This window comes from Chryseobacterium foetidum, from assembly GCF_025457425.1.
Classification (GTDB): domain Bacteria; phylum Bacteroidota; class Bacteroidia; order Flavobacteriales; family Weeksellaceae; genus Chryseobacterium; species Chryseobacterium foetidum.
In genome coordinates this window covers 173015-220360 of record NZ_JAMXIA010000002.1, presented here as the reverse complement: position 1 = coordinate 220360, position 47346 = coordinate 173015, and the positions used below count along the sequence as shown (strand labels likewise).

The following is a 47346-nucleotide window of genomic DNA, read 5'->3' as shown; positions in this document are numbered from 1 at the left end:
TGCGATCCGGACGGGACTGTGAGCATTTCAACCGACCACCTATTAATAAGGTTTTCAGTTACTTGAATGATTTTTAATCCCTATTTCGCCCCTTAAAATTTATGTAATTTTATAACGTTTTGTAGATAACACAAATTTATAAAATTTTTAGTTATTATGACGAGAAAATTTTAGGAAAAACTTACAATATATCAAACTAAAAAGAAATAAACGAACCGATTTTTAGATTTGAAAAATGTTCTTATGATGTTAATATCTATTTTTTAACGGTGCTTTTTTTCGACAACGACAGTAATGGGAATGTAACGAAAGAAATTATCCAGAATAAGTACACGAATGTCGAAGATTGTTCATTTTTGTACAAAGACTTTAAAGATCTAAATGGATGGTTTTGTAGTGATCGCCAGATGATTTAAATGACAGGTCAGATTGTTAATTCTATCTTTTCTTATAAGAAAAATGATTATAATTATAACTCGTTAACTGATGAGTTTTTTAAATGCAAAACTGTGGTTTGTAAAATATTGCTTTAGAGATCATGTTCAACAAAAATCAGCCGGATCTTACGGCTGCTGCTGTAAAGTAATAGATAAAATATTGAGTTTTCACCTCATACAAACTTGATTCACATTTATTCTACTTCTGTAATTTAGAAACTTGCATGAAGTAGTCTTTCAACTTCTTTTTTGCTATCACTGATATTTCTTCTTTTAATATGATCTAGTGATTTAACTATACCAATAACCTGAATCTCTTTGAACCAGTAAAGAGATATCTTAATTTTCTTTGGTTTGGATATTCCATTGTCAATATGAATGACTAGGTAGTAGGCATAAAGAAATCCGCCGATATTATAATCAACGATATATGAAGCAGGTATTTCCACATAGGGTCGTACATAGCCTTTTTTTAAAAATGAATATTTACTGAAGGAAATACATTCGCCTGCAGATTCATAGATCTGCGAATTGACATTTAAAGCATAAACCGATACTATAATAAAGATGCTTAAAAACATTGCTTTTAAATAAAGAATGGAGGCTAAGCATGCTGCAGTCACTAGTATTAAGCATATTGCAAGAGCTGTACACCTTAGATGCTTCACATTTTTTTTATTTGTAATTTTCATTGCTGCTATCTGGTATTATTTAAAAAGGTCAACAGTTTAGTGTTTTAAACTGATGACCTTTGATATAATAACTTTGTGTTAGATTTAAATCCGCAGCAAAAATAATAGTTACACAATTACGATCCTTAATAAGTATCAATCATTTTCAGGAAAATAGAGAATATTACTTCTGGATTATAAAATCAGGTGAAAGTAAATGGCGGTAAAAGAAAAGAATTAAACATAATTAGTACTGGTTGAATAAATTATTTACATTTTACGAAAGTACTGTAACTGTTTTATTAGCAATGTTTTTAGGTAGTTGAAAAGTTACTTTTAATGAACCGTTTTCAGGAATTTGGCAAAGCATTTCTTATTGCCCTTTTGTGAAAACCTTACTTTTGCATAATTATTATAATCGCTGATGGATTTTAAATCTGATATAGATAAAAAATAAATGTGGTCAAAATATAAGTAATATTATACAGAAACCACATCAAAAGCATCTAGCTGAAAGGCTATTTTTTTCATCATTTGTGTTTTTGCCTTCTCGATTTGAGAGGGCATTTTTAAATAAGATTATTATTTTTTATAATTAAGATTAAGATTACGATTTTTAGATTTCCTATACTGATTATGAAATTCAAAAAATCTAAAAACTGTCTTTTGTGGTATTTAAAAGCAATAATATCTTTTTGAATAAAAATTGTGTTTTGTAATCTCAAATCGGATATTTGCAGCGTATGTTCAGACAAAACAAATATAAGTATACATTAGGAAAAATCTTATGAAAGTACAATTGTTATACATCCTTATATCCTTGTTGATCAGCAGTATTGTTTGTTCTCAAAATCCGGATGCATACAATCGAATCTTTACAAAGACTTATTTAGAAACCTCTCAGAAAGATTTTAAGAAAGCATTAGAAGCTGCCGATTCACTTTATCAGATTTCAGAAACTCCAAAATTTAAGGCCAAAAGCCTGATGTTGTCCGCAACTCTGTTACAGCAATCTGGAGACGTGGAAAAGTCTATTAGGTATGCTTTAAAAGCTGAAGACATTGTCCTTAGCTCAGGGGAGTATCTGTGGCAAGCTAAGATCTATGGATTTCTTTCATCTCAATATAGGAATCTTGGCTTGTTCGTCCAATCAAAAAAATATGTTGAAAAATCAGAAAAAGTCATTCAAAATATTGATAATCAAACAGCTGTTTACAACATGACTGGATTGGTAATGCAGGAAAAGGCGTACTATGCAATTGAGTTTAAAAATTATACTGAGGCAATTGATCTGATAAGAACGTCGCAAAAGTACTTTGATCTGGCTAATAACGAAGAAATCTTTTTTACTGCGACCAATCGTCAATTAGAAGGTCTGTGCTATTTTAAATTAACCAACTATAGAAAAGCTATTGAGCAGTACCAGCAAGCAAAAGAAATTCTTGACAGGATCCCCGATAACTTTTTAAAAGGTTTAGTGTATAATGGAATTGCCCAAGTCTATATTGCAACTCAAGACTTTGAAAAAGCAAAGCAATATCTTGAAATAGCAGAAGGGATTTCTAAAAAATCCAACTATCTACAGTTAAAAAAAGAAATTTATACGACCTCCCAGCAATATTATCTTGCAACAAAAAATATCAAGCAGTTTGAGGAGACTACGCAGAAAAAAGATTCCACGCTTGAACAAATTGAAAGAAAAGCCAGTTCGTTTCTCAATAGAGAATTTTCTGAACTTGAGAAAAAAAATAATGTTGCAGAAAAAAAAGCAGCAGAGAAAACCTATTATTTGGTGGCTGCAGTAATTTTATTTACAATTGTTTTGATCGTCCTGATTGTACGGAAGAAGAAACATAAAGCAAAGCTCAAACTAGCGAATGAGCATCTTCATAATTTGCAACGTAAGCATTCAGAATTAGAAATTCAAAGTAAAAAAATTAAAGAATCAAATCTTACTGAACCACAAAAAACTATTCCAGTCGATTCGGAGCAATCTCCGATGATGACTATTGCCACTGAACAAAAACTCCTTGCAAAACTTGAGAAGTTTGAGAAGTCGACCATGTATACTCGAAATGCTATTTCACTTCCATTTTTAGCATCCTATTGTGAAACAAATACTAAGTATCTCTCTTATGTCATCAATCACTTTAAGCAAAAGGATTTTAATAATTACATTAATGAACTCCGCATTAATTTCATTATTGAAAAATTACAGACTGAACCAAAATATCAAAAATATAAAATTGCCACTTTAGCTGTGGAGGCTGGTTTTTCGTCACAAAGTAAATTTGCAAGTGCATTCAAAAAAGTTGTAGATATTTCACCGTCACAATATCTTTATAACTTAAGAGAAAGTCAATCATAACTTGCTTATTTGTCATTTAAAACAACACAGAGGTTTATAATCCTATCTTTAAAGATTAATGTTTTAAATTGCTGTTCATCAATGTTTTACTGATATACTTTTGAACTCCTTTTCAGGAATATGAACTTCCTTTATCTTGTTATTTTACCCCAACAGGTGTAATATTGCCAGCTTTAAGAGCAAGCACTATTGCAGAAATGGAAAAAGTTACAAGTCATACTTCTTATCTTCTTTACTCACTTTACACCATGTTGTATGTAATTCTAATAGCATGGTTCTACGTGATACATAGAAAGTACATTATAAGGAATTTTTTACAAATATTAGAAAGCAGCTGGATTGCTGAATCTGTAAATAATACGTATTTATCTCTATCTGCCGCCATGGTTTCTGGTATAAAGTCGCCTAGAATGCGGCCCCCTCCGTCATATCCTTAGAACATTTCTTATGGCAAATAATATCCCTTCTTTAAAATAAAATAAACCGCAATGCGGAACAACTAATTGATTACAGATGAAAAAATTTAACAAGTTACTTTTAGTCCTGCTCTTTTCGATAGGATTTATCTCTTCAACTAAGGCTCAAGATCTGGATTCTGATAATGACGGAATTATTGATTGTGTCGAAAAACGAATGCAGGGCGCAACAATGACTACATTATTTAAATTAAACGGAACTGCGGTTAGCGGTGGGAACTCCGGCATTCCTTCGAATACTGTCAGACTGACGGAAAATAGTACAACACAGAGCGGAAGCATGTGGTCGTTGAACAAAATTAATTTTGCGCAGTCATTTACTATCAGATATCAGGCGTATTTAGGATCTGCTGATGGGGCTGATGGTATAGCAACAGTATTTCATAATGATCCAGCAGGCAATGCAGCCGTTGGAGCTTCGGGCTTTGGTATCGGAGCTGCCGGTATTGTAAATGGAATTGCACTTGAATTAGATACTTACTTAAATAATACGTCGTCCGGTGATATCGCAGCTGACCACGGTATGATCTGGGATACTGATGGGGCTGCTCTAAGTGGTGGTGATTCATTTGTCCCGGGAATTGCTTCGCTGACAAATGCGGTTGCAATCGGCGAACTGGAAGATGATGCCTGGCATAATGTCGTTGTAACATGGAACGCGACTACACGTACTTTGTCTTACACTGTCGATGGGATTAATGCAGGAAGTTACACTCATAGCGGAACTCTTGATAACTTTTGCTTAACGTATTTTAATATACCTGTATCTCAAGTTAACAAATTGGTCACCTATGGTTATACGGCATCAACAGGAGGATCTACAAATCTTCAGAGTGTTAGAATCAACGACTTCTGTGCGGATTATCCTCAATTTGTCGATACAGATGGAGATGGAATTGAAGATTATTTAGATCTTGATTCTGATGGAGATGGTTGCCCTGATGCAATTGAAGGAGATAAAAATATTACGCAGAGTATGTTAAATAACAACTGGAGTATTTCTGGTTCAGTAGATTCAAATGGTATTCCTACAGCTGCGACTGGAGGACAGGGAGCTGGAAGTGCTTACAATTCTGCTGTTAACAGCTGCTTAAATACTGGGCTTTGTACAACAGGATGTAATGGAAATGCTTATGTTAATAGTAATGATCCCAATACTCTGGAATATGACAATATGGTGAGTGTATTTCATTCTTCTATGGTTAAGGAATCGGATGGTAAAGTAAAAGTTTGGGGACAAGGAACGTCTTCTACTGTAGTAAGCGGAGCTAATCAACATATTTTAGTCCCGACTGAAATTAACAGTACTACCTATCCGGGACTTACAGGAACCATCTTGAAAATTGCTTCAGGAAGTAATCAGAATGCTCAGCAATTTGCAGTTTTAACAACTACCGGATTGTTTGTCTGGGGTGGTGCAACAGGAACAATGATCAGTACTGAGATTAAAGGTACAATTAGTTTTGGGTCCGTAGCAATAGGAACTTTAGGGACAGCTGGTACGAAGGCGGATGGATTACCTTTAGGTGTTTCTCCTACAGATGTGAAAATGATGTTTGGTACAAAGCATACATTGGCCATTGTAACTTGTTCAGGGGCTGCGTGGATGTTAAGTAACAGTGGCGAGAAAAACGGAGATGGTACAACTGCAACCGATGCCGTCTGGCACAGGGTTAAAATCAATGCTACTACCAATTTAAATAATGTCGTTGCTATGAGAGGAACTGTTAATGCCATGATAGCGTTGACTGCTGATGGAGAATTATATACTTGGGGGACAAGATCTCGTATCGGTGGTGCATCAGATGTTCCTACAAACAGGAGCTATGCTACGTTGATGTCAAAACCGGCGGGTATAACACCTAAGATGATTGGGATGACAGTGGGAACTGAAGCAAACGTTACTTACCAAACTTATTATTTGCTTGCAACAGACGGTAACTTATACAGTATGGGCGAAAATAGTTCAAAACAGTTAGGAATCTTCTCAACAGCGGACAGCAATGTTTGGGTTAGAGTGCAAAAATCGGGCACAGCTGGAGATTTTCTTTCAAATGTAGTATGGATCAGCCCACAGGAGCATGATGGTTTTGGAACCTACGCTGCAATCAATGTTCTTACAGTTGACGGGAAATTATGGGCATGGGGAAATAACGACGGTACAATGTTCGGAGCAACTACAACAACCGCTGATCCAACATTAATGCCTGGAAGTATATCGGGTGCATATAATGCAGCAAAATTAAATAGTACAGATACATTAATTGCTGTTGAAACCGGGGGGCATACCACCTTAATCATCAAGCAGTGTAGTACAAAATTTGGTTATGTAGGCCACCGTATTAATGGAAGTATGGCGAATAACAGTTCAACTTCGGGAACTGAAGCGACCTATAATTTTGGAGATACTTCTCCCTTATCGTTATGTGGAGCCTTGGCAGGACCTGCCGTGACAGATTTAAAAATTTGTTCAGGAACTTTGGCTAATCTGCAAAATGCACAACCATCTTCACTGCCACCAGGGGTGACAACAATTGACTGGTGGACGACGGTTACACGAGATCCAGGAACTCAGGTAACTAATATTGCAGCGGTTCCACCTGGGACGTATTACGCTTTCTATAGCCCTTTAATTGTAAGTTGTCCTACCCCGATGACGGTCTCATATTTTCTTCCAACTGATGCTGGATATAGTAGTTGTGCATGTTACAACCCTGCTTTCACACCGGGAACAGGACCTGAAACAAAAATTGGGATAACACTATTAAAAAGAGCGTCCTCAACTGACAATTGGCCAATGGGAAGAAAATCAGGACATGTAGCATTAGAGTCCAATACGAAGGGGTTTGTTATAACACGAGTATCAACTGCTGGTTTAACAGCCATATCTAGTCCACAGGAGGGGATGATGGTATATGATATTACTGCTAAATGTCTAAAAATTTATAGTGATGGCATTTGGAGTTGCTTTAGTACTCCTGCATGTCCATAACACTCACAGAATTCATTATAATAAAAAGTTAATCTTTCACAAGATTGGTCTCTTATCAATTAAATAAAATTAAAATGAAAAACATATTATCAGTTGCAGCAATCGTAATTTCAGGACACATCAGTTCTCAAGTGATTATGGGCGACGCTATAGGAACAGCACCTGCAGGACAGAAAGTATCTGTTTTGCTTGAATTTGCTACTGGACAAAATAAGGGGATTATCTTACCTTATGTTCGTACAATGCCTACTGGAACTGGATTGGCAGAAGGGACAATCGTCTTGGATGCTACTAACCAAGCTGCGGCTAGAGTAAAATATTACAATGGTGTTACAACCGGAGGAGCTACAGGATGGGTAGATTTGAGTTTCGGTCACGATGCCAATATAAGCAGTTCCATGACATTACAGCCAAATGCTCTAGCAGTTACAGAAGATCCAGCAGCTAAAGTGATCATTGGAGCAGATGTTTCTACTGCCGATGGTGTATTAGTCCTTGAATCATTGACAAAAGCAATGATACTTCCTATAGTTAGTGATACAAATAACATACCTGACCCAGCACCAGGTTTGATGGTTTTTATTAATAAGGCTGGAGCAAAAAGACTGGCTGTCTACAATGGTGGTGGTTGGACATATTGGAAACCATAAACACGATCTGTATTATCGGATAATAGTAGTATAAATGATTGAGATTTCAGCACGAATAATTAGGTTATTCGTGCTTTTTTAAATTCCTGATAGCTTTATAAATCGATAAGATTGAAATTATGCAAAATTAAACTGAAAATGATACTACATCTAAAATTAACTCTTCCTTAGTAAACAACTCAATAACCCTGTGAACCAGCAATTGGAAGAGTTTAACATTTTACTTTTTAAAAATGAAGAATTTATAGTGTATCATTACATAAAGTGAATGTTTTTTAAACGATGACATTATATTTCAGGTCTAAGATAAAATGATCTTTGAGATGTATACTTCTTGATACATTTGTGAAATTTTCTTGACAAGTATTCTTATCAATGATCCGAATTTTAAGTTCACATTCATTTGACTAAACAATAAAAAATCCCTTGGCCTAATTCGACAGACAATGTCGTGTTTTATTTTTTTTAGAATATTTTGCTTTAAAGGTATTTTATAAATCTGATGGAAATTTTCATAGCTGCGTATCAGCAATTTCTTTTCGTTCAAATGCTCATCAACTATTTAATTGCTCAGTTGGCGTTTTTTCCCATTATTCCTCAATCGGTTTGTGGGCATAAAAAGATTGAGATTCAGTTGTTTGTAAGGAAATAAAAATTACAAAGTGACTCCAGCTTATTTTCGTGCCAGTGGAACGACAATGTTAAAATCAGAAAATTGTTCAGAAAACTAAATCATCTAATGTTTCACTTCTCAAAGTTTTGACCGTACTAACTTTCTAACCGTATCGCCAGAGTCGCAACAATTACCTTATGATGGGCTGCACTTTCGTTATTAAGTATTTCTTCATCAATGCACAGACCTAGTTGCCAAACAATAACTTCAATGCACTGTTAGGAACAAATGCAACTTACTTATTACTTTATTCGATTAAAACTGAAAGCTCGTTAAACAAACGGTGGTATTTTGAGATTTTAAAGGATATGAATTTTGAAATCTTATTTTTTAAAATTGTTTTCTCAAAATCTCGTATCATTAAACAAAGTTTCATAAATTTACAAAGTATGAGTTTAATGTAACAAAATATGAAAATAGGATATGCCCGGGTCTCAACCAAAGATCAAAATCTAGATTTGCAAATTGAAGCTTTATAAAAAGCCGGCTGTGAGAAAATTTATCAGGAGAAAATTTCGGGTGCAGCGAAAAATCGCCCTGAGCTGGATAAGATGATCGAACAATTTCGGGAAGGTGATGAACATTATGTTTGGCGGCTTGATCGATTAGGTCGAAGCTTAAAAAACATTATTGACCTTGTCTTAAGTTTGAGTAATAGAGAAATTATAATAAAAGGTCTTGTAGATGCTGTGGATACATCAACTATTAATGGTCGACTATTTCTAAATCTCATGGCCTACTTGGCTGAATATGAAAGAGAGTTGATAAGAGAAAGAACTAATGCAGGTTTACAATCTGCAAGAGCAAGAGGCAGAATCGGAGGCAGACCCAAAGGTTATACGAAAGAAACTATTTCTAAATTGATAATTATGCGTCTTTTTTATAAAGATACTACAAAATCTCCTGAAGAAATTTATAAACCTCTTGGGTTAACAAGAGCAACATTTTATCGATATGCCAAAATTCTTGATAATAATACAGATGAAGAAATAAAAAAAATGGCTGTTAATAAATAATCTCTTTTATGATTTTTAGTTTTTAAATTAATTAAATTATTTTTTCAAGTTTAGAATTGAAACTATTAAATAATGTTTCCAGAACTAAATAAGCCGATTCTTAATAAGAATCGGCTTATTTAGTTTGTATTTATAGTAATCAATACACCAGCGCAATTCCTGCACCCCAACCCATATCACTATCGTAATGGGTACGAATACTCACATTTTTATTGATAATATATTTGATTTCGGTCATATATTCCATATCGGTGTTGACCATAAAACCTCCTCTTAATCTTTTTGTTATAGGAATATCTTCGCGCATTAAGGAAAGGCGAACAATACCATCGTGATAGACTTCTGCTTGAAAATTAACCAACATCGGCATTGTATACATAAAACCTAAGCTTACAGCTCTACGTGTATCTTTTTCATTTTTTTGTCCAAATAAATTGGTTTCGTGTTCATCCATACCCATTTTACGATATCTCCAGTCAAAACCAATGAATGGCATAAACCATTGCATTTTACCAATGTATCGCCCTAAGTGAGTTTCTACTTCATAGCCGTGCATATCGTTATAGCCTAAACGCCATTCTGTACCTAAACTCCATCTTGAGTTCTGAAGCATTGCGTCACCATCATTCCCATTCGTAGCAAAATCATTCTGCGCCATAAAGTGTGGCATATTACTCTCGCGCTGCAACATATTATATGCTTGTTTTTTGTCAGGTAAATTAGGATTTTGATAGTCGTCAACCGCAAAAACTCTGTTCATTCCCGACATCATATGATAAAGGATATGACAGTGGAAAAACCAATCTCCTTCTTCATTCGCTAAAAACTCAATCGTATCAGTTTCCATTGGCATTATATCCAACACATTTTTCAGCGGAGATTTTTCGCCTTTACCGTTAATCACTCTGAAATCGAATCCGTGTAAGTGCATAGGATGTCGCATCATAGAGTTATTATAAATGGTAATACGTAGAATTTCACCCTTTTTGACAGGTATTTTATCAACTTCGGAAAGAATCTTATTATCCATACTCCACACATAGCGGTTCATATTTCCGGTAAGTGTAAATTTTAATTCCTTTACCGGAGCATCTATTGAAAGCGTAGTATCATAAGGTGATTGCAACATTGCATAATTCAGGGTCTTAATATCTCCTAAAGCATTTGCGTTGTAACGATTGGGGTCGCTATCCATATTCATATTGTGTTGGCTATGGTCTTGCTTCTGTTTTGCTTCTCCAGTAATTTCTGGGTACATCACTACATTCATATCCATTTGGTTCAAGCTCATTCTCATTCCCATGTCATCCAGATCACCATTCATCTTCATCATATCGTTCATCATTTTCATCCCTTCAAAATATTTAAGACGAGGGAGCGGAGAAATAAGTTGCTTAATACCGTTTCCTACGAAATAGCTTGCAGACTGTGTTCTGTCTTCAGTGGTAGCTAGAAACTCATAAGCCACACCATCGTCCGGAATCGTAACAACGACATCATAAGTTTCAGAAACTGCAATAATTAACCGATCAACTTCTACAGGCTCTACATCGTTGCCATCATTAGCTACTACGGTAATTTTACCACCTGCATATCGCAACCAAAAATACGATGAAGCACCACCGTTTGACACACGTAAACGCACTTTGTCACCCGCTTTTAGAGTTTTGCCATCAACGGTTTTTAAATCGGTAGCATTATTTCCGTTGATTAAAATTTTGTCATAATAGACATCGCTAACGTCCATTGCCAACATACGTTTCCATTCGTTGGTTACTTTTGTTTTGAAATGACCTTCCTTAATTGCTTCGGCATAAGACTGAGTTGCATTTTTTTTGATAGCTGCCCAATCATTGGCATTATGCAACATTCGATTAATGTTATCCGGATTTAAGTTTGTCCATTCACTTAGAATGATGGGCACGGTTGGTAAATCATCTATTCCTTTTCTAAATGTTTTATCCTGATCACGCTTTTTCATTATAAAACTGCCATACATGCCAATCTGCTCCTGCATACCTGAATGTGAATGATACCAATGCGTTCCGTGTTGAATAATAGGAAAACGATACGTGTAAGTTGTACCTGCCTTAATAGGTTTTTGAGTAAGCCAAGGCACACCATCTTCCTTATTGGGCAAGAACACACCGTGCCAATGCAACGATGTACTTTCTTTCAATTGATTGTGTACTACAATTTCGGCTGTATCGCCTTCTGTGAATGTAAGCGTAGGCATTGGTATTTGCCCATTTACGGCAATCGCTCTTTTTTCTTTGCCTGCATAGTTCACAAGCGTATCTTTTACAAACAGCTCGTAACGAACCACCTTTTGGGCAAAAAGGGATTGCGAACATAACAGTATGAAAACTGTCTGTAACAACCATATAGTAAGATTCTTTGGTATATCCATTTTAATATTTTTTATTAATGAAACTTATTCCTGCTGCTCTAACCAATTGGTTAATACTTTGATCTGCACATCATTCAGTTTTGCATTATTGTGCATTAATGTATATGATGACAAGGGCATTTGTTTAGTTTTTATTTGTTCTTTAATTGAGTTTAATAGTCTTTCCTGCTTCCGATTTGAGTAGGTACCCCACTCGTTGAAATTCAAATCTTCTTTTGCTTTTTTGATGTGATTTTCTGCCAATATTCTTGCAGGTTGTACATAGTCATACCATACATAATTTGTATTGTTGCTATGACAATCGTAACAAGAGGTCTGAAACATAGCTTTTATTTCAACAGGCATTTTATTGAGTTGAGTAAAATCAGCTGGATAAACCTGCCCTTTATCTACATTAGGGGCAGGCTGATAAAATTGAATTGCAATAAAAATAAACAGCATTGTTGCCAGAATTATCTTTAATACTTTCTTCATTTTATAATTCTTTTTTTACAGAACCGCAGGTAAGCATCTGGTTACCGTAGTACGGGTTTTTTATTGCCTTAGCTTCGCTAATCCAAATAGCACCTTTGCCATCATTGTACATTGGGCAGAAGTCCTGATACAGCTTTTGTGTAGTTCCAAACAAGGTAATAAGGTCGGAAATATCTTTACTCAAGGATGCGAAATGTTCTCTTTGGTGGTCTACCTTTCCTGCGTTATCACCAATATGCTCTGCGTTTTCTTTTGCATTTTCTGCAATCTCCATATATTCCTTATGCTTATTTGCAGGTATAGCTTTCATATCTACCTTATTCAAGGTGTTAAACAGCTGTTTGCCTGCACTGGATGCTGCTTTATCATTATCTGCAACAAGCGCATTTTTCAATACCAAATAATCCTTTACTATCGATGCGATAGTGAAGTTTTGTGTTTGCTCCTTTACAGTGGATTTTCCCACTTCTTGAGACAGCGTATCTCTTGAAGCAACAGTTGCTACTGTATCATTTTGTGTTGCTGATGATAAATCTTGAGTTTCAGCTATCGCAGTGCTATCATTAGCTTGCTGGTTGCTGTTTTTATTGGAAGACTGATTGCAGGAAACTGTTACTAATGCTACTGTTGCCAATGTTATGATGGAGAAAAATATATTTTTCATTGTAATGATATTTAAAGTTATTAAAGAATGATTTTTTACTTATTTGTTTCAAATTCTTTCAGCTTTCGCTTCATAAATTCTATTTCTTCTGCTTGGGTTTTGAGTATGTTTTTTTGCAACTGTATCAGTTCGGGGTCGGTAAGGTTTGCTTTTTCAGACATTAATACTGCCGCTGCGTGGTGTGGTATCATACCTTTTACAAATTCCTTATCACCAACAAATAACTGCTCCCGAATACCAAACCACGAAAAGATACCTATTGCAGCAGAAATTATTATAATGCCCCAATTGATTTTCTTATTTTCATACATACCCTTCATTATCCATAATTCTATGATCAACATTGCAGAAACCATCAGCAAGGTCATATACAAATTATTAATGTTGAGGATAAGATTGTTTAAACCATCAATCATAGCATACATTATAAAATACATTGCTGCGAACATTATAACCGCCATAATTGCAAAGCGTTTGTACATTCCTAAAGAATGTTTACTGCTATGTCCTTCATTTTTGGGATTATGTTGCATTTCGTGTTTGCTTTCCATATTTTCCATAGTAAAGGGGTTTTATTTGTTGTCAATTGTCTCCTGCACGCTACCGCAGGTAAGCATTTTAGAACCATAATATGGATTTTTAATCGCTTCTTCTTTGCTTAACCAATTTGCACCTTTACCATTGTTGTACATTGGGCAATGCTGATAATAAACAGGTGTTTCTTGTTTTGACCCTTTGGTTAATTCATAGATATTTTTAGAAAGTAAGGCAAAAGTTTCTCTTTGTTTTGAAACCTCTTTAGCTGTAGCAATTTTTTCTGCATTTGCTGTTAAATCCTTCATTACTTTCATCCAAACGGTATGTTCTTCGGTAGAGAGTTTTGTCATCTCTACAGCTTTTATTGCCTTTACCAATTCAGCAGCTTTTGCAGATGAGATAGCTGCATCAGTTTTTACCAAAGCATCTTTTACTGAGAAATAGTTATCAAAAACATTTTTCAGTTGTGGAGTATTTTGGGCAGTTGCCGTATTTGTGGTAGCCATTTCTTTGGCATTGTGGTTACCGTGATCAGCTTTCATATCCATACCTGCATCTTTGGTTGTAGCAGCTGGTTTTAGTTCTCTGTCATACTGGCAACAGCCAGCTAATTTTGCATATACATCATCTGGGGCTAAAAATCTTTCACTGTCATAACCAGCTAAAGCAATGCGTTTCAATATTTCGTCCTGATTTGTTTTTTTACTATCGTAGTTGAGTGTAGCCATCTTGGTATCTTTATTCCACTCTACTGCGGCTACATTTTTTACATTTCCTGCTTTTTCGATAGTGGTTTTACACATACCACAATTACCATAAATTTTTACGGTTTCTGATTTTGCATTTTTTATTTGAGCAAATGCATTTATTGATGATAGTAATACAGTAATTACTACCAATATTTTTGATATTGATTTCATTTTAAAATTTTTTTAATTATTAAGGAATACAAAAGTTTTACGAAAACTAATATTAGTTTTCGACAAGACATAAGTATGGCTAACAAGCCATCGTTTAACCTATTTTAGGCGGTTGCCAAACGGAAGAAAAGCCTGAAGAATAGTAGGCTTGATTGAAACCGAACTTTTGTTGTTTAATTTCAGCAAATCGGATTTCTGTTTTTAAATCTATCGGCATCGGTAAGCCAAATGATGTTGATGAAGCACTGCATCTACAAGAACTGTGTTTACAATTATCTCCACAGTTGTGACGATCCTTGCATTTTTTACAAGACTTTTTATTACAACTGTCTTTATGTCCGGATTTTTCAGATTTGTCTTTTGAGTAGGATTTTTGCTCCGTCTCAGCTGTTTTTTTTGCGCAAGCATAACTTATACTAGGCATAAGAAAAAATCCCATACATAGTAAAACGATAAAGCTGATATGTTTGCTCAAATTTTTCAACACTACAAAATTATGAAATTATTTCTTTAAATTGATATATTTTACACTTTCGCAAACCGCAATCATAAAACATCAGATAAAATGTCTAGAGGAATTACTTGTATTGTCTTTTCATACTCATTAATAAGACAATCAGAATTGTTATCAGGAGATTAGAAATAGTGGGCAAGTCATTTCATAAGGTAAGTAAATTTTATTCACAGCATACATTTCCTGCTTGGATTGGAGGGCATTTCACAGTTCCATAGCTACAATATACACAACAGTCTCCTTTTAATGGCTTTAATAATGCTTTACAATTTTCACATTCATAAAAGTATTGGCAAGCATCTGTTGGCATTGTTTCCTCTTTTTTGGATCCACAATTTGGGCAAGTTATAGTTGATTGTAATTTAATTTCCATTATGATATAATTTTACTTTTTAGTGATTTATAACCAGTTGAATTGATAGCTTTTTCGATTTCTGTAATACTTGTTTGTTTGTTATCAAACTTTACAATGGCGTTACCTTTCTCATAAGAAACCACAACTTCCACAATTCCTTTTAGTTTACTAACTTCCGTTTTAACGTGATGTTCGCAACCTGAACAGGTCATCCCCTTAATTGTAAACTCAACTTTTTGAATTTTAGAAGTTTGGCTAATAATTGCCTTACTTTCGGTTTTTGGGAAAAAGATGTTGGCATAAAGCGGAAATGATAAAAGTAAAGCCGCTATAACGGTAACAATTCCTAAAAATGATTTTGTTTGCATAAAATTTTGTTTTTCAGTTATTTCACATTTACAGTCAATTTGCTTTTGTGGTTTCAACTTTTGAAACCAAGCAAAACCAAGCACTAAAATTGTCAAGCCAATAAAATATGGTCGGAAAGGTTCGAGCCAAGAAAAAGTTGAAGCAATCCCACTTGTTCCTGCTATTAGAGACAAAACAGGCGTAATGCAACATAATGAAGCTGCAAATGCCGTCAGAAGTCCAGTGCCAATTATTTTGTTGTCCGTTTTCATATAGTTTCTAAAATTTTATTATTATCAAGTATTTCAAAGAATGGGGTCAGCATTTTTTCATACTCTTTTGTTAATGAATAAAAAATAGTTTGTGCTTTTCTTTCCGTTTCAATTAGTTTACGGTCTTTAAGTTTTCGTAAATGCTGAGAAATTGCAGAAATTGTCATACCGAGAATATCGCTTAAATCACAAACGCAAAGTTGTTGTTCTTCATAAATAAGAAACAGGATTTTCAGTCTTACATTGTTTCCCACCAATTCCAGTCCGTTAGACAAATAGTCAAACGAACCGTGGAGTTCCGAAACTCGTTCTTTACAGCGATTGATTTGTTTAATGTCAGCCTGTTGTCTAATGCAAGAATTATTATCCATAGCGCAAATATAGTTAATTTGCTTATTTAAGCAATCGCTAAAATAAAAAAACAATTTAACTTCCATTGACTTTTTCTTTACAGTTTTTATAAGGTTCTTTTATACACTACCCTTTCTATAATTATTTTTCACGCTGTATCCTCATAAAAGGTTATCAAATTTCCAAACAAATCTAATATTGTAAATTCTCTTGTACCATAATGTGTGGTTTCTATTTCCGTTTTTTCATTGTGTCATACTTCTTTTTCTTTTAGTTATTTATACAGTTCGTCAATGCCTTTTACTTCAATCCTGTAACTGTATGCACCTGCCAAAAAATTTCTGCTCTGCTATTAATCAGTTTAGAAATAAAAAAACACTTTTCCATTTCCAACTTTAATTACAGGAAGCCCACAAATGCAGCTTTATACAACCCCTAAATAATATTGCAAAAGTTCGTCCTGATGTCTGCATTCAAAACGAAATCGAGCATTAAAAAACTTAACTGCCTTATCAATTTTCCGTACAGGAAATGAGGGAATGGGTTTAATTAGTTGCATCATTTTGTATTCTTGTTTTAATTATTATACCCTATATTTTTTTGTACATCGGTTGAAATACTATTGCCGTTTCATAACTTCTATCACTTATTTCTAACTGTAATATTTCTTCTTTAACCAAAGACTTACCTTAACTAATAAAATTAAAACAGGCACTTCCACAAGAGGGCCAATGACCCCAACAAATGCTTGTGAAGAATGGATTCCAAAAACAGCTATGGCTACAGCAATAGCTAATTCAAAATTGTTTCCTGTTGCTGTAAAAGCGATAGATGCATTTTTGTCGTAAGGCACTTTCAATGCTTTACTTATGAAAAAGCTGATGAAGAATGTAAGAACAAAATATATAACTAATGGGATGGCAACTTTAACCACGTCCATTGGTAATTCTAAAATTTTGTCTCCTTTCAAACTAAACATTAATACGATTGTAAACAACAAAGCATATAATGTGACAGGCGAAATAGCCGGAATAAATTTTCTATTGAACCAATCTTTTCCTTTCAATTTAATTAGAAAATAACGGCTCAAAAATCCTGCAATAAATGGGATTCCCAAGTAAATGAAAACACTTTCTGCAACATCTTTCATTGGTACAGAAACATTGAAATTTCCTAGACCAAGCTTTTGAGGCAATACATTAATGAAAAGCCAGACATAAAAACTATAAAACACCAATTGGAAAATACTGTTTAATGCGATTAGCAAAGCGGCATACTCCCGATTACCTTTTGCCAAATCGTTCCAGACAATTACCATTGCAATACATCTTGCTAGACCGATCAAAATTAGACCGATCATATAGTCTGGCTCATCTCGCAGAAAAATGATAGCTAATACAAACATTAAGATAGGGCTGATAATCCAATTTAGTAGTAATGATACCGACATTACTTTTTTGTCTTTAAAAGCCATTGGTAATAGAGTGTAATCAACTTTTGCCAAAGGTGGATACATCATTAAGATTAAGCCTAATGCTAAAGGAATATTAGTTGTTCCAATAGATAAAGAGTTTGTGACAGTAGAAATATTAGGAAAGAAATATCCCAAACCAACACCCAGAAGCATTGCTAAAAAAATCCATAGGGTAAGAAAGCGGTCGAGGAATTTTAATTTTGGTTGCATCGTCTAATTATTTAGTTGAGCGTATCGTTCCGCTGTTAGTAGATTTTCAGTTTCTCTAAGGTCTTCAATTTCAATTTTCACCATCCATCCATTATCAAATGGATTAGAATTTACCGTACTTGGCTCTTTTAAAAGTTGCTCATTGGTTTCAATTATTTTTCCCGATAATGGCATAAACAAATCGCTTACGGTTTTAATGGCTTCTACAGAACCAAATACGTCGTCTTGTTTGAAATGATGATTAACATTCGGCAAGTCAACATATACGATTTCTCCTAATTCGTTTTGTGCGTAAGCAGTGATACCGACAGTTGCAATATTGTTCTCAACGAGAACCCAAGTATGTTCTTTAGAAAAATATAAATCTTTTGGAAGTTCCATTTTATTTTGATTTTAAAGATTAATAGCCACGTCTTAGATTTTGTGCGTACTCGTTTGGAAGAGGGCTGTCTTCCACTGCCTTTGCAGCCTTTTCAAAGTCATAGTCGAAGCGGATAAATTCTACACTGATACTTTCTTTGTTCAAAACAGAACTGTTCTCATTAACCGTCAGCATCACATAACCGCCTCTTATATCGTTGTCTTTTGGCTTCCCAACAGAACCTATATTTACTGCGTGACGGAAATGGTCTTGTCCATCAATACCCGAATTTAAAACTCTATGATATGGCTTGTGTGTATGTCCGAAACACATAATATCGGCATCAGCTTGTTCCATAATACGAAGCATACTTTTTTCTTCACGGTCTTCAAAAAGATATTCGTTTATTTTTCTCGGACTTCCGTGTACTAAAAGCAGGTTTAGTTTGTCTTCGTTCAGTTGAAATTCTACTTTTATATGTGCTGGAAGTGTGCGCAAGTATGCACGCTCATCATCTTTCATCAATGAATTGGTAAAAGAAATAGAAATGTTTCCGTTGTCCTTCTCAGCGTCCGTTTTGTAGGCGCAACCGCATTCGTTGCTCATTCTTCCAATGCCAAAATCGTAGTTGCCTGCAATAGTTGGTATTTTTCTTTTACGGATTTCATTGACCACTTCGTTTGGCCAGATATTATAACCGACTAGATCTCCCAAACAATAAATGCTGTCGGGATTTCTTTTCTCAACATCTGCAAAGAATGCTTCTAATGCAGGGAGATTAGCGTGAATGTCGCTGAACAATGCAATTTTCATTTTTATTGATTTTTAATATTGATACTATTTTTAGCAACATCTCCCACCTGGTGTGCAAGAATTGCCATTATTTACATTAAGTTCCGATAAGTTTTTCTTTTCTTTTTCTGTTGGAATCCCACAAGCGTCCTGTGCTAAACAAGCTGTAGTTTTACTTTTTAGAATAAATGTTTTTCCATTGAATTCTAAATCATATTTACCAATAGTATCACTTTGATATTCAACTTCAATATCAAAATCCTCTATTCCCAATTTATCCTCAGAGAGTTTTATAATGTTGAGTAACTTGTTAGGTTTCAGACGGTGTTCAAAATCGTCTGCATTCCAAAGCTGAAAATTCACAACTTTCTCTGAACGGATGACACCACCACAATCAATGAAGTTTTTATTAATCATTCCTACTTCTGTAACGTGAAAATGTTCCGGAACAAAAGCTCCATTTTCTAATTGAAATTCAACATTTTGTAATGTTGGTAAAATTTGTTTGACTTCTGATAATTTCATAATTGAATCTTTATAGGTTAAATGCAATATTGCGATATTTTAAGGTAAAAAAATGCTAACAGCATTTTGATTTGGTAACAGTTTGTACTATTGTGGAAAAATAAGTGTTTAGAATTTCGATAGTTTTTTCGTCTATACAATAGCAGATAGCGTTTCCGGCAATATTACCTTTTATAATTCCTGCGTTTTTCAATTCTTTCAAATGTTGAGAAACGGTTGGTTGGGCTAAAGGTAATTCGTTCACGATATCTCCACAGATGCACTCATTGACTTTCATTAAATACTCAATAATTGCTATTCGTGCGGGATGTCCTAATGCTTTTGCGATTGTTGCAATTTGATTTTGCTTATCTGTAAAATGTTCAGTTTTGGTTGCTCCCACTATATTTATTTTATATCGCAATATTACGATTAATATTTAAATTAGAAAATTTTTTTTTTAAATTGAACATTTTGAATTATTTATTGCTAGAATTATATAAGTTTGTCTCAAAAAACGATTTTTTGTGTGTTAGCAGAACATGAGAGAAATGTTTTAATTGAACGAACGAACGCCGGATTGAAGTCAGCAAGAGCAAGAGGTAAAAATGGTGGAAGACCAAAAGGGATGACTGAAAAGTATACTAAAATTGCTCCTGTAGTCAGAGCTTCATATGATGCTAAAAAGTTACCTATAGAGGGAATTATGAAAGCTTTCAACATTGGAAGTAAAACAACATTCTATAAAATTATACATTCTCAAAAAAGAAAGAATATGGAACAAAAAAGATATTTTGAAGAAGATTTTAACGATTTTGTTAAAGAAATAATAGATAATAAAAGATTTAGCGATTCTAAAGAGGAAGGGATAGCATCATTAGTTATTGACAAAGGTTTTGATTCATTGACAGATAAACAAAAATTTGTTTTTGAAAAAGCAATTAGTTATTTTGTTTATGATAAATGTAGTAGGTGTCCTAATGATATTCCGTGGAGTGAAATGTCAGCAGCAGAGGATAATGGTGGAATGTGTAGTTGGTGTCAACAGTTAACCGGACATGAAAAAGATTAAAAACTAACTATAAAAAGAGTAATATTAAAGCTAAAATATCAAAAAGCGAAATAAAAATGAAATCAAAACAAGTAGTAATAACAATTAAAGAGCACGCATACTCATTTTTTGTAGGTGCTATTCCAGGACATAATCGCACAACAAAGGAGCCCGGTTTTTTAGCATGTTGGTTTCCTGCTAAAGATGGAACCCCAACCAATATGAGTGAAGGTAAAACTCTTGCAGATATTTTGTTTGCAACCGAAGATATTGCAATTAAAGAAGGTGAGAAAATTCTAAAGGCTAAAATTAAAGCTGATTTTCTTAAGTTTAAACAACAGAAAGCTGCGCAACAAAAGGCGAACAAAAAAAAGTAAATATTAATTTCGAAAAACAATTCATGAAATATAATTGTCAAATTTTAAACGAAACAAAAGCTGTTGTGCAAATTGTTCCTGAAACTGATATAGAGAAATTATTATTAAATCAAATGGATAAAGACAATCCTGATCAGTATACGCTTGGCTATCATTATGGAAAAGCATTAGAACTTAAAAATCGATACGCTGTTTTGTTAGCTATAGATAATTTTCAAACTTTTCCAACTAAAGCGATCATATCTTATGATGTAGCAAAAGGTATTTAATCAATCTCATGAAAAAGTTAATAATCTTTATCTTTATTTTGATTGCACACACTTCATTTGCTCAAACTACGTCTGAAGCACCTGTTCAAAATATTTCTACAGATAATAATGTAGTGTATAGGCTTTTTTCTACACGAAATATGTACACGTTTATTAAATTAGATACAAGGAACGGTCAGATGTGGCAAGTTCAGTGGGATACAAAAAGCAATCAATTAGAAACTTCTTTATCTTTAGTATACCTTGTTTCTGAGGAAGATGAAAAAAATGGTAGATTTTTTCTTCATCCAACGACCAACATGTATAATTTTATACTAATTGACCAAATTGATGGTCGAGTATGGCAAGTTCAATGGTCTAATAATGCTAAGGAGAGAATGGTTGTCCCTATTAAATAATTTTAGCATTGACCTTAAAGTCTCAAAAAAACGATTAAATTTTTATGCTGGCGTTCTCTTCGGTTTAATAGATAAAAATTTAGATGTTATCACTATCCGAATTTAACAGCTACAGACGCAAATGTATTAAAATTTAGTTTAGATAATGGTTTTCCAGGATTTATTATTGAGGCACATAGAAAGTATAAACTTGAATTTTAGTGATACACAAGACGACAAAAACTCCTTTTGACTTTATATTTTGATCAGGAAAACTTTAAACGGCGTGAATTAGTTTAATAAAAAAAGAAATCCAAACTACTTAGGATTTCTTTTTTGTTAGATTGCGTACATTAATCAGGCAACTCATCTATGCTGATAGGCTCCACGCGTGGAGATGAATTCATATGATGACGGTATTTGGATGAAGTTTCGTATGCAAGTTTTCTAACCCTCATGATATTGCCGAGAGGTCTATGCTCCGGGAGGCAATGAAATGGATTGAAACTTAAAACATCATCACCATATACTCGCCGGGCAGGACTGAATGTATCCTGCGGATGAATAGTCAAACTGGCAATACCCTGAAATGGGCTGTCTTCTTCCATCCATTGAACGGAGCCGTCCTCAACCGGCATTTTCTCAATATCTGTACACAGCTGTGCAGACAATTCGTAAACAGCAGTCTGATTTTCAAAAAAGTTTTTTACAATAGTAGTCAGAAAACTTTCGGGTTCATTTTTTATTAAATCTTCATCCATATCTTTTCCATGTAATGATGCAACATTCTCTGATTTGGGAGCGATAGAAATTTTAGCGACGTAATCTCCGTACCGTATTGCAGCCATACTGAAATAGCGGTCACCTAAAATATGCGATCCGGGTATGCTGAAATGATTGGGATCTTCTTCTTTTCCAATTAAATTTTTAATTTTTCGTCCTGCAACAAGCATCGCACCCTGAACACTCTGGAAAAGCTCAGGAGTGTTAATATGTTCTTCGACTTTTTTCTGCTGATCAAGATAATCTTTAACTGTTCCTGTTGGGATGATCGGGTAATTGACTAAAAGAAAATCCTGAGTCAGAGCATCCTTATCTTCGGCTAAAAACTTTTCGCCCTCCACACCGATTATTTTAATGGCCATTCCACGCTGAGAAGATTTTTTGTCTGGTTCTATCATTCCCGGTGCAGTGGAGAAACGGATGATTACAGGATATTTCCGCGGTTCTTTAAAAAGACCCTGAGCTAGGTGTTCCGGCAGATTATCATAGATTTCCAGTTCTCCGCGAAGAATTCCATGATTTTTGGCATGAGCATCACGCACGGCATGACGATAACTTTCAAACATTATTTTATTAACTCTCGCCATAGATTCTACCACGGCGCGGCTTTCTTCATCTTCGTTGGGTTGCATTACTTCGATCTCGTCTGAATATCTTACATAATTTTCAATGTCATCTTTTTCTTGCTTATTCATAATATAAATTGATTTGGAATGTTGAATTTACTTGTAATAATTATATCTTATTCTAAAAATAAATCCCCAGTTTGATCATGGGGATTTTATACTTTCAAATTTTAAATGCAGATGTAATATTATTTAAGAGCTGCTGTCAGTTGTTCAGCAGCATAGGCCTGAGCTTCTTTTGCCTGAGGTACTACTATGGCCATTCCGTAGAATTCGTGAGTTACACCGTCGTAATTTTTGCTGTTCACCTTTACTCCTGCAGCAGAAAGCTTTTCAGCCAACATTGTTCCGTCGTCATGCAACGGATCGATTTCTGCAGTAATAATCGTTGTTGGAGGAAGGCCTGCCAAATTAGCATTTACGAGAGAAATTCTTGGATCTTTGGCTTCAGTCATGTTATTCAGGTAATGTTTTGTGAACCATTCCATCATGGGTTTGTTCAGAGGTTTTGCAGCAGCATATTTGGTATATGACGCTGTATTCATATGAGACTGTGCAATCGGATAGACAAGAACTTGATGTAGAGGGATCATAATCTTTTTGTCTCTGGCCATTATAGAAACATTGGCGGCAAGATTTCCTCCGGCACTTTCACCGACGACTGCTATTTTTTTAGCATCACCTTTAATTGTCGCGGCATTTTTAACTACCCATTCATAAGCAGCAAAAGCATCATTATGTGCTGTAGGAAATTTATTTTCCGGAGCTAAACGGTAAGCAACAGATACCACTACTGACTCTGTTTGTTCTGCCAATCCCTGCGCCGACGCGTTGTATACATCAAGATCTGCAATAACGAAACCTCCGCCATGGTAGTAAACGATGATAGGGTATGATGCTTTACCGGTTTTTGGAGTATAAATTCTGGCGTGAATTTTACCTCCTGCAACATTTATATTTACTCCTGTCGTATCAACCTTTGGTGCTGGAACTGCGATATTGTTTTCTTTTACCAGATCCATAACCGCATCGGTAGGTGTATGGTTTTTTCGGGCTTCTTCCGGAGTAAGGGTTTCAATGGGTTTGTCGCCATAGCTTGCCAGCTTTTCCATGACAGCCTGCATTTCGGGCTTGATTGTTTTTCCCCACCCGGGTGCGCCTCCTGTCGGTTTCAATGAAGAAACATTTGTAGAATCTGCAGACTTGGGATCGAATGAATGAGTTGATTCATTTTTTTTTGAGCATGATAATGCAAGGGTCAACGCACATGCTGCTAATGACCATTTAATCAATTTGTTGTTCATATTAGATAATTTTGTGATTGCAAAAAAAATTATCTAATAATATGCCAATAATAATTTCAATAAGTGCCTGTGATACAAATAAACGACTATATTGAATTTTTAACCTTATCGGTTGTATCGAATACAATGACTAAATTGCATGAATAATAGATGACCCAATATTCAGCTTATTAATTCATTTAAGACATTTAAACTAATCTGGACAGTTAAATAAATCATTCGCTAAGTAAAAGACTGCCTCCGGAGAGACAGTCTTATATTTTACAGATGTTTTAAATTAAGGCTGACCATTTCCCCCGGCCGAACCATAAATCTGTCCTGTTGCAAAACTAGCATCATTAGCTGCGAGTTGCACAAAAATAGAAGCAAGTTCAGCAGGCTGACCAGGCCTTCCTAATGGAGTGTCTCCACCAAATTTTTCTAAATTTTCCTGAGTTTGTCCACCGCTCACCTGCAAAGGCGTCCATACAGGTCCTGGTGCAACACCATTTACTCGAATTCCTTTTGGTCCTAATTGTTTAGCCAACGATTTCACATAGTTTGTTGTTGCAGCCTTAGTTTGAGCATAATCATAAAGATCTGCTGATGGATCGTATGCCTGAACTGAAGATAGCCCTATTATACTTGAGCCTGGTTTCATATGGGGTAAGGCAGCCTTTGTAATCCAAAAGGGTGCGTACATATTTGTTTTAATAGTCCAGTCAAATTCTTCTGTGGATATATCCAATATTGACTCTTTACTTTTTTGATGTCCCGCATTGTTGACCAATATATCTAATCCCTCTAGTTGTTCTACAGCCTTTTCCACTAATTTTTTGCAAAATTCTTCAGTTCTTATGTCTCCCGGAATTGCAATACCTTTACGACCTTCTTTTTTAATAAGTGCAATCACTTCTTTAGCATCTTCCTCTTCTGCAGGTAGATAGTTGATTGCCACATCAGCTCCTTCCCTTGCATAAGCAATTGCAGCTGCCCTGCCAATACCGGAATCACCTCCTGTTATCAATGCTTTTCTTCCAGCTAGCCTCCCAGAACCTACATATGTTTTTTCACCGTGATCCGGAACAGGAGTCATTTTACCACCTATTCCTGGGAATGGCTGGGTTTGGCGTTTAAAGGGTGGCTTAAAATATTTTTTAGTGGGATCAGTAAGATCTGGAGATTGAGCATTTTTTGTTTTTGAGGATGGTGACTGTGCTAAGCTAGTGGGTGCAACTGCGACCACAGCAAGTGTTGTTGCTATTTTCCCAATAGCGTTACGTCTTGTAATTTGGTTTTCCATAATATTTATATTTGGTGTATTAAATGCTATAAGGATACAAATGATATGCCTGTATCTTTCTCCAATTTTAAATCAGTACTCAACCAATCTCATATAGATATTGTCACATTAATATATTTTTTTTTACTTTAGAATGTATTTTTAATATATGGTTATTTCGGAAGACATTTTATTTGAAAACGGAGCAGAGGTTAGATCTTATTCCGAAAATGAGATTATTTTTAGTGAAGGTACTCTGACAAAAAAATATTTTCAAATTCTGGAAGAAACTGTAAAAATTAATAATACCTTCGATGATGGAAAGGAATTTGTGCACGGATTTCCTTTTAAAGGTCATTGTATTGGAGAGTCATATTTGTATACTGATACACCATATGGAATTGGTGCAACAGCTTTGGCAACATCTGAAATCATAATCTTAACGAAATCGCAATATTATTTCACTTTGATACAAAAAAAACCTGAAATTATCTTAGATGTGAATCGCTATACTGCAGAACGTCTTCATTTCAGATATTTGATTTCCTCATTCTTAAGTGTTAAAGATCCGGTGATTAAAATTCAAAAACTACTTGATCATTTAAAGAATTATTTTGGTCATACAGAACCGTACAGTTTTCAAGTTCCTTATACCAGATATCAGCTGGCTACTCTTACAGGACTTAGGTTAGAAACTATAATTAGAATAATAAAGAAAATGCAGTCGTTAAAAATATTGAAAATTGAACACAGTAAAATTTACTAGTAGTTTAATGAATGTCTCAAAAAACGATATTATTGACATAAATGATTTTAATATAGAATTATACAATGAATGATAATAATACTAAGCGTCTTTCAAGGCTTGCAGCAATTATCACACAACTTCAGACAACAAGACTTGTAACAGCCACAAACCTTGCTGAAAGGTTTAGCGTAAGCATAAGAACAATTTACCGAGATATCAGAGCGTTGGAACAGGCTGGAGTTCCTGTATTGACTGAAGAGGGCAAAGGTTATTATATGATGGAAGGCTATAGGATTCCTCCTCTTATGTTCACAGAAAACCAAGCGAATGCACTAATTCTTGCTGAACAATTGGTGTTAAAAAACAAAGATCAATCTTTTGTCAAAGATTATTGTGAGGCAATTGATAAAATCAAAGCAATCTTAAGAGACTCTGGGAAAGATAAGGTTAATCTATTGGGTGAGCGAACACGCTTTGCTCAAAATGTCAACAGGGAACGGAATAGCAATAATATCTCTGAACTACAGTATGCATTAACTAATTTTTTGTTAATCAGTATTGACTACATGAACAAAGAGGATTTATCATCAAATCGTATCGTAGAGCCATTTGCCTTAGTCAGTACGACCGAAAACTGGCTGCTCATTGCGTGGTGCCGTTTAAGAAAAGAATTTAGGTATTTTCGTTTAGACAGAATATCAAAAATGGTTGTTATGACAGAGAAATTTGAGCCACACAAGATGACTTTGCAGGAATATTTTGATAAATTTAATTAACTTTTTTCACCTCTGACATAGGGCTGTCACAAGTGCATTTTACCTTTGTCGCTCACAAATAAAAGTAATAAAATGCAGAAAACATCATTTGACCCTTGGGCTTGGGGTAAAAACACAAATTCAGTACAAGCGGTAGAAGTTAAGCAATCAGAAGGAACTTTGTATTGTTCGGGACAAGTAGCAATCAATTCGAATGGTATTCCTAGTTCTGAAGATATGAGAAGTCAGTTAGTACAGACAATTGCTAATTTGGAGCAGCTTATCAGTAAATCAGGTTATGAGTGTAAGAATATTGTTAGATTAAATGTTTTTACAACTAACACTAATGATTTTTTTAATACCTGTATGGACATTTATGTACCGTTTTTGATGAAACATGGTATACAGCAGGCAACGACATTACTGGAAGTAAAAGGTCTTTTTGCAACCTTGACCGTGGAGCTTGAAGCCACCGTAGTTAAGTAATTAGCTTGAGTTCGTTTTAGGTGTACGTTAAGAACAGCAAACCGTCATCTACCTTATTACGGTAGGTGACGGTTTTTTTTGTTAAAATATGGTTAGGCAACCATAATCTTGCCTTTCCTGAAATAATCTCAAAAAACGATTAATTATTCTATTCAGAACTATGTCATATATCATTTTTAACCTCGCGAAAAAAAAGTAAATTTGCTTCTGTGAAATTTATTATTTCAATTTTCTTAGTTGTTCAAATGATAATACGCCCTGTATTACCTTTTATTTCTTATGCAGTAAATTACGACTACATAACAAAAGAACTTTGTGAGAATAAAGATAAACCGGAATTGCTTTGTAAAGGTAAATGTTATCTTACTAAAGAACTGGCAAAGACAGCACAGGGACAGGTGAACAAAAGCAGTCAGAAAATTAATCTAAATTCAATTGACGTATTTGTTATTATTGAAGAGTTCAATGACAGCTTTACTTTAATTTCACAACTTCTTCGAGAAAATATCAGTGTATTTAATACTGACTCTTACAATTCAATCATCTACAATAAACTTTTCCGTCCGCCATCAGTATAATTCTTTATCCGAAAAGAACAGAATATAAACTTATACTAACATTAAAATGAAATTGAACATTTTATTGACATGATCGTTTACAATGTCAGTAGTTTTTGTTGGTGCGAAAACAAAACCGAGAACTGCGGGAATGTGAAACATGTTAAAGTAGTAAATACTTTAGATCCCATCTACAAAATGAAGGCTTCAATGTCTTTATCGAATACTGCGGTTTAAAAAAGCAAATCTTACGGATCATACAGTAGCTTCTTCAAATCAGCATTCAAAAAGGATACTGTAAAATATTTAAAGTAGCTCCTTTCTTTAACAATTACGGAGTGCCATGTTTCAAACATTAAATTGTCTGAAGATATATCTGCGCCTTCAAAATTGATGAGTACAAGATAATTTAGTGAGGTATTGCATCAATTCTCTTTTTATCATCCGATCGAAACAAGAATTATTAGAATCATTAAAAAGTAATCTCCGGTACAGCATCCTACTCAATTAACATTTATAACAATTATTCTAAAATTAAATTTTAACAAGCAAATATTTATCAAAATGAAAATTTACAAATTCTTATCCTTATTTTTTATCGCCATAACCATATTGACAGTAACCTCCTGTAGAAGCGATGATGATGAAAATAATATCGCAGACCTAACAACGGGGAAACTTCAGGTTAAATTTGAGAATGGTTTCAATAACTTAGGAAACATTGTTCTTAATCAAACAATACAAACTTCTTCCAACGGACAAAAGCACCAGTTTTCAACACTTAAGTATGTAATAAGTAACATCACGTTAATCGATGAGAACGGCGTTGAGTTCAAATACAACTATAACAATCCTGACAAAGGAGCATTTATTATCGATCAGGCGGAGGCAGTTGCAGGGATCAATTACATCAACCTTACAGAAATTCCGAAGAACAATTACAAAAAAATCAGAATTGGTTTAGGTGTAAGTCAAACCGCTTATCTGATCGGACAAGACGGACAAGGAATCTTTTGGCAAAAAGCTAAAACTGCCGGGATGGCTTGGTCTTGGGCTGCAGGATATATTTTTACTAAGTTTGAAGGAAAATATGGAACATCCTCTCCAACAACTGAATTTATGAACCACTGTGGGAATATGGGGAATGTAAACGCTAACAACACAGCGGATCTTTACCGTGAAATTACTCTTGATTTACCTACAACAGCAAGAGTAACAAAAGAGATTACGCCTTCAATCCATATTCTGGCAGACCTTAATCAATACCTAAGCGGTCAGACAGCATTGTCCTTGGATAATACCAACAATATGGCAATGGGGTCAAATCAATATTTGGTTAACGTTACCAACAACATTACCAAAATGTTTAAAGTAGATCACGTACACAATGACTAATATAGATATCAAATCTATAAGAGGGTTTTCAAACCCTCTTTGGATTTTCTTTTTTTGTGCTGTTGTGACATTTTCCTCATGTTCAGATGACGTGATTGAACCGATCGAAAAAGATGAAGCTTACAATCTTCAAACGCCATCCGGTTTTCCTAAGATGACATTTGATGTGACAGGGAATCCTATTACCATTAATGGAATTGCTTTAGGAAAAAAACTGTTTTATGAAGGAAAACTATCAAGAAACAATACGATTTCATGTGGTTTCTGCCATATTCAGGAGTATGCGTTTACGCATCACGGTCATAACGTAAGTCATGGAATCGATGACAGACTGGGAATCAGAAATGCACCACCCGTTCAGAACATGGCATTTCTTTCACGCTTTACCTGGGACGGCGTAGGACACAGTTTGGATGAAAGATCTTTGGTTGCCATTACAGATATCAATGAAATGGACAGTTCACTTCCTGAAGCGGTTGGAAAACTAAGTGCAGATTCAAACTATAAAAAAATGTTTAGAGCTGCATTTGGTGACGAAAATATTACCGGAGAAAGAATATTGAAAGCTATTTCTCAATTTATGGCTACAATGGTTTCAGCAGATTCTAAATATGACCAGGTAAAAAAAGGACAGGCCGTATTTACAAGTGAAGAAACACAAGGTTCAGCATTATTTCAGGACAAATGCGCCTCTTGTCATAGCGGTGAACTCTTTACAGATGAAAGTTTCAGGAATACCGGAATGTACTACAACTCCCAATATGATGACAGAGGTAGATACAGGGTTACTTTAGACTGGAATGAAAATATGAAATTTAGAGTTCCGAGCCTTAGAAACATTAAACATACTGCTCCGTACATGCACGACGGTCGCTTTTATACACTTGATGCTGTCATGAATTTTTATTCGGAAAATGTTGAAAATCAACCGAATCTTGATCCTTTATTAAAACAAAACGGTCACATCGGTATACCAATGAACATGCAAGAAAAGCAATATATTATCGCTTTCTTAAAAACTTTAAGTGATAAAAACTTTATCACAAATCCAAAATTTGCAGAGTAATAAATATTTAAAATGACGAAGTTAATTTTTGTGCTTATCAATCTGTTTATATTCACATTCTTTCAGGCAAGAAATGAAAGTTACAGTTTATATATACCACATGAGGGAGTGAATGGTTTTACTCAGTATAAATATTTTTGTGATGCTTGTGGGTGTGCTGCCGGAAACGGGTCATCGGGTTTTGAATCCTTATTAAATCCTCAGTTCATTGGTGTCAAATACTTTAGTCAGCACTACAAGGCTAAAGAAAACCTCTTTACAGATCAACTGACCCAAGATCAGTATTTCAATACCATTCAGATTTGGGGAAAAATCCCTGTCACTGAAAAGCTGAGCGTTTACGCAAGTATTCCTTATCATTTCCACAATAAAAAAACCATACAGGGAGATATTAAAATTGATGGCATTGGTGATGCCAATGTGATGGGGATTTATAAATTTGTAAGTTCAAAAGACTCTGCTCATGAACTAAACGGAGGTATAGGTGTTAAGGTTCCTATTGGAAAATTTGATGAGAAAGGTATTACCGGAACCAATCCCAGTTTTCAGTTGGGTACTGGAAGCTGGGATTATCAGATGGTTTTGAATTACCGCTATCAAAAAAATAAAGTTGCTGTTCTTTTCAATACCGATTATACCATCAAGACTGAAAACAAAAAACATTATCAGTTCGGAAATCAATGGAATTACTCGGCAACCGGCTTTTACCGTATATGGCAGAATGAGAATAGCGTAATTTCCGGGAAACTGGGATTACAGGGAGAAGTTTATGACTGGAATAAACAATTTAGAGAAGTAATGCCTCGTACTGCGGGAAGCGCAATATATGGAAAGCTCGGTTTTGAAACATCTTACAAAAAATTCAGTTTGGGAAGTGAACTTATGCTTCCAACTTATACAAATCTAGCAAGTGGTGATATTGAAGCTAAATTTAGATTTAGTGTCTTTGTTAACTTTGGTTTGTAACCATTACAATACCAGATTCTCAAATATTGTGTAATCTGGTATTTTGTTTAACTTGTACAGAATCTTTATGATTTGATTTAAAAGTCTCAAAAAATGATAGAAATAGAAAGTTAAACAATTTTGATCCTAAATTAAAAATAAATTTTTCCTTTTATAATGCCCAAAAGTCGTTTCTCTTCCAGACGCAGTACTATGCGAATAACTGTTTCTGTTCTCAAACCTGTTAATGAACCAATTTGTTTTCTTGTATAGGGGATCAAGGTAACTTTATTATTGTTCTCGTTTTTTAAATATGAAAAATATGCTAAGACTGCAATTTCCGGATCTTTCTGTGAAATAGCTTTCATCATTAAATTGTAATAATTCGCAGATTTGCAGTAAGATTTAAATAGATTTTCTGCACATTCCTTGCACTCGTTTAAAAGCATCATCAGTCTGCTTAGTTTTAGTCTGATTATGGTACTGGGTTGTAATGCTTCCGAATTCACAGTATACAACTGTGTTGAAAAGAAATAAGATTCTCCAATACAATTACCGTCTTTTAAAAAACACAGTACAATTTCTTTGTTTAGGCTTAATCTGTTAAATAATTTTATAGATCCTGTAACTAACTGATAGTAGTAATAAGGTGTTTCTCCCTCCTTGAAAATAGAATCTCCGATTTGGAGATCTAGATATTCTGCTCCATACGATAACAATATTTTTTCATTTATAACCATACTTCTTATTTTCAGATGTTGTTTTTGCAAAGAAATTATTACTTTCAGATGAAGGTATCGATTTAAATGTCAACAGTTAGATGAGCAGGATCATAGTATAGAAAGTATACTTTATTTCATCGCTAATTGTAGAACAAAAAAGAACAGTGAATGGTTTTATCTGTACAAATTATAACATTATGAATGAAAAATAGATTAATATTTCTGGATTGAAAATGAACGGTTGAATTATGAGGTACTGATTAGCAGTAAAAAAAATTAAGTTTAATACTCTTGTAAAAATAGACTATCTTCCAACGACGGGTTTATTTACATTATTTGATTCAATATTTGTCAGAAATATTGAATTGATAGATACGACACAGAAGTTTCACCAAAATAATAAGCTGGGTAAAGGAATAAACTCTAGCGTATTCATCCGCTGTATGATGCGCAGACCCCTAAAATAGATCATTGACTATTAAATAGGTTAATCCTGTTCAGAATTAGGAAAAATTAGCGTCTAATCTGTTGTATCAATTAACTCCTATCTACTTTATGATTCTGTCAATTCTTGAAAGCAGATTATCAATGTCAAAAGGTTTTGAAATAAAATCATCTGGCTTACACAGATTGCTCAATTCACTTAGTTTAGCATGAGCGCTCATTATGATAATGGGAACTCCATCGTTATCCTGATTGCTTCTTATCTCCTGGCAGAGTTCTATACCTGATCCATCTGGCAGCATAACATCAAATAGGTAGAGATCAGGTGTGATGTCCGTATCTCGTGATTTAAATTCCTCGACATTTCCGAAGGTTTTTACCGAATAATTCTCAGATGATAAAAAAACCTCCAGCACTTCCCTAATAGCCTGATCATCTTCGACTAAAAATATTTCTCTCATGGTTTTAGATAAGCAAAATCAGAACCACAACGAGTTCAGATTCCGTTGATTGATATTGTTTTGAAAAAGGAGATTATATAATTAGTTGTATTTTTCAATAGGAAGAGTAAACCAAAATTCACAACCTTGACCAATCTCACTGTCAACTCCAATTTTCCCACCATGATTTTTTATAATATTGGCACTAATAAATAAACCTAAGCCAAGACCTGTAAATTTTTGACCCTGATAATTGGTGCGGTAATAACGCTCAAAAAGATGGGTCAGTTTCTCTTTAGGAATTCCCGGCCCGTAATCTATCACGCTTATTTTTATTTCCTCATCATTAATTTTTTTAGCCTTTATAACAATTTTTGCCGAGTCAGGGGCATATTTGATAGCATTGTTTATGAAGTTCACCATCACTTGTCCGATCTGTTGATTGTCCGCAGTTACAACCTGATTTGTATCACCTTCCAAAATAATTTCATGACTTGAACTATCAACCAGACCTGAGCAACAATCATCAAACAATTCTGATATTGAAAAAGAGTTTTTTTCCAGTTTCAAATGTCCCTGTTCAATTCTGCTGGTGTCAAGCAGGTCAGATATCAGATGCGATAATTTTTCTAAACTTTTGTGGGACTGATCCAGTAACCTTCCTCTGGTTTCTCCGGAAAGCTTTTCGTGCGATCGCTGCAGTAATTGAATGGTAGCTTTTAAAGCAGTAACAGGTGTTTTCAATTCATGGCTTGCAATACTAATAAAATCGTCTTTCCCCTGTGTGATCATCCTTCTTGTCGTAACATCCATAAATGTCCCTATACCTCCTGAAATATTTCCCTCCATGTCAAATATCGGTGCAGCATTAATTGATATATAAAATCTTTCCCTGTCGGGTGGCTGCACACAAATTTCGTAATCGAAAACAGGTTTTCCCGTAGCAAACATTATAGACATGGGATGTTCCTCTGAAGGAAGAGGAGAACCGTCAAGTCTTAGGTTCTGCCATTGCGGATCATCATATTTTCTGTCTTTAATTGTACTTTCACTAAGACCTAATATCTGTTGTGCCATCGGATTGGCATATACCAGCTGACCGGTTGCATCTGTCACACCCACACCTTCAGCCATGGTTTCAAGAATCCCATGCAAGCGTTGTTCACTGTTTCTAATAGTCTCTTCCAAAGCAATTTTTTCTGCTATAGTTTGCTCTTTCTCCTGTATTGCCAGCACTTGTGGCGTTACTTCCACTGCCATATCAATAACACCTGTAACTTTACCATTTTCTATGTACGGAGTATAGGTAAAATTAAAAAAACCGCTATCTGACTTTCCTCCCCGGTTAATTGTCACAGGATGAGAATAATCCAAACGGGTTACACCTTTCAGATAAGATTCCACCAGCATATTGGCTGCGTGCTGTCCCTTGAGTTCAGGAAGTTCATCAAAGAGTGGTTTTCCAACTATTGATGCATCCTTGCCTATAAGTTTGAGCATAGAAATATTTATCATCGTAACAACAAAATCATCACCCTTTACAAGCATCATTGCAACGGGAGCCTGAGCAATCAAATTCCTAAAACTTGTTTCACTGTCAGAAAGTTTTTCATTCAGTTTGAGAATAGTATTATTTAGTGTAAGCAGTTCATTATGTCTTTGTTCCAAAAACTTATTAAAGTTATCCGAAGTTATTAGATCATCTTTAATTTCCTGATTGTCAAATAGCAAATCAGTGTTTTCTTTCCGGAGCTGATTATTCAATAAATGAATTTGTTCATTTGCCAATTCCAATTGATCATTAGTTGCCATGTATTCTTCATTCAGTGCACCCAGCTCTTCATTACTGCTTTGTATTTCCTCATTGAGAACAGTGAGTTCTTCTGTATACTCCTGCAATTTAATTTCCCTGTCTTCAAGTTCTGTTCTTGTTTTTACTTTTTCAGTGACATCTATCAGAGTTGCAATTACTGAATCAACCTGAAGCTTATCATTGATCAATGGTTGTAAGGTGATGTCAATATATCTTCTTTCCGGCTGATCAGTTAAGTACGAATCGTAAACTATTTCTCTGACAGATACCTTCTGCCCTGACGAATAAACCAGATTCAGCTGATCAGAAAAAGCCTGACCTTTGAGCAATGGGAAAGCTTCAAGAAGAGGTTTTCCAAGAAGTGCCTTTTCAGAATAACCCCAAATGGACAGCATTTGAGGGTTGGCAGTTTCAACAATCATCTCCCGGCCTTTCAGTAATGCAAGACCTACCGGTGTTGTTCGTACGAGTTCCTGCATCCTGTTTTCAGTATATTCAAGCTTACGTAGTGTTTCTTCCAGTAAAATGTTTGTCTCATTGAGTTCTTCATTTGTTGAATGATACTCTTCATTTGCGGCAGCAAGCTCTTCGTTGACCTGCTGCTCACGCTCCTCTTTTTCACGTACAATCTGCCAGGCTTTCACCCTGTCGGTAACATCTGCAGTAGTGTGGAGAATACAGTAAACCTCACCTTGATCATTCATTATAGGTTTGTAAACAAAATCAAAATAAGATGTAACCATCTTGCCATTGATTTCGAGTGTTGCAGGCATATCCCTGGCTTGATACATTTCTCCATTATCCCATACATTTTTTAAAAGTTGCGGAAAAGGCTGCCCCTGAAGCTCCGGCAAAGCTTCTGCAATCGGCTTTCTGAGAACGGACTGATCTTTACCCCAAATACTAAGCATTGCGTCATTTGCCAGCTGTATAGTGATATCCGATCCTGTATAAATAGCTGTTGCATCACCAGATTGTTTCAGGATTTCAAGAAGTGCTTCGGTCCCCAAAGCAGTAAAAAAATTAGTCATAAATAATAAAGGAAAAAATTTAAGTAAAGATTACAGACATGAATTTAGTTACTTTAGCCCAATAAATCTGCACAAATTTATAAAATATGGATACTAAAGTGAACTTTTAATATCATTTTATTCAGTACTAAATATAATCAATTATATTTATCGATTAATCTTCAAAAGAATATATGAAAGTCTTTCATCATATGCAATCATGTTATTTACGATGATTGTCCCGAAAATATTTTATATGTTTCATACACTGTATTATAAGCACGAACTTTCCTTATTAATAGCAATACAGCAGGAATAGAAGGTTAGATCAAATTAAATAAAGAAAATTCTCACAGGATAAAATAAGAAATTCAAATGCCATTGTAATGAGATCTTATGGATTACTGGTATCTCCTATATACATTCCTATTTCACTTACTTGTTGGAAAAAGTATTCAGGGGACGTAAAGATATTAGTAGTAAAAGAACTTTACAGGATGATCAAATTGTAAAATTAGCTATAAAAACTTACCATGTTATCATAATATAAGCCTTACTCTGCCAAGTTCATCGACTCTGTAACTGAATTTTTCTCCGGGACTGCTTATAAACATAAAATTTTTGGGAATCTTCCATTGATTACTTAGGTCTTCCACAAGTTCAGGAGTAAAATCTCCGACTAAAGTAATATATTCCATATCAACTTCAGGATAAGCTCTGTCCAGGGTGTCAAAATCAGCAAGAAATTTTTCGTCAGGTTTCTGTGCATCATGCAGTACGGTAACGATCTTCATCTTATTGGTTACTTCATTTTCATGAAGATACATCATTACCTTAATGAGAGTGGCAATATCGTCTCCCTTTGAAAAGAAAACAAAGTCTTGTGCATAAAGCTTTTTCAAGCTGCGATATAAGGTCCTTTGTCTTGTAAGCGTATACCTTTTGTAGTTTTTTGAGAGTGATTCTAAGATATTTACAATAAAATGCATAATATCTTTTCGCAGCAACATTGCTAAGATGATTAGCACAGATGGTATAAAATACTGCAAAAAAGTTATCAGATATTTAGGTTTACTCATCACATTGCCATATAAAGCAATTAAAATTGCAGCCAGGGCGATCAATACAGCGTCGGGTCTTGCATATTCAGGTCTCGGCAAACGTGATCTTCTCAGTTTGAGAAGGATATTTCCTAAAGCAAATGATGCCATGATCGTTAAAAAACACAGTGCATATACAGCTGCCAGAGGTGCCAATTGTCCTCTGGTCACCAACAATACCGAGAAACACAAGAGAAAGAAAAGAATTAAAATTCTATAAGTACTCCCCCTTTTATTCTCCTTCAGAAAATAATTGGGTAAAATGCGGTCCAGCGTCATTCTTTTAATCAGACCGTTCACCCCCACAAAGGATATTAAAACCGCTCCACTAAGCACTGATACTGCATTGATCGATATAATGGTGGCAAGCCATTTGGCGCCGGTTAATGTTCCTATGTAGCTTAAAAAAGAATTTTGATGAGATTCTACTGCAGATATAGGAATAATGCAGATGACAAGGAAAGCAATCAGTGGATTAAGTACAGATACTGCAATCCACATATTTCGAAGTGTTTTTGCAAAAACCCCTCTCTCCTGCTCTTCAACAAAATTTGAAGAACTCTCAAAGCCTGAGATCCCAAGCATGGCTGCCGAAAATCCAAAGAAAATTGCCGTTAATATACTGCCGTTTCTTGCCGGAAGATGAAAATTGTCTATCAGTACAGAAAATCCATTCTGCCAGACAAAGAAAAAACATGATCCGATTAGCAATGTCATTGTTGCCAGATGAAATAAAAAAATAACCAAGGCAACCACAGCACTTTCCGATATACCTAAAATGGTGAGTCCTAAAAATATAAGCAGAAGTAAAAATGTTGCGATATTCACATTAAAATAAGGTGCTATATGGTGCAGATAGTGCATCGCTTCACTGGAAGATATTACGGCTGTAGCCATGTAAGACAATATAGTCAGACAAGCAGCTACGGAAGCATTGCTTTTTGAAGTTGTATTCAACAAGACATTATATGCTCCTCCATTCAGGGGCAGTGCGCCGACAACTTCTCCATAAATTTTTCTGAACAAAAAAAGTACAGCAGCCACCATTAAAAGAGCTATCCAGGCATATTGACCTGCCGCTACAATTGCCAGGGCAGAGACATACAGGCAGGATGAAGTAATATCATTTCCGCAGATTGGAGTAGCATATCATTCACTGAGTTTTTTCGTAGACATTATTTTAAATTTATTTGAAGATATAATATTAGATAAATTTATTTTAAAATCTGAGCAATTAAGGATTAAAATACTTTAATGATTTATAAATTTGCATGTAAGCTACTATAAAATATGATGAAAAATTACCCTAAGAAACCTATTGATAAAATTGTATATCCTGTTCAACGTTTTATTCAACAGGAAAAATCAGGAGGTCTGCTTCTGGGTATCAGTGTCATTATTGCACTCATCATTGCAAATTCACCTTTATCAACTGCTTATCATCACATTCTTGAGCAGACTTTTGGTTTCCGTTGGAATGACCGGAGTTTTTTTAATTTCAGTATTCATCATTGGATTAATGACGGACTGATGTCTGTTTTCTTTTTTGTAGTGGGTCTGGAGCTCAAACGCGAGATTATTGCAGGTGAACTTTCCAATCCACGAAAAGCAATGCTGCCAATTGTAGCGGCAGTCGGTGGAATGGTTATGCCTGCCCTGATCTATTTGCTTCTCAATCCTGCCGGTGAAATGCACAAAGGATGGGGAATACCCATGGCTACCGATATTGCTTTTGCATTGGGCGTACTCTTTTTGTTGGGAAGGAAAATTCCACTTTCTCTGAAGGTTTTTTTAACAGCACTAGCCATTGTAGATGATTTGGGAGCTGTTTTGGTCATTGCATTTTTCTACACAGCAGATATACAAATGGCCTATCTGCTGATTGGTCTTTTTATTCTGGCGGTCATGTACCTAGGAAATAAATTGGGCGTAAGGTCAATATTTTTCTTTGCTCTCCTTGGTATTTGTGGTGTATGGACTTGCTTTGTCATATCCGGTGTACATGCAACGATTGCTGCAGTATTGGCTGCATTTACCATTCCTGCAGATGTAAAGATAAAGGAAACGGTTTTCATATCCAAAATCACCAATTATCTGGAAACATTTAAAAATATAGATCCTACAGAAGACAAGCCCACGCTCACCAATGACCAACTACATGTGCTGGAACAGATAAACGAGGCAACCATAGCAGCAACTCCACCTTTGCAAAGACTGGAACATTCAATGCATCCCATCGTCACTTTTGTTATAATTCCTATTTTCGCAATTGCCAATGCAGGCGTATCATTGGATATTGATATCAACAGTTTGTTTGATACTAATGTCGCTTTGGGAGTGGCTTTAGGTTTATTGGCAGGTAAAGTTCTTGGCGTAGTAGGATTTACTGCGGTATTCATTAAACTTAAAATTGCTAAAGTTCCGGAAGGAATGACCATTAAAAATCTTTTTGGGCTGGGTTTTCTGGCCTCCATTGGGTTTACAATGTCTCTGTTTGTAACTTCGCTGGCCTTTACACACGAAGAATACCAGACTCAGGCCAAGATAGGAATCTTTGCAGCATCAATTCTTGGTGGAATTATCGGGTATATCATTCTTAATAAGAATTCTGAATCAACACAAAACGATGAATAATATTTTTAATTTTATCAATCTTCATAACGGTGAAGAAAAGAAGGACAAAGTATTGGAGAATGTAACTTCCAATATTTCATTCCGTGGTTCCAATCTCTGGATTCTGGCGTGTGCCATCATTATTGCATCCATTGGTCTTAATGTCAATTCTACTGCCGTAATTATTGGGGCGATGCTTATTTCCCCTTTAATGGGTCCCATCGTAGGAGCCGGTTTTGCATTGGGGACGTACAACTTTCCTTTACTGAAAAAGTCTTTTAAAAATCTTTTGATTGCCACCGTAGTCAGTCTTATGGTTTCTGCTTTTTACTTTTACATCAGCCCGTTCAAAGATGTACAGTCTGAGCTTTTGGCAAGAACAGCACCAAATATTTATGATGTTCTTATTGCTTTCTTTGGTGGATTGGTTGGAGTCATTGCAATAACAAGGGTGGAAAAAGGAAATCCAATCCCCGGTGTAGCCATTGCTACTGCATTGATGCCACCTTTATGTACTGCAGGATTTGGAATCGCAACTTTTAATTTTTCTTTTTTTTTAGGTGCTTTTTATCTTTACACGATCAACTGTTTTTTTATCTGTATTGCCACTTTCCTGGTTATCAAATATCTGAGATATCCATCCTCAATCGTTGACAGTAAATACGAAAAAAGAATTAAATATGGAATATCATTTTTGATTCTTGTGATGATTGTGCCGAGTTCTTATTTGGCATACAATCTTTTTAATGAAAAAAAGTTTACCAAAACAGCAGACGCATTTATACAGAAAGAATTTGATAATAACGGTTATACGCTGATTTATAAAAAAATCAACTATAATACGACTCCTAAAACAATAGACGTCGCTTTCCTTAATAAAAAATTTACGCAGGCTGAAATTGATTCATATAATAAGATGCTCGCAGACAATGGACTGCCCGATACGAAGTTTACTATCAGACAAAATACCTCTGATCTGAAGTCAGAAATATTAAGCGAGATCAGTAAAAATAATACCAACTTATCTGAAAAAGATATAGCAATATCTAAATTACGGCAGGAACTGGACACTTATAAATTATCAGATAGTACTTTAGTGAAAGAACTTCAGATTCTATATCCTACGATGTCTGATTTATCATACGGCAAGGTTGAAAGGTATCCTCTTACAGATAGTGCTAAACTTCAATTTGTGGTTATTTATTCAGGTGAAAAAGTCGATCAGACTCAGCTTAAAAACTGGCTGCAAAAAAGGTTAAACGAGAAGAACGTAGAGATTTTAAATAATTCAGAAAAATAATTTTTTAATAATTGAAGTTGGCCATTTTTACGAAGAGTTCTACTTGAAATTTAGCAATCAAATAATATTCTTAAGAAACTCAAAAAAATTCCGTAATCGATGATAGATAAGTACAAATTATCTTTTCTGCTCAATATCAACCTTAATGACTTTCTACAGATGGTTAAAAGTTAGAAACATAGTTAATTCGTTTTAATATCTTTGCCTGTAAGTATATTATTAACGGCTTCATTTTATTCAAAATGAATTTTCACAACAAAAAAAAATTCGTCAGTTTTCTTAAGTTTAAAAGAGATTTCCAGCAATACGGGCTTAAAAAAGCCCGCAGCTATGAAATTGTTATCCATTGGCTAAAGAATCATCTGAGCAGAAATCAGTTTTTGGTTTTTTCAGGTATTCTGGTAGGATGCACTGCAGGATTGGCAGGTGTGATATTAAAAACATTTGTTCACAATATCCATTATTTTATAACGTATAATGTACACTTTGAATATCAGATTATTTTCTATATTCTTTTTCCATTTCTCGGGATTGTATTAACGGGAACAATAGTAATTGCAATATTTAAAGGACAGGACAGAAAGGGAATCGGAGCGATTTTATATGAAATCGCGCAAAACTCGAGTATAGTATCAAATGTTAAAATGTATTCACAAATCATACAAAGTGCCGTTACCGTGGGTCTTGGAGGTTCTGCCGGAATCGAAAGCCCTATAGCAGTTACCGGTGCTGCAATCGGTTCCAACTATGCGCGTACCTACAGATTAAGTTACAAAGAAAGAACTCTCCTTCTTGCTGCAGGTGCGACAGCCGGGATCGCATCTGCATTTAATGCACCGATTGCCGGTATTATGTTCGCTTTTGAAATATTACTGACCGGTGTCGTCTTTACAGATTTTATTCCACTGGTAGTTGCTGCGGTCTGCGGAAGCCTGCTATCGAGAATATTACTTCAGGAAGATATTTTATTCAGGTTCTATACACGCGAACCCTTTAATTATTATAATGTTCCGTACTATTTAATTCTTGGAATACTGACAGGATTGTACGCAAGATATTTTGTAGTTGTATCTCAGAGAGTGGAAAGTTTTATTCATAGCCTGAAACTTTCACGACTTAAAAAAGCAATGTTTGGAGGCGCTGTCCTTTCATTATTGTGCGTACTTTTTCCGCCTTTATTTGGTGAAGGTTATGAAACAGTAAAAGATTTCACCAACGGAAATGTAAACTCTGTGATCCACAACAGTTTTTTCAGGTATTTTGAAATAAAAGCATGGACTGTTATTGTATTTTTAATTTTAGTTTGCCTGTTAAAAGCCTTTGCAACTTCATTCACTATTTTCAGCGGTGGAAATGGTGGGAACTTTGCTCCGTCCCTTTTTGCAGGCGGATCTGTTGGATTTTTATTTGCTGTGATCTGTCAAAACATGGGATTTTCTGACGTTCCTGTCACCAATCTTATCTTAGTTGGTATGGCAGGTGCTATGAGCGGTGTACTTTATGCTCCTCTTACTGCTATCTTCCTTATTGCAGAATCAAGTTTCGGATATGATCTCTTTATCCCTTTAATGATTGTAGCAGTTATTTCCTATCTTATTGCAAAATGGTTTGCGCCAATTTCACCTGAACTGAAAAATCTCGCAGACCAGGGTAAAATATTTACTCACAAACACGACAACAATCTTTTGTCTTCTCTGCGAACCAGGGATTTTATCGATTTCAATTCTCAGATTATCCATGAAAATTCATCTGTACAGGAATTGTATGACCTGATTAGCAATGGACGAAAAAACAATTTTGCAGTTGTAAATGACAGAAATGAGCTTAAAGGTGTACTTACACTGGATGATATTCGTCCTTATCTATTCAATGATTCCGAAAAACTTAATATTTCCAGGATGCTTCAAATTCCTGCAGCAATCGTGAAATCAAACGATAAGCCAGCCTCAATTATTCAGACTTTTGACGATACAGATACGTGGCATCTTCCTGTCGTAGATAGTGAAGATAAATTCGTCGGATTTATTTCAAAATCAGCAATACTTACCAGTTACCGACAGCTTTTAAAAGATTATTCGTGATGGAATATAGGCTGTATGCCGATACTCAATAAAACTGAGATGTTTAGATAAACTCAGCAGATGAACTGATTTATTTACATTTTCGGACAAGATTTTTTACTCACAATCTCTTTTTACATATAAGTCACCTATTTCGGCTGATCCCGAAGTATAATATTGACGGCAACCTGGATACTTGAATTATGTCTGATAAATAATAATGCTGAAAAGCAGAGTAAAAATGAGTTCAGACTACTTTTCTTAACACAAAGTTTGATTGAATATGTATCTTAGTTGAATGTAGGCTATGAAAAACTCTGCCAGCGCCTGATCACGAAATATCATACAGTACTAATATCCAAAAGAAACGTTCATATTTGTATTTTAGCATCAAAATAATGTGGCTACCCAAAATTATTGAATTGTAACTTTTCTTATTTTTGCAAATCTTAATTTTAAATCTATTTTAATTATGGTAATATGTGAGGATTTATTGTTTTCTCATGGTGCTGTAACATATTCTTATGATTCAGGTGAATATATTTTCCGGGAAGGCACAATATCAAAATTTTACTTTCAAATACAGGAAGGGATAGTAAAAATTAATAATTTTCATGAAAATGGTAAAGAGTTCATTCATGGATTTCCTTTCAAGGGTCATTGTTTTGGAGAAAGTTATTTGTTTACGGAAACACCATATGGAATAAATGCTATTACTGTCAGTAAATGTGATTTAATTAAAATTGAAAAGCAAAAGTTTTTAAAACTGTTATTAGAAAACCCGGAACTTTTTCTTAAGATAAGCAATTATACCGCTGAACGTCTTCATTTCAGATACTTGGTATCTTCATTTTTATCGGATAATAATCCATTTATCAGAATCACTAAATTATTAGACCATATTAAAAAATATTTTGGTTATTCGGAGAAATACAGTTTCATCGTTCCATATACCAGAAACCAGCTTGCATCGTTAACAGGATTAAGAGTTGAGACTGTTATACGAACCATAAAAAAAATGGAGCAGGATTGTAGACTTGAAATAAAAGATAACAAAATTTATTATCAACTCATATTGGGGCTTCACCTTTTTTTAATTTAATAATTTCAGTTGTGAGATCTATTAGAGTTTTATTATTCCAGCTTTAAATTCCATTTCACAACTTGGGAATGTTTTAAATTGACATAGATCATTTTATAAAAACAATTAATTTGTCATTTTAATTTTTCAATATCTCCTAACGCACTGTAAAAGCGATTATATTAAAATATATTTGATCGGATCCAATAAGTTTTTTATTTTCCTTTTATCTTTACAAAAAATTATTCAAAGCAGCATGAAAAAATTAAAAATTCTGATCTGTGATGATGATCAGGATAATTTAGACGTTTTACAAATTCTTTTGGAAATGGAAGGATATATCGTCGTTAAAGAAGATCAAAGTTCAAAATTGATTAGTACTATTAACAGTGAGCAGCCAGACCTTCTTTTGTTGGATATCTGGATGCCTGAAATATGTGGTGACGAAATTATCAAAATAATAAGGTCAGATTCCAGTATAAATGGCTTGCCAATTATTGCGTTTTCCGCAAGTCTTGATATAGAAAAGATTTCCAAAAAGGCAGGTGCTAATCAATATATAAGTAAACCTTACGATATTAATGAGATCACCAGACTTATCATTAACGTACTTGGCAATAAACTTTAAAATAATTATTCAACGATTTTTATAAGAGATGTAATTGATGATTTGGCAATTCTTGTAACCATTAAATATGCGATTCAGGTATTTGATACTTTTTTGGAAAAAGGAATATTTTAAAAGTTCCTTTAAAATAAGTTTACTTAGTGATCAGTAAAGTAAAAAATTTATTTTGAGAAAGCCGCTTCGACTATTTTTGACCACATTACCCTTTCTAAACATTTCACACATCTAAAAATTCAATCGATAAAGCTCCTGACTTTACAAAACTGATTTTAAATTTTCTATCATTTGAAGTTAAATATTCTCTTACAGATCTTAATAAAATTTTTATAATCCAATTTGTAAAAGTCTTATCAGAAACGCAAATAGGGGTATCGTTTTTCCAAATATTGACAAAGGTCTGCTCTAATATTTCACAGGAATAGCTTTTTGAAAGTCCTGCTCCCACCAAAAGTCCATACAATAGAGGACTATAAGAATCATAAATGTAATTAAAGTTATTTCTTTGACAGTTTTTTATCAGCAAAAACAGTTCCTGATCTGAGTATTTTATTTGCTTATGAGCCATAGTTATTCGGAGGAAAATTAAATATTATAACAGTCTCCAAATCATCTATAACACATCATTTACACTGCCGTTAAAATGCCTATCAAAAGCTGTGCTATATATTTGCGATGTGATACAAATTTACCAAACCGGAGGACGAAATCGAAGAGGAAAAAGAAAAGTTTGTAGCGATTATAGCAAGGATATTAATGGCAGCTAATATACTGTCAAATTGAAGGCGGTTTCACTCATTTGGCACAAGTCACAGAAAACCTTTTGATGATGAGAGTGGAATTGGTAAAAGAATGACAGGAATGTTTCTGGATATAACTGAGAAAAATAGTATGTTTAGCACAATGATGATTTTCTCAATCAATAAAACCATGACTTTAAAATTCATTTTGGCTTATTTGACAAATAAATGGAATACTTTTTGTTTTTTAATCCCAAACACTAAAATTTATATTAACTCAAATGACCACCTTTTAGATATAAGAGATGGTCATTTTTCTTTTAATGTGTAGTTGATTTGTTAATCCTAAGTCTCAAAAAATGATTGAAATTCTTGACGATGTTACCAGCGAAGAAATTACGGAAACTTTAAAAAAGATGTTTTCTTAATTGAACAAATCTCAAAACGATGATAATCTTGGCTTGAGATCAGAAAATACTTTGTCATTTTAATTTTTCACAACTTTATATTTTATGCACTATTGAAGAAAATTTTAAATTTTAATATATGAAGTATTGTTATTTAAAGTTTGTATTAATAATATATTGTTTTACAATATTGAGTTGCGATAAAAAAATGGCAACTGTTAGAGATTTTGATGATTATGAATTTAATACATCAACTTCAGGTGAGGGTATGTTTAATATCGGACATAGTTTTACTATAAACCAAAAAGATTACATTAATGATCAATACAATTTTGTTTATTACAGTAAAGATTTAGAGGAGAGAAAATTTCTTATCCCGGGAAGTTTACAAAATGACAGTTTTCCTATTTATTGGAGGGAAGTACATTTACCTTTCAAAATTATAAAAAAAATCAAGGGAGATACATTATTGCTTATAAAAAATAAGAAAAAATTTATTTTTAACAAAATTAAAAATTCTGATTTTTAAGAAATGAAATTACTACAACTTAAACTTTTCTTATTATCTCAAAAAACGATGTTTACTTTTTAAAATATCGAAACTGAACTTTTAAAAAAAATTAATTTTATTGTAGAAGTTTTTTAAAACCAGTTATAACTATTTGAACTTTCAGTAAAATAATTATTAAATACTTTTATCTAATTGCCGACCCAATTCTCAAAAAAAATTATGAAATATTTGTGCAAGGTAAGCTTGCACAAATAATGAGTTATGATATCAAAAATCTTCCAGATTTACCTGATAAATCACCGAACGTCCACCACCTGTTTTTCTAAAAGCATTAATATCTGCTAGATGTTGTAGATCTCTCGTTGCAGTTGCCTTTGACGTCTTATTAATGGATATATATTTCTTTGCTGTCATTCCCCTTTGAAGCCACCCATACCCTGCTCCAGCATTTTATTGATGGCTTTCAGTTCTCTTTCGTTCAGCATCTCTTTAAAGCGATTAAAGAAATTCACTTTTTTCATCGTGAATAAAACTACATTTTGAGAGTCAAGCAAAGCTTCGTTTAATATGCCTAAAAAATAATAAATCCAGTCCGTTATGTGAGAATTACGCTGGGCTTTTTTAAGCTCAGAATAATATCTGTTCTTATCTTTTTCAATTGCTTTTGATAAACTTATGAAAACAGGCATTTCCAACCTTTCAGCCAGCGATTTTTCAGCCAGGGCACGACCGATTCTTCCGTTACCGTCCTCAAACGGATGTAAAGTTTCAAAAGACAAATGCACGATAGCAGAAAAAATCATGGCCTCCCCCACTTTACCTAATTCTCTTGCAGAGAATTTTTGATACCAGTCGATAAACTGATGAATTAATTCTGGCAAATCTTTCGAAGGCGGTGCTTCATAGTGAACTGTAAAATCTCCAAAACGTCCGGATACGACCTGCATCGGTTCGCTGCCGCTTCTGAATAATCCGGAGTTAATATTCTTTTCATTCTCCAGTAAGATTTGA

The 47346-nt window shown here is 34.5% G+C and carries 45 protein-coding genes (1 of these 45 running past the window's edge); 21 read left to right on the top strand and 24 right to left on the bottom strand.

From position 1 onward, the window contains the following. Nucleotides 1-649 precede the first annotated feature (649 nt). On the bottom strand, nucleotides 650-1129 hold the full coding sequence (locus tag NG809_RS18320; protein ID WP_262152779.1) for a hypothetical protein: 480 nt from the start codon (nucleotides 1127-1129) through the stop codon (nucleotides 650-652). A gap of 766 nt (nucleotides 1130-1895) precedes the next feature. On the opposite strand from NG809_RS18320, the gene NG809_RS18315 reads away from it, so the two are divergent. The 4 genes from NG809_RS18315 to NG809_RS18300 all read left to right on the top strand — a co-directional run bounded on the left by NG809_RS18315 (nucleotide 1896) and on the right by NG809_RS18300 (nucleotide 9283). After that, nucleotides 1896-3476, top strand: a complete 1581-nt coding sequence (locus NG809_RS18315) for an AraC family transcriptional regulator (RefSeq protein ID WP_262152778.1) — start codon at nucleotides 1896-1898, stop codon at nucleotides 3474-3476. Nucleotides 3477-3989: 513 nt separating this feature from the next. Further along, nucleotides 3990-6944, top strand: coding sequence for a lectin-like domain-containing protein (locus NG809_RS18310; RefSeq protein WP_262152776.1), 2955 nt, complete (start codon nucleotides 3990-3992; stop codon nucleotides 6942-6944). 74 nt (nucleotides 6945-7018) lie between these two features. Next, on the top strand, nucleotides 7019-7594 hold the full coding sequence (locus NG809_RS18305) for a hypothetical protein (RefSeq protein ID WP_262152775.1): 576 nt from the start codon (nucleotides 7019-7021) through the stop codon (nucleotides 7592-7594). 1170 nt (nucleotides 7595-8764) lie between these two features. After that, nucleotides 8765-9283, top strand: a complete 519-nt coding sequence (locus NG809_RS18300; RefSeq protein WP_262152789.1) for a recombinase family protein — start codon at nucleotides 8765-8767, stop codon at nucleotides 9281-9283. A gap of 139 nt (nucleotides 9284-9422) precedes the next feature. Here NG809_RS18300 and NG809_RS18295 read toward each other — a convergent pair whose 3' ends face one another. The 14 genes from NG809_RS18295 to NG809_RS18230 all read right to left on the bottom strand — a co-directional run bounded on the left by NG809_RS18295 (nucleotide 9423) and on the right by NG809_RS18230 (nucleotide 19872). Then, nucleotides 9423-11693 (bottom strand): multicopper oxidase family protein, encoded by a 2271-nt coding sequence (locus tag NG809_RS18295; RefSeq protein ID WP_262152774.1) that lies wholly within the window; start codon nucleotides 11691-11693, stop codon nucleotides 9423-9425. A gap of 24 nt (nucleotides 11694-11717) precedes the next feature. Next, a complete protein-coding gene (locus tag NG809_RS18290) occupies nucleotides 11718-12167 on the bottom strand; it encodes a heme-binding domain-containing protein (protein WP_262152773.1) in 450 nt (149 codons plus the stop codon). Nucleotide 12168: 1 nt separating this feature from the next. After that, nucleotides 12169-12831, bottom strand: a complete 663-nt coding sequence (locus NG809_RS18285) for a DUF3347 domain-containing protein (protein ID WP_262152772.1) — start codon at nucleotides 12829-12831, stop codon at nucleotides 12169-12171. Between the two features lie 35 nt (nucleotides 12832-12866). Further along, nucleotides 12867-13391, bottom strand: a complete 525-nt coding sequence (locus NG809_RS18280; RefSeq protein ID WP_262152771.1) for a DUF305 domain-containing protein — start codon at nucleotides 13389-13391, stop codon at nucleotides 12867-12869. 12 nt (nucleotides 13392-13403) lie between these two features. Next, complete coding sequence (locus NG809_RS18275) at nucleotides 13404-14288, bottom strand: DUF3347 domain-containing protein (RefSeq protein ID WP_262152770.1); 885 nt, start codon at nucleotides 14286-14288, stop codon at nucleotides 13404-13406. 94 nt (nucleotides 14289-14382) lie between these two features. Beyond that, on the bottom strand, nucleotides 14383-14763 hold the full coding sequence (locus NG809_RS18270) for a hypothetical protein (RefSeq protein ID WP_262152769.1): 381 nt from the start codon (nucleotides 14761-14763) through the stop codon (nucleotides 14383-14385). A 202-nt stretch (nucleotides 14764-14965) separates the two neighbouring features. Further along, nucleotides 14966-15175 (bottom strand): GDCCVxC domain-containing (seleno)protein, encoded by a 210-nt coding sequence (locus NG809_RS18265; protein WP_262152768.1) that lies wholly within the window; start codon nucleotides 15173-15175, stop codon nucleotides 14966-14968. Further along, the gene (gene merTP, locus NG809_RS18260) at nucleotides 15175-15777 is read right to left on the bottom strand and encodes a mercuric transport protein MerTP (RefSeq protein ID WP_262152767.1); all 603 of its coding nucleotides are present in this window, start codon (nucleotides 15775-15777) and stop codon (nucleotides 15175-15177) included. The genes NG809_RS18265 and merTP overlap by 1 nt, the downstream gene beginning before the upstream one ends. Continuing rightward, a complete protein-coding gene (locus NG809_RS18255) occupies nucleotides 15774-16148 on the bottom strand; it encodes an ArsR/SmtB family transcription factor (RefSeq protein ID WP_262152788.1) in 375 nt (124 codons plus the stop codon). The genes merTP and NG809_RS18255 overlap by 4 nt, the downstream gene beginning before the upstream one ends. 632 nt (nucleotides 16149-16780) lie before the next feature. Beyond that, the gene (gene arsB, locus NG809_RS18250) at nucleotides 16781-17812 is read right to left on the bottom strand and encodes an ACR3 family arsenite efflux transporter (RefSeq protein ID WP_262152766.1); all 1032 of its coding nucleotides are present in this window, start codon (nucleotides 17810-17812) and stop codon (nucleotides 16781-16783) included. A gap of 3 nt (nucleotides 17813-17815) precedes the next feature. Next, nucleotides 17816-18193, bottom strand: a complete 378-nt coding sequence (gcvH, locus tag NG809_RS18245; RefSeq protein WP_262152765.1) for a glycine cleavage system protein GcvH — start codon at nucleotides 18191-18193, stop codon at nucleotides 17816-17818. Between the two features lie 19 nt (nucleotides 18194-18212). After that, the gene (locus tag NG809_RS18240; RefSeq protein WP_262152764.1) at nucleotides 18213-18986 is read right to left on the bottom strand and encodes a metallophosphoesterase family protein; all 774 of its coding nucleotides are present in this window, start codon (nucleotides 18984-18986) and stop codon (nucleotides 18213-18215) included. Nucleotides 18987-19016: 30 nt separating this feature from the next. After that, nucleotides 19017-19490 carry a DUF6428 family protein gene (locus tag NG809_RS18235; protein WP_262152763.1) on the bottom strand — a complete coding sequence of 158 codons (474 nt, stop codon included), beginning with the start codon at nucleotides 19488-19490 and terminating at the stop codon, nucleotides 19017-19019. Nucleotides 19491-19545: 55 nt separating this feature from the next. Continuing rightward, nucleotides 19546-19872 carry an ArsR/SmtB family transcription factor gene (locus NG809_RS18230; RefSeq protein WP_262152762.1) on the bottom strand — a complete coding sequence of 109 codons (327 nt, stop codon included), beginning with the start codon at nucleotides 19870-19872 and terminating at the stop codon, nucleotides 19546-19548. Nucleotides 19873-19974: 102 nt separating this feature from the next. Between NG809_RS18230 and NG809_RS18225 the strand changes: the two genes are divergently transcribed. From NG809_RS18225 to NG809_RS18210, 4 genes are read left to right on the top strand one after another with little or no spacing between them, the layout of a single operon-like run. Then, a complete protein-coding gene (locus tag NG809_RS18225; RefSeq protein WP_262152761.1) occupies nucleotides 19975-20541 on the top strand; it encodes a serine integrase family protein in 567 nt (188 codons plus the stop codon). 56 nt (nucleotides 20542-20597) lie between these two features. Continuing rightward, nucleotides 20598-20897, top strand: a complete 300-nt coding sequence (locus NG809_RS18220) for a hypothetical protein (RefSeq protein ID WP_262152760.1) — start codon at nucleotides 20598-20600, stop codon at nucleotides 20895-20897. Between the two features lie 23 nt (nucleotides 20898-20920). Continuing rightward, a complete protein-coding gene (locus NG809_RS18215; protein ID WP_262152759.1) occupies nucleotides 20921-21166 on the top strand; it encodes a hypothetical protein in 246 nt (81 codons plus the stop codon). An 8-nt stretch (nucleotides 21167-21174) separates the two neighbouring features. Further along, entirely contained in the window at nucleotides 21175-21564 is a 390-nt protein-coding gene (locus NG809_RS18210; RefSeq protein ID WP_262152758.1) for a hypothetical protein, read from the top strand. 332 nt (nucleotides 21565-21896) lie between these two features. Here the strand turns inward: NG809_RS18210 and NG809_RS18205 are convergent, their stop codons facing one another. From NG809_RS18205 to NG809_RS18195, 3 genes are all read right to left on the bottom strand, one after another. Continuing rightward, entirely contained in the window at nucleotides 21897-23021 is a 1125-nt protein-coding gene (locus NG809_RS18205; protein WP_262152757.1) for a catalase family protein, read from the bottom strand. Between the two features lie 119 nt (nucleotides 23022-23140). Next, a complete protein-coding gene (locus tag NG809_RS18200; protein WP_262152756.1) occupies nucleotides 23141-24256 on the bottom strand; it encodes an alpha/beta hydrolase in 1116 nt (371 codons plus the stop codon). A 277-nt stretch (nucleotides 24257-24533) separates the two neighbouring features. After that, a complete protein-coding gene (locus NG809_RS18195; protein WP_262152755.1) occupies nucleotides 24534-25538 on the bottom strand; it encodes an SDR family oxidoreductase in 1005 nt (334 codons plus the stop codon). A 148-nt stretch (nucleotides 25539-25686) separates the two neighbouring features. On the opposite strand from NG809_RS18195, the gene NG809_RS18190 reads away from it, so the two are divergent. The 7 genes from NG809_RS18190 to NG809_RS18160 all read left to right on the top strand — a co-directional run bounded on the left by NG809_RS18190 (nucleotide 25687) and on the right by NG809_RS18160 (nucleotide 31490). Then, complete coding sequence (locus NG809_RS18190) at nucleotides 25687-26283, top strand: Crp/Fnr family transcriptional regulator (protein WP_262152754.1); 597 nt, start codon at nucleotides 25687-25689, stop codon at nucleotides 26281-26283. Nucleotides 26284-26348: 65 nt separating this feature from the next. Continuing rightward, nucleotides 26349-27041 carry a helix-turn-helix transcriptional regulator gene (locus NG809_RS18185; RefSeq protein WP_262152753.1) on the top strand — a complete coding sequence of 231 codons (693 nt, stop codon included), beginning with the start codon at nucleotides 26349-26351 and terminating at the stop codon, nucleotides 27039-27041. 72 nt (nucleotides 27042-27113) lie between these two features. Then, nucleotides 27114-27506 (top strand): RidA family protein, encoded by a 393-nt coding sequence (locus NG809_RS18180; protein WP_262152752.1) that lies wholly within the window; start codon nucleotides 27114-27116, stop codon nucleotides 27504-27506. Nucleotides 27507-27751: 245 nt separating this feature from the next. Continuing rightward, entirely contained in the window at nucleotides 27752-28084 is a 333-nt protein-coding gene (locus NG809_RS18175) for a hypothetical protein (RefSeq protein ID WP_262152751.1), read from the top strand. Between the two features lie 543 nt (nucleotides 28085-28627). Continuing rightward, nucleotides 28628-29458: an MbnP family protein gene (locus NG809_RS18170; RefSeq protein ID WP_262152750.1), complete on the top strand. Its 831-nt coding sequence runs from the start codon at nucleotides 28628-28630 to the stop codon at nucleotides 29456-29458. Beyond that, nucleotides 29451-30524: a cytochrome-c peroxidase gene (locus NG809_RS18165; protein ID WP_262152749.1), complete on the top strand. Its 1074-nt coding sequence runs from the start codon at nucleotides 29451-29453 to the stop codon at nucleotides 30522-30524. The genes NG809_RS18170 and NG809_RS18165 overlap by 8 nt, the downstream gene beginning before the upstream one ends. 12 nt (nucleotides 30525-30536) lie before the next feature. Beyond that, nucleotides 30537-31490 carry a transporter gene (locus NG809_RS18160; RefSeq protein ID WP_262152748.1) on the top strand — a complete coding sequence of 318 codons (954 nt, stop codon included), beginning with the start codon at nucleotides 30537-30539 and terminating at the stop codon, nucleotides 31488-31490. Between the two features lie 131 nt (nucleotides 31491-31621). Here the strand turns inward: NG809_RS18160 and NG809_RS18155 are convergent, their stop codons facing one another. The 4 genes from NG809_RS18155 to NG809_RS18140 form a co-directional block, all read right to left on the bottom strand. Continuing rightward, nucleotides 31622-32209, bottom strand: coding sequence for a Crp/Fnr family transcriptional regulator (locus tag NG809_RS18155; protein ID WP_262152746.1), 588 nt, complete (start codon nucleotides 32207-32209; stop codon nucleotides 31622-31624). A gap of 530 nt (nucleotides 32210-32739) precedes the next feature. Beyond that, nucleotides 32740-33096, bottom strand: a complete 357-nt coding sequence (locus NG809_RS18150; protein ID WP_262152745.1) for a response regulator transcription factor — start codon at nucleotides 33094-33096, stop codon at nucleotides 32740-32742. An 81-nt stretch (nucleotides 33097-33177) separates the two neighbouring features. Then, nucleotides 33178-35919 carry a PAS domain-containing protein gene (locus NG809_RS18145; RefSeq protein WP_262152744.1) on the bottom strand — a complete coding sequence of 914 codons (2742 nt, stop codon included), beginning with the start codon at nucleotides 35917-35919 and terminating at the stop codon, nucleotides 33178-33180. Between the two features lie 518 nt (nucleotides 35920-36437). After that, on the bottom strand, nucleotides 36438-38135 hold the full coding sequence (locus NG809_RS18140) for an APC family permease (RefSeq protein ID WP_396124953.1): 1698 nt from the start codon (nucleotides 38133-38135) through the stop codon (nucleotides 36438-36440). Nucleotides 38136-38291: 156 nt separating this feature from the next. Between NG809_RS18140 and nhaA the strand changes: the two genes are divergently transcribed. The 5 genes from nhaA to NG809_RS18115 all read left to right on the top strand — a co-directional run bounded on the left by nhaA (nucleotide 38292) and on the right by NG809_RS18115 (nucleotide 44680). Next, on the top strand, nucleotides 38292-39632 hold the full coding sequence (gene nhaA, locus NG809_RS18135) for a Na+/H+ antiporter NhaA (RefSeq protein WP_262152785.1): 1341 nt from the start codon (nucleotides 38292-38294) through the stop codon (nucleotides 39630-39632). Beyond that, nucleotides 39625-40911, top strand: a complete 1287-nt coding sequence (locus tag NG809_RS18130; RefSeq protein WP_262152743.1) for a DUF389 domain-containing protein — start codon at nucleotides 39625-39627, stop codon at nucleotides 40909-40911. Before nhaA ends, NG809_RS18130 begins: the two co-directional genes overlap by 8 nt. A gap of 242 nt (nucleotides 40912-41153) precedes the next feature. After that, nucleotides 41154-42992, top strand: coding sequence for a chloride channel protein (locus NG809_RS18125; protein WP_262152742.1), 1839 nt, complete (start codon nucleotides 41154-41156; stop codon nucleotides 42990-42992). 451 nt (nucleotides 42993-43443) lie between these two features. After that, on the top strand, nucleotides 43444-44073 hold the full coding sequence (locus NG809_RS18120) for a Crp/Fnr family transcriptional regulator (RefSeq protein ID WP_262152740.1): 630 nt from the start codon (nucleotides 43444-43446) through the stop codon (nucleotides 44071-44073). Nucleotides 44074-44308: 235 nt separating this feature from the next. Next, nucleotides 44309-44680, top strand: coding sequence for a response regulator (locus NG809_RS18115; protein ID WP_262152739.1), 372 nt, complete (start codon nucleotides 44309-44311; stop codon nucleotides 44678-44680). A gap of 217 nt (nucleotides 44681-44897) precedes the next feature. On the opposite strand, the gene NG809_RS18110 is transcribed toward NG809_RS18115, so the two are convergent. Next, on the bottom strand, nucleotides 44898-45245 hold the full coding sequence (locus tag NG809_RS18110) for an RNA polymerase sigma factor (protein WP_262152738.1): 348 nt from the start codon (nucleotides 45243-45245) through the stop codon (nucleotides 44898-44900). A 787-nt stretch (nucleotides 45246-46032) separates the two neighbouring features. On the opposite strand from NG809_RS18110, the gene NG809_RS18105 reads away from it, so the two are divergent. Continuing rightward, nucleotides 46033-46353 (top strand): hypothetical protein, encoded by a 321-nt coding sequence (locus NG809_RS18105; protein ID WP_262152737.1) that lies wholly within the window; start codon nucleotides 46033-46035, stop codon nucleotides 46351-46353. 392 nt (nucleotides 46354-46745) lie between these two features. Here NG809_RS18105 and NG809_RS18100 read toward each other — a convergent pair whose 3' ends face one another. After that, nucleotides 46746-47346: the 3' portion of a DUF4172 domain-containing protein gene (locus NG809_RS18100; protein WP_262152736.1), read on the bottom strand. The gene runs 365 nt beyond the window's last position; 601 of the gene's 966 nt are visible here — the last part of the coding sequence; the start codon falls outside the window, past its right edge — the gene reads right to left on this strand; it ends in the stop codon at nucleotides 46746-46748.

What these genes read in the sequence shown, in the direction of transcription:
- NG809_RS18200 (WP_262152756.1), bottom strand. Translation starts at nt 24,256, where the DNA reads ATGAACAACAAATTGATTAAATGGTCATTAGCAGCATGTGCGTTGACC.
- NG809_RS18180 (WP_262152752.1), top strand. Translation starts at nt 27,114, where the DNA reads ATGCAGAAAACATCATTTGACCCTTGGGCTTGGGGTAAAAACACAAAT.
- NG809_RS18175 (WP_262152751.1), top strand. Translation starts at nt 27,752, where the DNA reads ATGATAATACGCCCTGTATTACCTTTTATTTCTTATGCAGTAAATTAC.
- NG809_RS18160 (WP_262152748.1), top strand. Translation starts at nt 30,537, where the DNA reads ATGACGAAGTTAATTTTTGTGCTTATCAATCTGTTTATATTCACATTC.
- NG809_RS18165 (WP_262152749.1), top strand. Translation starts at nt 29,451, where the DNA reads ATGACTAATATAGATATCAAATCTATAAGAGGGTTTTCAAACCCTCTT.
- NG809_RS18320 (WP_262152779.1), bottom strand. Translation starts at nt 1,129, where the DNA reads ATGAAAATTACAAATAAAAAAAATGTGAAGCATCTAAGGTGTACAGCT.
- NG809_RS18315 (WP_262152778.1), top strand. Translation starts at nt 1,896, where the DNA reads ATGAAAGTACAATTGTTATACATCCTTATATCCTTGTTGATCAGCAGT.
- NG809_RS18130 (WP_262152743.1), top strand. Translation starts at nt 39,625, where the DNA reads ATGAATAATATTTTTAATTTTATCAATCTTCATAACGGTGAAGAAAAG.
- NG809_RS18150 (WP_262152745.1), bottom strand. Translation starts at nt 33,096, where the DNA reads ATGAGAGAAATATTTTTAGTCGAAGATGATCAGGCTATTAGGGAAGTG.
- NG809_RS18255 (WP_262152788.1), bottom strand. Translation starts at nt 16,148, where the DNA reads ATGGATAATAATTCTTGCATTAGACAACAGGCTGACATTAAACAAATC.
- NG809_RS18205 (WP_262152757.1), bottom strand. Translation starts at nt 23,021, where the DNA reads ATGAATAAGCAAGAAAAAGATGACATTGAAAATTATGTAAGATATTCA.
- NG809_RS18265 (WP_262152768.1), bottom strand. Translation starts at nt 15,175, where the DNA reads ATGGAAATTAAATTACAATCAACTATAACTTGCCCAAATTGTGGATCC.
- NG809_RS18155 (WP_262152746.1), bottom strand. Translation starts at nt 32,209, where the DNA reads ATGGTTATAAATGAAAAAATATTGTTATCGTATGGAGCAGAATATCTA.
- NG809_RS18290 (WP_262152773.1), bottom strand. Translation starts at nt 12,167, where the DNA reads ATGAAGAAAGTATTAAAGATAATTCTGGCAACAATGCTGTTTATTTTT.
- NG809_RS18115 (WP_262152739.1), top strand. Translation starts at nt 44,309, where the DNA reads ATGAAAAAATTAAAAATTCTGATCTGTGATGATGATCAGGATAATTTA.
- NG809_RS18195 (WP_262152755.1), bottom strand. Translation starts at nt 25,538, where the DNA reads ATGGAAAACCAAATTACAAGACGTAACGCTATTGGGAAAATAGCAACA.
- gcvH (WP_262152765.1), bottom strand. Translation starts at nt 18,193, where the DNA reads ATGGAACTTCCAAAAGATTTATATTTTTCTAAAGAACATACTTGGGTT.
- NG809_RS18210 (WP_262152758.1), top strand. Translation starts at nt 21,175, where the DNA reads ATGAAAAAGTTAATAATCTTTATCTTTATTTTGATTGCACACACTTCA.
- NG809_RS18310 (WP_262152776.1), top strand. Translation starts at nt 3,990, where the DNA reads ATGAAAAAATTTAACAAGTTACTTTTAGTCCTGCTCTTTTCGATAGGA.
- NG809_RS18190 (WP_262152754.1), top strand. Translation starts at nt 25,687, where the DNA reads ATGGTTATTTCGGAAGACATTTTATTTGAAAACGGAGCAGAGGTTAGA.
- NG809_RS18145 (WP_262152744.1), bottom strand. Translation starts at nt 35,919, where the DNA reads ATGACTAATTTTTTTACTGCTTTGGGGACCGAAGCACTTCTTGAAATC.
- NG809_RS18305 (WP_262152775.1), top strand. Translation starts at nt 7,019, where the DNA reads ATGAAAAACATATTATCAGTTGCAGCAATCGTAATTTCAGGACACATC.
- merTP (WP_262152767.1), bottom strand. Translation starts at nt 15,777, where the DNA reads ATGAAAACGGACAACAAAATAATTGGCACTGGACTTCTGACGGCATTT.
- nhaA (WP_262152785.1), top strand. Translation starts at nt 38,292, where the DNA reads ATGAAAAATTACCCTAAGAAACCTATTGATAAAATTGTATATCCTGTT.
- NG809_RS18220 (WP_262152760.1), top strand. Translation starts at nt 20,598, where the DNA reads ATGAAATCAAAACAAGTAGTAATAACAATTAAAGAGCACGCATACTCA.
- NG809_RS18240 (WP_262152764.1), bottom strand. Translation starts at nt 18,986, where the DNA reads ATGAAAATTGCATTGTTCAGCGACATTCACGCTAATCTCCCTGCATTA.
- NG809_RS18235 (WP_262152763.1), bottom strand. Translation starts at nt 19,490, where the DNA reads ATGAAATTATCAGAAGTCAAACAAATTTTACCAACATTACAAAATGTT.
- NG809_RS18280 (WP_262152771.1), bottom strand. Translation starts at nt 13,391, where the DNA reads ATGGAAAATATGGAAAGCAAACACGAAATGCAACATAATCCCAAAAAT.
- NG809_RS18185 (WP_262152753.1), top strand. Translation starts at nt 26,349, where the DNA reads ATGAATGATAATAATACTAAGCGTCTTTCAAGGCTTGCAGCAATTATC.
- NG809_RS18295 (WP_262152774.1), bottom strand. Translation starts at nt 11,693, where the DNA reads ATGGATATACCAAAGAATCTTACTATATGGTTGTTACAGACAGTTTTC.
- NG809_RS18120 (WP_262152740.1), top strand. Translation starts at nt 43,444, where the DNA reads ATGGTAATATGTGAGGATTTATTGTTTTCTCATGGTGCTGTAACATAT.
- NG809_RS18110 (WP_262152738.1), bottom strand. Translation starts at nt 45,245, where the DNA reads ATGGCTCATAAGCAAATAAAATACTCAGATCAGGAACTGTTTTTGCTG.
- NG809_RS18215 (WP_262152759.1), top strand. Translation starts at nt 20,921, where the DNA reads ATGAAATATAATTGTCAAATTTTAAACGAAACAAAAGCTGTTGTGCAA.
- NG809_RS18125 (WP_262152742.1), top strand. Translation starts at nt 41,154, where the DNA reads ATGAATTTTCACAACAAAAAAAAATTCGTCAGTTTTCTTAAGTTTAAA.
- NG809_RS18275 (WP_262152770.1), bottom strand. Translation starts at nt 14,288, where the DNA reads ATGAAATCAATATCAAAAATATTGGTAGTAATTACTGTATTACTATCA.
- arsB (WP_262152766.1), bottom strand. Translation starts at nt 17,812, where the DNA reads ATGCAACCAAAATTAAAATTCCTCGACCGCTTTCTTACCCTATGGATT.
- NG809_RS18105 (WP_262152737.1), top strand. Translation starts at nt 46,033, where the DNA reads ATGGCAACTGTTAGAGATTTTGATGATTATGAATTTAATACATCAACT.
- NG809_RS18170 (WP_262152750.1), top strand. Translation starts at nt 28,628, where the DNA reads ATGAAAATTTACAAATTCTTATCCTTATTTTTTATCGCCATAACCATA.
- NG809_RS18285 (WP_262152772.1), bottom strand. Translation starts at nt 12,831, where the DNA reads ATGAAAAATATATTTTTCTCCATCATAACATTGGCAACAGTAGCATTA.